The organism is Polaromonas sp., from assembly GCF_016185115.1.
GTDB lineage: Bacteria > Pseudomonadota > Gammaproteobacteria > Burkholderiales > Burkholderiaceae_C > Polaromonas.
Genome location: NZ_JACPOF010000015.1, coordinates 569930 through 627245, shown reverse-complemented (window position 1 = coordinate 627245; position 57316 = coordinate 569930). Strand labels below are relative to the sequence as shown.

Sequence of the window (57316 nt, the reverse complement as noted above, 5' to 3'; positions counted from 1 at the left end):
GCAGTGTGTCGGGTGCAACGTAGGCGCCGGCATTGTCTTCAACGCCGTCAATACCGTCAGTATCTGCGGCCAGCGCATACACGCCGGGCTGGCCCTGCAGGGCGAGGGCCAGGCCCATGCAGAACTCGCCTGCACGCCCGCCCCTGCCCTTGCTGGCGCCCGGGGGCAGCGGCCTGACGGTGACTGTCGTTTCGCCACCGCTCAGGATGACGCACGGTTTTGAAAAGGGCTGGCCCCTGTGCGCCACCGCGCGAGCCAGCGCCGCGTGCACCTTGCCGACCTCGCGCGACTCGCCTTCGATCTCGTCACTGAGGATGTGCGCCTCGATTCCCGCCGCGCGCGCCGCCGCGGCGGCAGCTTCAAGGCTTTGTTGCGGCGTGGCGATCATGTGGACTTCATGGCCGGTGAACACCGCATCACCGGGCTTGGGTGTCTCCAGTAGAGCGCTTTCAAGCTGCGACACCAGGGCGGCAGGCACAGCGATGTTGTAGCGTTTGAGGATGGCCAGCGCATCGGCGCAGGTGGTCGCATCGGGCACGGTAGGCCCGCTGGCAATGATGGACGGATCATCGCCCGGCACATCGCTGATGGTGAGCGTCACCACGCGGGCAGGTGCGCAGGCGGCCGCCAGCCGCCCGCCCTTGATGCGCGAGAGATGCTTGCGCACGCAGTTCATCTCTGAAATGTTGGCGCCGCTGTTGAGCAGGGCCTTGTTGATGCGCTGTTTTTCTTCAAGGCTCAAACCATCGGCGGGCAAGGTCAGCAGGGCCGACCCACCGCCCGAGATCAGACACAGCACCAGGTCGTTTTTGGTCAGCCCCTGCACCATGGCCAGAATACGCTGTGCGGCGGCAAGGCCTGCGGCATCAGGCACCGGGTGGGCGGCTTCGACAATTTCCAGTCGCTGCCTGAGGCCGGCGGGGCGCGGCGGTATGTGGTGATAACGCGTGACGACCAGCCCTTCGAGCGGCGCATCCGCCGGCCACAGTGCCTCGACCGCCTGCGCCATGGAGCCACCGGCCTTGCCGGCGCCTATGACGATGGTGCGGCCGCCGCTTTCAGGCGTGGGCGGGGCGGGAAGGAAAGCCGCCGTGTTCTGAAGCGGCAAGGCGCGGTTCACTGCCGCCTGGTAAAGGTATTCGAGAAAGGCGCGCGGCTCTTTCGCCGCCACGGGAATGGTCTGGCTTGTCTGTTTCTGGTTCATAAGGTCTCCAGCCTTCAATTGTGCCGTCGTAACCGGGCAGTAACCCGCCGCCCGGCAGGTCTTTTGCCTCGCAAACGCAGGGTCGCTCCCTAGAATCTGCGCACATTTCACAGGAATCCGAATGAACTCTTACCTCGCGCTGGGCATTGCCATCGTTGCCGAAGTTATTGCCACCACGGCGCTCAAGTCGAGCGACAGCTTCAGCCGGCTGGTCCCGTCCATCATCACGGTGATCGGCTACGGCACGGCGCTTTATTTTCTGACGGTGACCATGAATCCATCCCGACCGGCGTGACCTACGCCATATGGTCAGGGCTGGGCATCGTGCTGATCAGCATCACCAGTTTTTTCTTTCACAACCAGAAGATAGACCTGGCGGGCATGATTGGCATGGCGCTGATCATTGCCGGCGTGGTGGTGCTCAACCTGTTCTCAAAATCAACCATGCATTGAGCCTCCCCTTCCGGCTACGGTACATCGTTTGGGGTACATCGGTAACACGCGGACACAATTCAAGGGCTTGCGGCCCTGACAGGGGCTGTTTTAACCCGTACTTTCCTCAGGTACAACCCTTGCTTCACGCCGCTATGATGTGCAGCGAACCCGCTTGCAACAAGCAGGTGTTCCAAAAACAATCCGAGGAGATGAGCTTGAAACTGATGAAACAAATTTTCTCTGCGGGCGCGCTTGCGCTTGCAGCACTGGCTGCGCCGGCTGCACATGCCGTGCAGGTCGTGGTGGGCGAGGTTTGCCCCCTGTCAGGGCTTGAAGCCAACCAGGGCCGGGCCTATGGAGCCGGCATGCAGCTTTATTTCGATACCGTCAACAAGGCCGGCGGGGCCAATGGCCACACCTTCTCGCTGGTCCGCAAGGATGACCGCGGCCTGCCGGAAGAAACCGTGGCAGCAACCCGCAAGATGATGACTGAAGAAAAGCCCATGGTGCTGGCCGGCTTCTTCGGCAACAGCAACATTGAAGACCTGGTGGCATCAGGCGTGCTCGAAAAGGAAAAGATCCCGCTGATCGGTTACCGCGTCACGCAGATCCGGCCTGAAACCCCTTACCTCTACACCGTCCGCGCCGGCCTGCAGGACGAGCTCGACAAGTTCACCGAGCACATTGCAACCGTCGGCATCAAGCGCATCGGCCTTTTTTATGAAGACGGCCCGGGTGCCGCCGCCCTCATCACCGCAGCGGAGGCCGCCGCCAAAAAAGCCAACCTCACGCTGGTGGCCAAGGCCAGCTACCCCGCGCGTACCGTGCAGGTCGCAAAAGCTGTCGAGACCATGACCAAGTCAGCACCGCAGGCCATCTTCATGGTGGCGACCGGTGCTGCGGCGGCAGGCTTCATCGAGAACTACGGCCGTGGCGGCGCGCAACTGTTTGCGCATTCGGGCGTTGACATCGAGCAGCTCACAAAACGCCTGGCCGAAGAGCAGATGCAGGGCGTGTCGATTGCCCAGGTCACACCCAACCCCTACAAGATTTCAAACAAGCTGAGCAAGGAATTCCAGGACGCCGTCGCGGCGAAGAAGGACCTTGAAGTGCCGGTGAGCTACGCGATGATGGAAGGTTTCATCACCGCCAAGGTCATCGTGGAGGCCGTACGCCGCCAGGGCACCAAACCAAGCCGTGAAGGCACCGTCAGTGCACTGGCGGCCATGGACAGGTTTGATATGGGCGGCTATTCCGTGGGCTACAAACCAAACAGCCGCATGGGCTCGAAGTTTGTGGAACTCAGCATCATCAGCGGTACCGGCAAAATCCGGCAATAAATCCGCCAGCAAGCCGGATGGCCCGACCCGCCTTTCAGGCGGGTTTTTTTACGCCTGTTTTCAAGCGTTCTGCTAGTTGACCGGCGCACCCGCCTCAAACCACTGCCTGACGAGCAAACGCTCGGCGTCCGTGATGCCGGTGGCATTGTTCATGGGCATGAGCTTGCTGACCACCACCTGCTGATACATGGCCTGGGCATGCTGTTTGACCAGCGCGGGCGAATCAAGCCTGACATTTTTCATCTGCAGCTGCGCGCCGTGGCACATGTAGCAGCGCTGCTCTACGACTTTCTGCAAGGCCGCAAAAGAGGATGAAGCAGGCTGGCCGGAGGCGGTAGCAGGCGACACAACTGCAGCCGCCGGATTCACCGCAGCAGGCACAGGCTTGAGCCAGACAATAACGCCAATGATGACGGCCACGCCCACCAGCGCATAGGCCACGGGGTGCCGGTTGCGCCCCAGCTTGTAGCCGTGCCTGAGCACAAAAAACTGCCGGATTGCCGCTCCGGCGAGCATCATCAGAATCAGCACCAGCCAGTTCTGCGGATGGCTCCAGGTGAAGCTGTAATGGTTGCTGAGCATGGCAAACAGCGCCGGCAGCGTGAAGTAGGTGTTGTGCACGCTGCGCTGCTTGCCACGCATGCCGTGTATGGGGTCGACCGGCTCACCTGCCTTGATGCTGGCAACCATCTTGCGCTGGCCGGGAATGATCCAGAAAAAGACATTGGCGCTCATGGCGGTGGCCAGCATGGCGCCGACCAGCAAAAAGGCGGCCCGCCCTGCAAACCAGTGGCAGGCCAGCCACGAAGCGACACATACCAGCACTGCGACCAATGCGCCGACGATGGCCTCGCCGTTCTTGCGCTGCCCGAACAGCTGGCAGATGGCGTCGTAGAGCATCCAGAACACCACAAAAAACGACAGCGCCACAGCTGCAGCCGCGCCGGGCGACCAGTCCATCAGGGACTTGTCAACGAGGTAGGTGCCGGCGTTCCAGAGGTAAGAGACCGTGAAGAGCGCAAACCCCGACAGCCAGGTGCTGTAACTCTCCCAGTAAAACCAGTGCAGGTGCGCAGGCAGCTGCGGCGGGCGCACTGCAAACTTGACGGGGTGATAAAACCCCCCGCCATGCAGGGCCCACAACTCACCGCTCACACCCTGCTTTTTCAGGTCGTCATCGACCGGCGGCGTGAGGCTGGAATCAAGGAAGACGAAATAAAAGGATGAACCGACCCAGGCGATGGCGGTGATGACATGGACCCAGCGCAGCAGCAGGTTGGCCCAGTCGAGAAGATAGCTGTCCATAACTCTCAACCTATGCAGTTCATGGAACTGCGTGATGCAACCTGCTCACCACTGCGGGCGCTGTGAACAGTAACAAGGCCGCGAACAAAAGAAATGGTACGTTGGCATATTTCCTGGCTCCGCTGCGGCCTGACCCCGGAGTTTACCGAACACCGGTCAGCTCTGGTGAACATCAAGCAAGACGCTTGCCAGTGCCCAGGGCCCGCACTTCTCCGGTCACCTGCAGGAGCTGCGCTGCCACAGCGACCGCAATGACTGCAGGCTCCTTGCCGCTGATGCCGGGAATGCCAATCGGGCTGGTGACATGCAGGAGCTCGGCGGCTGTGAAGCCGCGCGCTTCCAGCCGCTGGCGGAAGGTGGCCCACTTGCTGCGGCTGCCTATCAGGCCGACAAAGGGCAGGTCGCCCTTCTCGCGCTGGCGCTGCAGGCAGGCGGACACCACGTCGAGATCTTCTGCGTGGCTGAAACTCATGATGAGTACGTGCGATCCCGGCGCCAGATCACCAACCGCCACCTGCACGGGGTCAGAATGCTCGCAGATCACACCTTCGGGCACAGGGTCGGGAAAGACGCCGTCGCGGCTGTCTATCCAGGTCAGGGCAAAAGGCAGCCCGGCCAGCACCTGCGCCAGCGCGTGCCCGACATGCCCGCCCCCAAACAGCGCCACCGGCAAGCGCGCCGGCCTGAGGCGTTCTGCCAGCACCGCGCTCATGGCCTGCGTGACAGGTTCAAACTCCAGGTGGACCACCCCGCCGCAGCACTGCCCCAGCGATGGCCCCAATGCAACGCGGACAGGTATGGCGCCAAGACCGTCGTAAGCCGGCAACAACATGCCACGCGCCCGCTCCACGGCCTCGTATTCAAGATGCCCGCCGCCTATGGTGCCCACCACTGAACCTGCAAACACCGCCATCCATGTGCCCGCCTCACGCGGTACCGAGCCCTGGGTGGACGCGACCATCACCAGCACGGCGGCTTCGGATTCCAGCCTTTTCAACAGGGTGTGGAGGTGACTGTCCATGCCGGAACCGGACATCACAATACCCGGGAAGGCGCAGCCGGAGGTAAAAAGACGGGCAAAATGGCTGCGGGAGTGATATTCATGAGGTGTGCTTTGGGCTACGCTGGAAAGGGTTTAAACCCTACTTTCCCATAAATCCGGAAAGGCGTGAAATAACGGCATGGCCAGGTTTGGTCCGCGGTCGGTGCAGGCAGCACAACAAGACGCTTTTGCACCAGCCCATCATGTTGAAGCAGATGACAAGACGAGGAATAGGCAGCAATGAGACAAGACAACACTGACAACACTGTCAACCCACCACGGCGCTTCTGGTTGCTGGCAATTTTTTCCAGCGCCGCAGCAGCCATCATCAGCGCCTGCAAGAGCGCTCCCGAGGCGGCCCCCCAGGCTGCGCCTGCACCCGCCGTGGTCGGGCCGGTGCCTGCGGCACAGGGTTCTGCGCGAAGCTCCGGCGCCGCGACGCCACGGGCATACCGCCAGGACGGCGCCAGCCATATCTACGGTCTCAACTCGGACCGGATTTTCAAGGGCCGCATGCCGCCGCTGCTGTATGCCATCGGCGTGCTGAATGTGGAAATCGACCGGGTCGGACACGTCACCAAACTGGACTGGATGCGGGCGCCCCGCCACGCGCCTGAAGTCATCGCAGAAATCGAGCGCACCATCAAGGCCGCCTCGCCCTTCCCCGCCCCCGCACGGCTGGGCAAAGTTGTCTATACCGACACCTGGCTGTGGCACAAGAGCGGCCAGTTCCAGCTCGATACGCTGACCGAAGGCCAGAACTAGCGTCTAACCAGGCCCGGGACGCAGGGCATGTGGATCGGCAGATCGCGGTAATTGCTATTTATTTAATAGCTACTCACGTACGTATCTATTGGGCTGCAGCCAGATTTGGCACTCAAAAATGGCCTTTTTCGGTCATTTTTTGGGCTGTAGAAGCTCACCAGACACCCCAAAGCCCCAAAACGTAAAGTCGACTTTACATCTGATGGTTTGAGCCTCTGGCCGCGCCTGTCAGCGCGCTGATTTACTTCCGCAGCTGCCCATGCGGATCAATCACAAACTTGACCGGTGCACCCGCATCGAACTGGGCGTAGCCGCTCGGGGCGTCATCGAGTGAGATGACCTTCACCCCCACGATGTCGGCGATCTTGATGCGATCCCAGAGGATGGCCTGCATCAAGGCGCGGTTGTACTGCATCACCGGCGTCTGCCCGGTCATGAAGCTGTGCGACTTGGCCCAGCCCAGGCCAAGGCGAATGCTCAGCGACCCCGTTTTGGCAGCCTTGTCTACGCCGCCCGGGTCTTCGGTCACATACAGGCCGGGGATGCCGATCTTGCCGGCTGCGCGTGTGATTTCCATCAGGGAGTTCAGGACTGTGGCTGGGGCTTCATGCTGCGCGCCCTCATGGCCATGGCCGCGTGCTTCAAAGCCGACGGCGTCAATGGCGCTGTCGACTTCAGGAACGCCGAGGATGGCCTGGATCTGGTCGCCCAGGGGTACGTCGGTTGACAGGTCTGCGATCTCGAAACCGACGTTCTTGGCGTGTTTGAGACGGGCGGGGTTGACGTCGCCGACGATGACGACGGCTGCGCCCAGCAATCTGGCGGATGCGGCTGCGGCCAGGCCGACAGGGCCTGCGCCTGCAACGTACACCGTGCTGCCGGGGCCTACGCCTGCAGTCACTGCGCCGTGGTAGCCGGTGGGCAGGATGTCTGACAGGCAGGTGAGATCGCGAATCTTCTCGATCGCCTGCGCACGATCTGGGAACTTGAGCAGGTTGAAGTCGGCGTACGGGACCATGACGTATTCGGCCTGGCCGCCTACCCAGCCGCCCATGTCGACATAGCCGTAGGCGCCGCCGGGGCGGGATTCGTTGACCGTCAGGCACACGCCGGTCTGGCGTTCCTTGCACAGGCGGCAGCGGCCGCAGGCGACGTTGAACGGTACGGAGACGATGTCGCCGACAGAAAGGGTTTCGACATCCTTGCCGGCTTCTATGACTTCGCCGGTGATTTCATGGCCGAGGACGAGACCTGCGGGGGCGGTGGTGCGGCCGCGCACCATGTGCTGGTCTGAGCCGCAGATGTTGGTGGTGAGCACCTTGAGGATCACGCCGTGGTTGGCGGTGCGGCCTTGCGGGTTCAAAAGCTTGGGGTAGTCGATGGCCCTGACCTCGACCTTGCCCTGCTCGACGTACACGACGCCTCTGTTGTTTGCCATGGTTTCTTGTCTCCTGTTGGTTGGTGGTTGACGGAAAGGGGGTACGCCGGACGCTGGCTAGATATCCAGCGTGAGGCTCGGTGTCAGGGAACGCGAGCAGCACACCGTCATCTGGTCGTTGAGGGCATGCTCTTCATCGGTGAGGAACATGTCGCGGTGGTCAGGCGTGCCCGCCGTCACGCGCGTGAGGCAGGTGCCGCACACCCCCTGCTCGCACGAGACCAACAGCTCTATGCCGCGTTCGCGCAGGGCTTCGACGATCGTCACCCCCACAGGGATCTCAATCGTGAGTCCGGACTTTTCAAGCACGACAGAAAAAGCTGAATCGCCGAAGACGGGTGTTACAGGCGCTGCCGAGAAATACTCGCGGTGCAGTTGCCCATCTGCAAAACCCGCTGCACGCCCTGCTGAGAGGACTGCGTCGATAAACCCGCCCGGACCGCAGACATAGACCTGCAAACCGCTTGCCGGCCGGCCCAGCAGCGTCGCCAGATCAACCCGCCGCGAAGCCTCGCCGCCGTCATGGTGAAAGTGAACCCTGCCTGCAAATTCAGGTGCAGCCCATCGGGATGCAAAAGGCGTGTGCTCCGGGGAACGGGTGCAAAGGTGGATGTCGAAACTGCTGCCATCGAGCACCATCTGCTCTGCCATGGCCAGGAGGGGCGTGACGCCTATTCCGCCGGCTACCAAAGTGGTATGCGCAGCCGTTACCAGCGGAAAGTGATTGCGGGGCAGACTGATATGAATCTCATCGCCCTCTTTCAGCGCATGCACTGCCGCCGAACCGCCACGCGTGTTGGCATCGCGCAGCACACCGATGACATACCGGTGGCGCTCGGACGGCGAGTTGCAGAGAGAATACTGGCGTATCAGGCCATTGGGTAGATGCACATCAATGTGCGCGCCTGCCGTGAAGGCGGGCAGCTCGGCGCCGGTGGCGTTGACCAGCACCAGGCTGACGATGTGCGGGGTCTGCATGTTGCGACCATGCACCCGCACGCGCAGACCAGGCGGCGTCATGCTGCTGTTTGGCGCAGTCGGACTCCAACAACCGGACCACCGATCATCGCGCAGCGCCTGCTTTCATGAATTTTTCCCATTTGAGTTTTTCCGCCTTGTCGAAGGCGGGAAAGTCTTCCTCGCGCTTGCTGGTCGTGTCCATCCCCATCTCCATGATCTGTTTTTGCACGGCCGGGTTGGCCAGCGCCACGCGCACGGCCACCACCACCCTGGCCTGGATGCTTTTGGGCAAGGCTGCGGGCGCATATATCGCATACCACTGCGTGACGTCGTAGTCCCTGAAACCGCTTTCGGCCATGGTGGGAACATCGGGCAGCATGGACGAACGCCTGCTGCCGGTGACGGCGAGCGGCGTCAGCGCACCGGCCTTGATATGCGACAAAGCCACGGGCATGCCGGCCGCCATGAAATCGAAATGTCCGCCGCGCAGATCGGTGATGGCCAGCGATTCGCCCTTGTAGGCCACCTCAACCGTCTTGATGCCTGTCTGCCGGACCAGTATTTCGCCGGAAATCTGCCCTGTGGAGCCGGCCCCCATGGATGCCACAGTGAGTCCGCCGGAGGTTTTTTTTGCTGTGTCCACCAAGGCCTTCATGGACTTGATGGGCGATTTGGCGTTCACCACAAACACATTGGACAACGAGGCCAGATGCACCAGCGGCACAAACTCGGCCGGTGAATACTGGAGCTTGTTCTGCATGGCGGGTGCAATGCCCATGATGCCCGCACTGCCTACAAACAGGGTGTAGCCGTCCGCCGGGGACTTAGCCACGTATTCAGCTGCAATGCCGCCTGCTGCGCCCAGCCTGTTCTCGACTATGACGGGCTGCTTCCACTGCGTGTTGAGTTCCTGCGCTACCAGCCGCGCCAGAAGGTCGGGCCCCCCTCCGGCAGCTTGCGCGACGACAAGTTTGACGGGCCTGGAAGGATAAGCATCCTGCGCGGCAGTGGACAGAGCCACCCCCAAAGCTGCAGTGGCCAGAAGGGCAGCCGAAAGCTGGGGAAACGTCTTGTTCAGCATGGTGTTGTCTCTTTCTCGTTATGGGATGGCTGTCGCCGCATATGCCGCCGGCTGGCGGCAGGTATCTCGCTACTTGTTGAGCACAAAAATGGGCTTGCTCCCGGCGTCTGTTTCCGCCTTCATCAGCTCTTTCATCATGCGGCGCACGCGCACAGCAGCCGCATCGGACGTCAGCAGCACCGGCCGCAGCGCATCAAGGTCTGTCGTGCCCATCATCTCCTGCACGGCTTCGAGCATGGGTTTGTCCTGCTCGTGAAAGCCCAGTTGCTGCCAGTTCCGGGTTTCAAGATCGGCCTTGGGGTCGTCCAGCAGGTAGTTGCGCGAACTGGCGTAAAAGTAATGGGTGGTGGTGGCGGTTTCGGGCGTCACGATGTGGGTGCCCTGCCGGCGTATGCCCTCGCTGCGCGGGCGTCCCACCGGCACGACACCGACTTCGAGCAGGCAGGCACCGGGCGCATGCCAGCGGATGTTGAGCCAGTAGTCCACCGGTTTGGCCGGGTCGTCAAGAAAAGGCGTGAACGATGGCGGGGCCGTCGTGGAGGGGATGGAGCGCAGGCTGTCCAGCGTCCTGCCCTGGTGCACCACCTCGTGCTTGGCGGCCAGGAAATCATCGTTCTTCTGGTACGGCGCGTGCAGGTAATTGACGTGTGTGAGGTCCATCAGGTTGTCCACCACCAGCTCATAGTTGGCCTTTTGCAGCATGACATCACCTATGGTCTTGAGCGCCGGGTCCACCAGGTGGCTGTAGTCGGGAACATCGGCCGGGTCGGCCAGGCCGGGCTCACCCATCCACAGCCAGACCAGGCCGTGCTGCTCGACCAGCGGGTAGGACCTGACCTTGGCCGCGGCAGGAATGCGGTGGTCGCCGTGCGGGTTGTCGACACAGGCGCCCGAGCAGTCAAACTGCAGGCCGTGGTAGCCGCATTCGACCGCATCGCCTACCAGCCTGCCCAGGTGCAGGGGGGCAAACCGGTGCGGGCAACGGTTACCGATGGCAACCGCATCGCCGTTTTCCTTGCGGTAGAAAAGCACGGGTTCCCCCAGCAGCTTGCGCGGCGTGAGTTCGCGTTTGACTTCATGGGACCAGGCACCGACGTACCAGGTGTTGCGCAGAAATGCCATCTTTTTCCTTCGTGGGGCGGGGCCGGTATGGCCTTCAGGTGCCCGAATCTTAGGAAGCAGAGCTCACCAGCACAAACGAAAGCTTGGCACTTCAGAGATGAGAAAAACTCAACTCTTGCCGATATCTGGTGCGTGAACCTGGGGCTGTCCTGGCGCGAATTCACCCAGCAGCCAGTCGCGGAAAGCCTGCACCTTGCCCGACAGCGCACGCTCTTCGGGGTAGACCAGGTAGTAGGCCCCCGGCCCCTTGGCAGCCAGCGGCCAGGGCTGCACCAGCCGGCCGGATTCCAGCTCCTTGGCCACCATGACCGGGTCGACCACCGCCAGGCCCAGCCCGGCCTCGGCCGCCTCGATCACGAGGTTGCGGCTTTCAAGCGTCAGCAGGCGGGGTGAGGGATTGGGTACCACACCGGCTTTTTCAAGCCACAGCGTCCAGTCCTGCGGGCGCTGCCGGGCCTGCAGCAACTGGTGGGCATAGACATCCCCGTGTTGTGCCAGCGCCCGCTGCACCAGCACTTGGGGGGCGCACACCATGACCAGGTACTCCTCGCGCAGGAAGTCGGCCGTCAGCCCGCGCCAGTGGCCATCGCCGTAAAACACGGCGCAGTCCACGTTGTCGCGGTCGAAGTTGGCGTCCACGCGCGAGACGCGGATTTCGGTGTTGGCCACCTGGGTCGGAAAGCGCGTAAAGCGCGGCAGCAGCCAGCGCGAAGCAAAGGTGTGCAGCGCACTGACGACCAGCGGCTTGTCGTCGGGCCGGCTGGCCGCCTCGCGCAGCGCCTGGGTCAGCCGGTCCAGGCTGTCGTCCACCACACCGTGCAGCTTCTGGCCCACATCGGTGAACTGCAGGCCGCGGCCGTTGCGCACAAAAAGCCGGGTGCCCAGCCGCTCTTCAAGCTGCAGCAGCTGGTGGCTCAGGGCCGAAGGCGTGACATGAAGCTCTTCGGCCGCACGTGCGAGGCTCAGGTGCCTGCCTATCACCTGAAAGCTGCGCAACTGGTTGAGCGGGGGCGTCGGCGTGCGGGGTGTCATAGCGCTGCATGATAGTGAAGTACATGGTCGGCCGGTTTTGCAACGCCTGCTTCACCCGCTGCCTCAAGCACAGGGATGGAGGACACGCAACGACGTCGTTTGCTACATTTTCAGTAGCTGCTCACGCACGTGTTTATTGGCCCGCAGCCTGCTTTAACCCCTAAAAACGGTCAGAAAAGCACTTTCGAATGCACCCGGAGAGCCTCAAACTGCCCGGCAACTTCAAGATGTAAAGTCGACTTTACATCATACTCACCAGGCAAGGGCTAGGCAGCAGCCGGCATCGGGTACTCATCGGCGTTGCGCACCACGCCCGGCTGGAGTGAAAAATCCATGCGCGGCGGGCCAAAAATATCGATCAGCCAGGCCACACCTTCGCCAACGTCAAGTGTCGTGTGTATGAGGTTGGCCGGAATCACCAGCGTTGACGGGCTGTCCACATGCACATGCTCGTCCTCGCGCCATGTGGTCGAGTCGGCCGTCCATGGCGTGCGCAGGTGGTGGATGAAGCTGCCTTCAAGCGTGAGCGATATCTGCTCGAAGTCAGGGTGCGAGTGCGGCGACATCTTGCGTGGATCACGCCTGTCGGTCTTGCGCTCGAAAACATTGATCATCAGGTTGGTGCTGCGGAACAGGCGTCCGAAGATCTTCGGGTCGGTGTATTGCGCCAGGGTGTAGTTGCGCAGCTTGAAACCGCCCACGGGCGCCGGCCAGTCCTTTAGCGGCGCGACGCCGGGTGCACCATTCGCATAAACGGCGGCGTTTTCGGCCTTGCCGGCAAGGTCGGTAGCACGCACCGTGAAAACGCGTGTCACCACCCCGCCGTCCAGGAGCTTGATGGTGCTGCGGCCGGGGGGCAGGATGGTCAATGACTCGGGGCCGGCTTCAATCGACTCCCCGCCCGCTGTGACACTGGCACGCACGCCGGGCGGCAGCAGCAGCATGTATTCGTCGGGGTTTCCATCACGGACCAGTTCAGTCCCGGCAGATACCTGGCTGACCACAACCACCACATTCGCGCTGCGTGTGATCCAGGTCTTCTGCCCGTCATCTTTCAATTGCGGTTCGGACGCGTAGTACAAGCCGCGGCTGGCTTCTGTGGAGACAACAGACATGGTGATTCCTTCAAATATCGTGCGTAAACGGGTTTAGATGGCCTTGAACTTCGTGAGCTCTGTGCTTGCTGCCAGACGCAGCAAACCCTGCTCCGAAGAAATGATGAAGGTGTTGATGCCCAGCGCACGCAGCGCAGGGATCTCCGCGGAGCTGTTCACAAAGGCACACAGCGGCTTCTTCGCGGCCGTGACGGCGCTGACAAAACGTGCAATCGCCGCCTTCACAGGCGCGGCATCGGTCGCCGACTCGCCCAGCGCAACAGTCAGGTCGCCCCGGCCCAGGAAGAAGGCGTCTATGCCATCCACCGCCACGATGTCCTCGATGTGGTCGAGTGCTTCCGGGTCTTCCAGCATGGCGATGATGGTGGTGCGCTCATCGTTCGCCTCTATGTGCGCCGTCAGGCCCAGACGGCCGTATCTGCCGGCGCGTGACGAATTGGTAAAGCCGCGCCGGCCCGGCCGGTAGCGGCAGGCGTCCACCACCTCCTGCGCGATTTTTGCGGTCGAGACATGGGGCACCATCACCCCCGTCGCGCCGCAATCGAGCGCCGTCAATATGGTTGCCGTGCTCTCTACCCGCACAAGTGCATCAATGCCGGCAGCCTTTGCCGCCAGCAGGGCCAGGTCAATGGCATTGCGGTCCCAGGGCGCGTGCTCGGCGTCGATCACGACGAAGTCAAGACCGACATCGCCAAGCACTTCGATGGCCTGCACACCCGGCGTCTTGATGAATGTGCCCAGCATGTTCTCGCGGGCAGCCAGCCGATCGCGAAAGCCTGTTTTCTTTTCTGTCATGAATGTTCCTGCAATCCAAAAGACGCGGGGACTGGCCCCGCGTTGCGATCAGTCCAGCTTGACGCCTGCTTCCTTGATCTTCTTCTCCGCCGCCGCACGGTCTTTCACCAGGAAGGCTGCAAACTGCTCGGGCGTTTCGCCCAGCGGGTCAAAGCCGAACGGGTCCAGCGTCTTTTCGACAAAGGACGGGTCAGCCAGCACCTTGCGCGTTGCGCTGGCGATCTGGTCAATGACAGGCTTGGGCACACCCTTGGGCACGGTCAGGCCCAGGAAGAAGTACATCTCGGTGTTGGGGTAGCCGGCTTCGGCAAAAGTCGGCACATTGGGCAGTGCCTTGGCGCGCTTGCTGCCGTTGATGGCCAGCACCTTGAGCTTGCCCGAGGCGACATAAGGCGTGGCCGCCGAACTGCCCGCGACCATGATCTGTACCTGGCCGCCGAGCAAATCCTGCACAGCGGGCGCGATGCCCTTGTAGGCCACGTGCGTGATGTCGAAGCCTTCGCGCCGTGCGAAAGCATCGACCGGCAGGTGGGTCGGGCCGCCGGCACCGGCCGAGCCGTAGTTGTATTTGCCGGGGTTGGCCTTCATCAGGGCTACAAATTCCTTGAGATTGTTCACGGGCAGGTTGCCATTGACGATGAACACCTCGTTGACAAAGGTCACGCGGGTCACCGGCACCAGGTCGATCAGCGGGTTGTAGGGCAGCTTGCTGAACAGGAAGCGGTTGCCTGAAAAGGTCGGGTCGCCGCCAAGAAGAATGGTGTAACCGTCGGGTGCAGACTTGGCCGTCATGTCTGCGGCAATGATTTCATTGGCGCCACCGCGGTTATCAACCAGCACCGGCTGGCCCCACAGTTTGGAAAGACGGTCAGCCAGGCCACGGGCCACGCCGTCAATCGGTCCGCCTGCCGGATACGGCACGATCAGCTTCACGGGTTTGGAAGGCCATGCATCTGCAGCCATGACGGGCGCAGCCATGGCAAGGCAGGCTGCCGCCAGCAGGGCACGGCGGCTGTTGAGGAAGGGGTAGTGGGTCATCGTTGTCTCCTGGGTCAAGTTGAAAAATTCGCCTTTTCAGGCGTATGGACTGGTGGGCTTGTGGGCACCAACTTTGATGAACCGGCAGGAGACGATGGACCCGGGCGGGTCTATCGCGGCCTGCCGGGCCTGAAACCTATGCTTTCGGAAATGCTCGCGCCGGCATTGACCAGCGTGTCGATCTGCAGCTTTGTGGCCTTGCCGGGCATGAACTGGACAGCATCGACGATGGCAATCGTGGCCACGACTTTTCCGGCGGCATCAAAAATCGGTACGGCCAGGGCGTTCAGGCCCATGACGGCTTCGTCGGGCGCCATGGCCCAACCCTGTTTGCGGACCTGTTCGAGCTCTTTTTCAAGCTCTTTCGCGCTGGTGATGGTGCTTGGCGTCAGGGCGGGCAAGCCCGCTGCGACGATTTTTTTGACCAGCGCGGGGCCGCCGTAGGCCAGCGCGACCTTTCCCTGCGCGGAGTAGTGGTAACCCAGCAGCGAACCGGGTTTGACCGTGATCTCGATGGCCGAGGTGCCCGACTGCACCGACACGACCCGCACGCCGCCGCGGTCCATCATTCCGAGAATGACCGAGTGGCTGAGCGCGTTGCGCACCTTGCGCATCACCGGGACCGCTTCGCGGACGATGTCCACGCTGTCATTGACCGCATGCCCCAGCGCCACCATGCGCGCACCCACGCGGTAGCGCTCGGACGCTTCGTCCTGCACCACATAACCCTGCTGCGCCAGCGTGCGCAGATGCCTGAACACCTTGCTCTTGTTGGTGCCGAAGTGTTCGGCAATGGCGGTCACGCCCACAGCCTCACGCTGGACGGCGACGTGCTCCAGGATTTCCAGTGCGAACAGGACGGCTTGGACGCCGGTGGTTTCTTTGGGCTCTGTCATGGTGCTTGCTTCGCTTGAAAGCCGGGAAATTCCGGCCCAGCGATGTTAGCTTTGTGAGGGCGTGCCCCCGCTGTTGCTGGCCCAGTTGGACCCACCTTCAAGAGCCGCATTCGGCAGGCGTTTGTCAGCCACCGGGGTACTGGCCATTTTTTTCGCCAGCGCTGTGAGCTGTGCAGACCAGTCTGCCAGGTACTTCTCGCGCTCGGCCTGGCTCACGCGTGGGGACGCATAAGCCACAAAACTCGGTGCGACCTCCAGCCCCAGGTACTCCAGCATGGTCCTGCGGTGCGGGTACAGCAGGTTTTCAATCGGGCCATAGACGCCGCCCTCGGAAAACCGCTCGGGTGTGCCGCCGGTTGTCAGCGCGACCACGCCGTGGCGGCCCTTGAAGAAGCCGCTGTCAAAACGCTTGCCATCGGCATATGCAAAACCGTAAGCCAGCACGCGGTCAAACCAGCCCTTGAGGATGGCCGGCATGCCGCCCCACCACAGCGGGTAGACAAAGATGAACAGGTCTGCATCGGCAACGCGCTTTTGCTCACGCATCAGTTCGTTGGAGAAGCCGTTTTCCTGGCTGGCCTTGAGTTGCTCCTGCTGGTAGTGAAACCGTGTGGCATCGGCCACCGTCGTGAAATCATGCCGGCCAGCCACCGGATTGAAATTCTCCGCGTACAGGTCGGACACGACGACCTCATGCCCGTGCGACTGAAGCGTCCTGCACGCCGCATCTTTCAGCGCCGCCGTGAAGGAGGTCGGCTCCGGGTTCGCGTAAACAATCAGTGTCTTCACGGCAGAACTCAAAGACCGACCAGGGTGGCGGCGTTGGTGGAGACCATCTTGCGGACATCTGCCTCGCTGTAGCCAAGGTCCAGACAGATCTCGATCACGCTGAGGAAGCCATCGACCAGACGGGGGTTGCCGACCTGTCCCAGGTCTGAACCGAGGATGGTGCGGTCAACGCCCGCAGCCTCTATCAGGCCACGCAGGTTTTCGGGGTCGAACATGCGGAACTTGGAGTCTTCGGCAAACATGCACATCGAATGCTCGATGTACACGCCCATGCCCGCCAGGCGCGTGATGTCGGCCAGGCTGGCGCCGACGACAAAGGTCGGGTGGTTGCAGATCATGCGTTTGATGCCGCGTTTTTTGGCTTCTTCAAACAGCGGCCAGATCTCGCTGATGTTGAGATGTCCCGACGACAGCACCACATCGCGGTCGGCAATGACGTCGAGGATGGTCAGCACGTCGGGCAGCAGCTTGCCGCTGTCGTCCACCACATGCACCGGTGTGGGCGGCATCATCGGGCGGCTGGAGTTGGGGAAGTTGGTGGTCTGCCCCTTTTTGTGCTGGTCGATGTGGTTCTTCGACGAGAAGGTCGGCATCCACACCAGTTTGGCGCCCAGCGCAATGCCGTGCTCTACCGCGTAGATGTTCAGGCCGCCGCTCTGGTTGTTCAGCGGCACGCCGGACAGCAGCGTCACACCCAGGTGGCTGAAATGCTTGTTGAGCATGACCGTGACGGGCGTGACGGAGTAGTAGTGGTCCTTGATCAGCAGGGCACGCACGCCAGCTTCGGACGCCTCCTGCATGGCTTCGTAGTGATCGAAATAACGCGGCATGACGGAAGGCCCGCTGTGGCAATGCAGGTCAATCGCACCCTTGAGCAGGCTTTTGGAAAGCCCGGGCTGGCTTTTGCGCCAGGCGCCTGGCGCAAGTTCGTAATTCTGTTCGGTCTGTTGCTGCATGGTGGGGCCTTTTCGTCGCTTTCACATCCACTTGCAGAACTTTTTTGTTTTATTCTGCAAAACGTAGTATCTTCTGATGTAACGATGATAATCCCTCATCCCGGATAAAAACTAGGTACAAACCCTTGGACGCCCTTTCATGCGCCCTTTCATGCGCCCTCGCATGCACCTTTGCCTGCGGGTACGGACAGGCGCAGCGAGCGTCCGGAAAGAGCGCTCGTTCACATGGGAAATCAGGCGTGCATGGCTGCGCCTGAAATGGGCTTCGTTAAAAACAGCGAGTGAATTGCAAAAGGCCGTGAGCAGTCATGCCCACGCAGCAGGCGTTATGCGACGCCGGTCAATACCGATCAGCTACCCCGGTAGGTGGAGTAGCTCCATGGGCTGACCAAAAGGGGCACGTGATAGTGCTGGGTGGTATCGGCGACGCCGAAGTCAAGGCTGACCAGGTTCAGGAATGCCGGCTCGGGGAGCTTCACGCCACATGCCCTGAAATACGCAGCGACATCAAACACCAGGCGATAAGTACCTGCCCTTAAAGTGGCCGTGTCGTACAGCAACCCATCCGGGTTGCGGCCATCGGCGTTGAGCGTGAACTGCTTGACCAGCACCGCATCATGGCCCTGCGTGGTGTACAGCGACACCGCCATGCCTGCTGCGGGTTTGCCGTGCATGGTGTCCAGTACGTGTGTGCTCAAGCCCATGGTCATCCTTTAAAAGCTGATGAACAGCGTATCGAAAGCGATTTTCGGTTCACTGAAAGTGTATACAGTTTTGGGGTTTGAAGCTATGATCAAAAGCATGCCCACTTCTGCCCTAGCCGCCGCCGTCGCTGCATCAGCCAACCCCACCAATGCCATCGTCGAGGCCCTGACGAAAGCCATCGTCGAGCACCGTTTGCACCCCGGCACCAAGCTGGCCGAACAAAAACTCGCGGATCACTTTGGCGTCTCGCGCACGCTGGTACGTCAGGCCTTGTTCCAGCTCTCGCAAAACCGCCTGATCCGCCTTGAGCCCGCACGCGGCGCCTTCGTGGCCTCGCCCTCTGTGATGGAGGCGCGCCAGGTGTTTGCCGTCAGGCGCATGCTTGAAGCTGAAATGACGCGCGCTTTTGTGCGCGAGGTCACGCCCGCCAAGATCAAGGCGCTGAAAGAACATGTCGCCAAAGAGAAGGCCGCCGTGGCACGCGCAGACGCGGCCAGCCGCACGGAGCTGCTCGGCGACTTTCATGTGCGCATGGCCGAACTCATGGGCAATGAAGTTCTGGCGCAACTTCTGGGCGAGCTGATCTCGCGCTGTGCGCTGATCACATTGATGTACCAGACGGCCACTGCTGCCGAGTACTCCAGCGATGAGCATTCCGGCATCATCCGCGCCCTTGCCGCAAGGGACGAATCACTGGCTGTGCAGCTGATGACGGAGCACCTGCTCAACGTAGAGAAAAACCTGGCCTTTGACCGCAAGGTTCCCAGCAACGATTTGTCCATGGCGCTGTCATGAGCACATTTTCCGCCGGGCCGCCCCAAGGAAAATCGCCCCAGCCGAGGGGCAGCGAAGTACGCGATGCGACGAGCGTGGGGGCCACTTACCCCAGAGACCTGGCAGGCTACGGCAGGAATGTTCCGCACGCACAGTGGCCGGGCAAGGCGCGCATCGCAGTCCAGTTTGTACTGAACTACGAAGAAGGCGGCGAGAACTCCGTGCTGCATGGCGATGCAGGCTCCGAGCAGTTTCTCTCGGAGATGTTCAACCCGCCGGCATTTGCGGACCGGCACCTGAGCATGGAAAGCATCTACGAATACGGCTCACGCGCCGGCGTCTGGCGCATCCTGCGCGAGTTTGAAAAACGCAAACTGCCGCTGACTGTTTTTGGTGTCGGCATGGCGTTGCAACGCCAGCCCGATGTGACGGCCGCGTTTGTCGAACTCGGCCACGAAATCGCCTGCCATGGCTGGCGCTGGATCAACTACCAGCAGACTGACGAAGCGACCGAGCGTGAACACATGCGTTTGGGGCTGGACGCCATTGAAAAGCTCACCGGCAACCGGCCGCTGGGCTGGTACACAGGCCGGGACAGCCCGAACACCCGCAGGCTGGTGGCCGATGACGGTGCGCTGGTGTACGACAGCGACTATTACGGCGACGACCTCCCTTTCTGGATGGACGTCACACGAAGCGACGGCGTCGTCGTGCCGCGCCTGGTGGTGCCTTATGCGATGGACACCAACGACATGCGCTTCTCATTGCCTCAAGGCTTCTCGCAGGGCGAAGACTTTTTTACATACCTGCGCGACAGCTTCGATGCGCTGTATGCAGAAGGTTCCCCCGATGGCGACGACCGGCCAAAGATGCTCAGCATAGGCATGCACTGCCGCCTGCTCGGAAGGCCGGGCCGCATCGTCGCACTGCAGCGCTTTCTCGACCACATCGAAAAGCATGCGCACGTGTGGGTCTGCAGGCGTATCGAGATCGCCCGGCACTGGGAGAAAACCCACCCTCACACGGCAAGTGGAGAAGGCCAGGCATGACACTCACGCTTGAACAACTGAACCAGGCCTCACCGGCCGAAGCCGCTCTGCTGCTCGACGGCCTGTATGAGCATTCACCCTGGATCGCAGAAAGGGCACTCACCAGCCGCCCCTTCAAATCGCTTGCACACCTGAAGCATGAAATGGTGCGGGTCGTCGAGGGTGCAGGCCGCGCTGCTCAGGTCGCACTCATCAAGGCCCACCCTGAACTGGCGGGCAAGGCGATGGCCGACAACAGCCTCACGGCCGAGTCAACACATGAGCAAAAAACCGCGGGTCTGACGCAGTGCATGCCCGACGAACTTGCACACATACAGAAGCTCAATGGCGACTACAACGCGAAATTCGGCTTTCCCTTTGTGCTGGCGGTGCGGGGCACGCGCGGCGCCGGCCTGACCAAGCAGCAGATCATGGCCACGTTTGAGCGCCGGCTGAACAACCACCCTGACTTTGAACTGGGTGAATGCCTGCGCAACATCAACCGCATTGTTGAACTGCGGCTCAATGACAAGTTTGGTGTCAATCCTGTCACTGGCAACGAGGTATGGGACTGGCATGAGCAGCTCGCGCAATACAGCGACCCGGGCTACCTGGAAAAAGGCCAGCTCACGGTGACCTACCTGACGGATGCCCACCGCGCCTGCGCCGATTTCATTTCCCGCACCATGAAGGCATGCGGGTTTGACGATGTGGGCGTTGACGCCGTGGGCAATGTCGTCGGTGTGTACAGGGCAGCAAAACCCAACGCCAAAACCCTGCTCACCGGCAGCCATTACGACACGGTGCGCAACGGCGGCAAGTACGACGGCCGGCTCGGTATCTTCACACCCATGGCCTGCGTACAGGAACTGCATCGCCAGGGCAAGCGACTGCCTTTCAATATTGAAGTCGTGGGCTTTGCCGAAGAAGAAGGCCAGCGCTACAAGGCGACTTTCCTCGGCTCCGGTGCGCTGGTGGGTGATTTCAAACCCGGGTGGCTGGAGCAGAAGGACGCAGACGGCATCACCATGCGCGAGGCCATGGCTCACGCAGGGCTTGATCCTGCGGACATCCCCGGCATCAAACGCCAGCCTGACCACTACCTGGGTTTTGTAGAGGTACACATCGAGCAGGGCCCCGTTCTGAACGAGATGGACCTGCCTCTGGGCATCGTGACCTCCATCAATGGCAGCGTGCGTTATCTCTGCGAGATCACGGGCGTGGCCAGCCATGCGGGAACCACACCGATGAACCGCCGCCGGGACGCAGCCAGCGCTGCAGCGGAACTCGCGCTTTACATTGAAAAACGCGCCGCTCAGGATGCCGACTCGGTGGCCACCATGGGCATGCTCCAGGTGCCCAACGGGTCCATCAACGTCGTGCCGGGCCGCTGCCTGTTTTCACTCGACATGCGCGCGCCTGTCGACGTGCAGCGCGATGCCATGGCGGCCGACGTGCTCGATGAACTGAAAGCCATCTGCGAAAGGCGCGGCGTCCAGTACAGCCTTGAACTCACCGAAAAGGCCGCTGCAGCACCCAGCAACCCGGCCTGGCAGGCCCGCTGGGAAGCTGCAGTGCAGTCTCTCGGCCTGCCCCTCTTTGCCATGCCCAGCGGCGCCGGCCACGACGCCATGAAGATCCACAAGATCATGCCGCAGGCCATGCTTTTTGTACGCGGCCAAAACTCCGGCATCAGCCACAACCCCCTTGAAAGCACGACCAGCGACGACATGCAGCTCGCGGTTGAGGCCTTCCAGTTTTTACTCGGCAGCCTTGCCAGAGACGTTCAATGAGCCCCTCTTCCGATTACGACAGACTCGACAGCTGGATAGACGCACACTTCGACGAGGAAGTCCGCTTTCTGCAGCAACTCGTCCAGGTGCCGACAGACACACCGCCCGGCAACAACGCACCGCATGCAGACCGCACCGCAGAGCTGCTGGCGAGTTTTGGCTTCCATGCTGAAAAACATCCAGTTCCACAGGCTGAGGTCGAAGCCTACGGCATGGAGTCCATTACGAACCTGATCGTCAGGCGGCCATATGCAGCAGGCGGCAGAACCATTGCGCTCAACGCGCATGGCGACGTGGTTCCGCCCGGTGAAGGGTGGATGCATGATCCGTACGGCGGCGAAATCGTCGACGGCAAGCTCTATGGCAGGGCCTCTGCAGTGAGCAAGTCCGATTTCGCGAGTTTCACGTTTGCGGTGCGTGCCCTTGAAGCCCTGGCTGCACCATTGAAAGGATCTGTCGAGCTTCACTTCACCTATGACGAAGAGTTCGGTGGCGAAATGGGCCCGGGGTGGCTGCTGAAGAAAGGTCTGACCAAACCCGACCTGATGATTGCGGCCGGCTTTTCATATGAAGTGGTGACCGCCCACAACGGCTGCCTGCAAATGGAAGTGACGGTTCACGGCAAGATGGCGCATGCGGCCATCCCCGAAAGTGGCGTCGACGCACTGCAGGGCGCAGTGCACATCCTGAACGCGCTGTATGCACAAAATACGCTTTACAAAAAGGTGACTTCGACGGTCGCGGGCATCACCCACCCTTACCTCAACGTTGGGCGCATTGAAGGCGGCACCAACACCAACGTGGTCCCCGGCAAGGTGAGTTTCAAGCTGGACCGCCGCATGATTCCCGAAGAAAAACCGGCCGAGGTCGAGGCCAGCATTCGCCAGGTCATCGCTGCGGCCGCTGGTGCGTGCCCCGGTATATCGGTCGACATCAAACGCCTGCTGCTGGCCAACTCCATGCGGCCTCTTGAGGGCAACAAACCCCTGGTGGATGCCATCCAGAAGCATGGCGAAACCCTGTTCGGCACCCGGATTCCAGCCATGGGCACGCCCCTGTACACCGACGTTCGGCTGTATGCCGAAGCCGGTATCCCGGGTGTGATTTATGGTGCCGGCCCACGAACCGTGCTTGAGTCCCATGCCAAACGCGCTGACGAGCGGCTTGAGCTTGAAGATCTCAGGCGCGCCACAAAAGTCATTGCACGCACCCTGAGGGACCTGCTTTCATGAAGGCTGGGCCGGGTAGCTCTGGACATCATTTTTCAGGGGTATTCACGGAGTCAAAAGACCTTTGCAAAAAGCTGACTTCGCTCAAAATAGGATGGCACACATCGTTTCCCGCTAGATGAGCGCCGCCAATCGCAATTCTTCCGCATCTTTGGCACGTTTTGGCACTGTTATTGCTTTGTACAACCGTCCCTTTTTGGGGTTTCTTCAACGTTCGCTTCTCTTCCAGAGAGTTCCTATGACCAATACCTCCGCATCCCCTTTTTCGATGCTGCCGCTGGCTGCAAAACTGGCTGGCGCTTTCATCGCTGCCGCCGCCTTCAGCACGGCACATGCACAGAACACACCGATCAAGTTCCAGCTTGACTGGCGCTTTGAAGGCCCTGCCGCCCTGTTCCTGACCCCTGTAGCCAAAGGCTACTTCAAGGACAACAAGCTCGATGTCACGGTCGATGCAGGCAATGGCTCCGGCGGCGCAGTCACCCGCGTCGCATCCGGCACCTACGACATGGGCTTTGCCGACCTCGCAGCCCTGATGGAGTTTCACGCCAACAACCCCGACGCGCCCAACAAGCCCGTCGCCGTCATGATGGTCTACAACAACACGCCGGCGTCCGTCATGGCGCTCAAAAAATCCGGCATCACCAAGCCTTCGGATCTGAACGGCAAGAAGATGGGCGCCCCGGTCTTTGACGCAGGCCGCCGCGCCTTCCCCGTCTTTGCAAAGGCCAACAAGATCACAGGCTTCACCTGGACCGCCATGGACCCCCCACTGCGCGAGACCATGCTGGCCCGCGGTGACATCGACGCCATCACCGGCTTTACCTTCACCTCGCTCCTGAACCTCGAGGCCCGGGGCGTCAAGGCCGAAGACGTCGTCGTGCTGCCTTATGCCGACTACGGTGTGAAGCACTACGGCAACGCCGTCATCGTCTCGCCCAAGCTCATCAGGGAGAACCCCGCCGCCGTCAAGGCCTTCCTGCTCGCCTTCACCAAGGGCGTCAAGGATGTGGTGACCGACCCGGCCGCCACGATTGCCTATGTCAAGGAGCGTGACGGCATCATCAATGTGCCGCTGGAAACCCGCCGCCTGAAACTGGCCATCGACACCGTCATCAACAGCCCGGACGCACGTTCCGAAGGGTTCGGCCAGGTCAAGGGTCCACGCCTGTCGCTGATGGCTTCTGAAGTGTCCGACGCCTTCAACACCAAGACCCGCGTCAACCCGGAAGCAGTGTGGAACGGCAGCTTCCTGCCCACCGCCGCCCAGCTCAACGTGCTGCCGAAAAAATAAGCAGACGGTCGCAACTTCTTTTAGTCTTCAGGCCCGACCTTCATGACACTCCAGACTGACGCCGCACCGCTATTCGTCGACTTCTCCGACGTCTGGCTGGCTTACAACGAAGAGCTGCTCGCGCAGCAGAAATTTGCGGTCGAAGCGATTGACATGAAGGTCAGGCAGGGCGAGTTCATCGCCATCGTCGGGCCCTCGGGCTGCGGCAAGTCCACCTTCATGAAGCTGGCCACCGGGCTGAAGATGCCGTCAAAGGGCAACATCATCATCGACGGCAGGCATGTCACCGGCCCGCTCAAGGTCTCCGGCATGGCGTTTCAGGCCCCGTCGTTGCTGCCCTGGCGCACCACGCTTGACAACGTGCTGCTGCCGCTTGAGATCGTCGAGCCCTTTCGCAGCAGCTTCCGGGACAAGAAAAAAGAGTATGAAGAGCGTGCCAAAAAGCTGCTGCAAAGCGTTGGCCTGGGCGGATATGAAGACAAGTTTCCATGGCAGCTCTCAGGCGGCATGCAACAGCGCGCCAGCATCTGCCGGGCACTGATTCATGAGCCCAAGATGCTGCTTCTCGATGAGCCCTTCGGTGCGCTCGATGCGTTTACCCGTGAAGAGCTCTGGTGCATATTGCGCGACCTCTGGACCGTGCAGAAATTCAACGTCATCCTGGTGACGCACGATTTGCGCGAGTCGGTCTTCCTGGCCGATACGGTTTATGTGATGAGCAAGAGCCCAGGCCGCTTTGTGATCAAGCGCGAGATCGAGCTGCCCCGCCCGCGTGAGCTGGAAGTGACCTACACCAAGGAATTCAGCGACATCGTGCACGAGCTGCGCGGCCACATAGGCGCCATACGTCAGACCAGCCAGGCCACTGCGGTTACGGCCTGACTCCACCACCCACCCCTCACATGTCAAAAAAACAACTCGAACGCTGGGCGCCCTGGGTGTTGCTGGTCGCTGTCATAGCCATCTGGCAGTTCATCTGTGCGGCCTTTGACGTCTCTGAATTCATCTTCCCAAGCCCCTGGCGCATTGCCACCCAGACCTGGGAGTTCAAGTGGGTCATCCTGGGCCATGCCTGGCGCACCTACTGGGTGACCATGGCCGGCTTTGGCATTGCCATTGTGGTGGGCGTGCTGCTGGGCTTTGTGGTCGGTTCGTCCCGCCTGGCCTATGCGGCAGTCTATCCACTGATGACGGCTTTTAATGCCCTGCCCAAGGCAGCGTTTGTGCCCATCCTGGTGGTCTGGTTCGGTATCGGTATTGGCCCGGCCATCCTGACGGCTTTCCTGATCTCGTTCTTTCCCATCATGGTGAACATTGCGACCGGGCTGGCAACGCTTGAGCCTGAGCTGGAAGACGTGCTGCGGGTGCTGGGCGCCAAGCGCTGGGATGTGCTGATCAAGGTGGGACTGCCGCGCTCCATGCCTTACTTTTATGGTTCGCTGAAGGTGGCCATCACACTGGCCTTCGTGGGCACCACGGTGTCCGAGATGACCGCGGCCAATGAAGGCATTGGCTACCTGCTGATCTCTGCCGGTTCTGCGATGCAGATGGGCCTGGCCTTCAGCGGCCTGGTGGTCGTGGGCGCCATGGCCATGGTGATGTATGAGCTGTTCAGTTACATCGAGAAGCACACCACGCAATGGGCGCACCGCAGCACAAACAACGAATAATCTGCAACTTGCGCATGCAGATAATAAAGGCGGCCCTCAAGGCCGCTTTTTTATATGTGAGTGCATAGGCCGCGTCATGATGGCCGGGGCGAGCGTGGCGCAGCAGGGGTTCTGGAAGAATTGAACAAAGGCGCGTGCCGCTTAAACTCGACGCATGCCCTGGCACGCCCAACTTGACCTTGACTACAGCCTTGAAGACGGGCGTTGTGTGGCACGCCACACGCACACCGGCCCGCTTCGAATTCTGCAAAGCCTTTACCCCGAAGGCGATGGCATCTGCCACAACGTGCTGGTGCACCCGCCTGGCGGCCTGGTAGGAGGCGACACACTTGATATCGCAATCAGGGCAGGTGAAGGTTCGCACGGGCTGATCACCACGCCTGGGGCAACACGTTTTTACAGATCGGAAGGCGAGCCTGCGCTTCAGCGCACTTCCATCACCGTCAACGCCGGTGCACGCCTGGAATGGTTGCCGCTTGAAGCCCTCTGTTACAGCGGATGCCTGGCAGAAAACCAGCTGCGCATGAATCTGGCACCTGGTGCGGAACTGCTCGGGTGGGATGTCACCGCACTGGGCCTGCCAGCAGCCGGTAAACCATTTCAAGGTGGAAGCTTCTGCCAGCACATTGAAGTGCCAGGCCTCTGGCTGGAGCGCGCGACCATCAAGGCTGCAGATGGGCTGCTGATGAACGGGCCGCTCGGGCTGGCGGGTCACCGCTGTATAGCCACCCTGTTTTTTATTGCGGGCACGAAACTGGACAAGCAGCGTCGCCAATCGGCGCTGGACATTGCAAGAGGCGTCATCGAGGCACACTCTCTCTGCGCAACTGCAGGTGCCACCAGCCCCGACGGGCAGGTGGTGCTGGTGCGGGTGCTGGCACCTGTAGTGGAGCCTGCCATGGCCTTGCTTCGCCAGGTGTGGCTGGCATGGCGCAGCCACCTCTGGGGCTTGCCATCGTCGAGCCCGCGCATCTGGTCAACCTGAAGCTTAAAAGCCCGCCCTCAGCATATTCCTACACACATACGGGCGCACAGGCGCACTCGCCCGTCTCCTTGGCTGTCATGACGCAAAAGGCCTGCGCCATACAGTTCATTCACAGGTCCACAAGGACGAACCCCAAGGAGTCAACATGAACGCACCCCAATTCAAGCTCAACACGCTGGTCAAAGGCATCGCAGGTTTTGTTTTCACTGCCGTGATGGCCATGACGGCAGCCACCGCACAGGTCGCATCAGGCACCACCGGCATTGATGCAACGGGCAATGCCCAAAGCGAAGCGGCCGCCTGCAACTCTGGCCGCACCCAGCAGGACCGCGAAACCTGCCTGCGTGAAGTACGCAATGCCAATGCAGACAAGCGTGCAGGCAAACTTGACAATGCTGGCGCCCAGTTCAATGCGAATGCGGTACAGCGCTGCAATGCACTTACAGGCGAAGACAAGGTCGCCTGTGAAGCGCGTATCGTGGGCTATGGCACCACGCAAGGCAGCGTTGCTGGCGGTGGCGTGATTCGTGAAGTCGAAACAGTGGTGTTGCCGGCAGATTCGACAAACGTTGTCATCAAACCGCAGACCAGTACGGATGCGATTATTGTGATTCCTGCGCCGCAGTAATCACCCACCTCTGCTTAAAACTCTGCTTGGGGGCGTGATGAACGCCACAGATGGAGCTATGCAGTAGGGCCGCCAGGACCATCCTGGCGGCTTTTTCCGTTCCCCCCTGTCCAGGCTCACTGCGTGTAGCCTGTTCTCCCCTACAGGGGACGGCGTCTGTGCCCCGGCAAAGCCGGTCGCACGACGCCCTTGCAAGTCGGGGAGCAGATTTAAATAGCTACCAGTTGGCGGACGCCGTTGGTTTCCATGTCCTTGCCCTGGCCGCGGGCGATGAATTCGCCCCGCTCCATGACGAGGTAATCGTCGGCCAGTTCCTGCGCGAAGTCGTAGTACTGTTCGACCAGCAGGATGGCCATGTCGCCACGGTCGGCGAGCATCCGGATCACGCGGCCTATGTCCTTGATGATGCTGGGCTGTATGCCTTCGGTCGGCTCATCAAGAATCAGCATTTTGGGTTTGGCTGCCAGCGCGCGGGCAATGGCGAGTTGCTGCTGCTGCCCGCCCGACAAATCACCACCGCGCCGATTCAGCATCTGCTTGAGCACCGGGAACAGCTCGTACAACTCTGCAGGTATCGGCGTACTGGCGCTTTTGTAGGCCAGACCCATGCGCAGGTTTTCTTCAACTGTCAATCGTGCAAATATCTCCCGGCCCTGCGGTACGAAACCTATACCAGCACGGGCGCGCTCGTAAGGGGTTGAAGCCTGGATCTGCTTGCCATCAAATTCGATGGTGCCGGTCTTGATGGGTACCAGGCCCATCAGCGATTTGAGCAAGGTTGTCTTGCCCACCCCGTTGCGGCCCAGCAGTACGGTGACCTTGCCCAGATGTGACTCCATGCTCACATCACGCAGGATGTGGGAGCCGCCGTAGTATTGATTGACGTTTTTGACGCTCAGCATGTGTTGCTCCTAACGTCCTAAATAGACTTCAATGACGCGCTCATCCGCTTGCACCTGGTCCAGCGTGCCTTGGGCGAGAACAGACCCATCACAAAGTACCGTCACGATTTCAGAAATCGTGCGGATAAAACTCATGTCGTGCTCAACCACCATCAGCGAATGTTTGCCCTTGAGCGTCAAAAAGAGTTCTGCTGTGCGTGCAGTTTCTTCATCCGTCATGCCCGCTACAGGCTCGTCGAGCAAGAGCAGTTTCGGGTCCTGCATCAGCAGCATGCCGATCTCCAGCCACTGCTTTTGCCCATGGCTCAGGTTGCCTGCCATGCGGTTCACGCTGTCGGCCAGGTGAATCGTCACCAGTATTTCTGCAAGCCTGTCGCTCTGTGCGGAATCGAGTTTGAAGAACATGGACGACTTCACGCCCTTGTTGGTCTTCAGCGCCAGCTCCAGGTTTTCAAATACCGTCAGGTGCTCGAACACCGTGGGCTTCTGGAACTTGCGGCCAATACCCAGCTGTGCGATCTCGGCTTCCTTGTGGCGCAGCAGGTCAATCGTGCTGCCGAAAAACACCGTGCCTTCATCGGGCCGCGTTTTGCCGGTGATGATGTCCATCATGGTGGTTTTGCCAGCGCCATTGGGGCCGATGATGCAGCGCAACTCGCCGGGTGCGATGTCGAGTGACAGCTTGTTGATGGCCTTGAAGCCATCGAAGCTGACGCTCACATCTTCAAGATACAGGATACGGCCATGGGTAACGTCCACCTCACCCGGTGTGGCGACACGGCTGTTGCTAGCACTTCGGCCGCCAGATTCGGTGTTGCTCTTCGCCGCTTCAATCGCAGCGAACCGCTCCTGGATTCTTTGAGCGCCCTGCTCTAGCAGATCGGGGGTCATTCCGCTCCTCCCTTGCGCAGCTTCTTCACCAGCCCGACCACCCCGTTGGGCAGGAAGAGCGTCACACAGATGAACAGCGCGCCGAGAAAGTAAAGCCAGAACTCGGGGTAGGCCACGGTCAGCCAGCTTTTGGCACCGTTGACGATGAAGGCGCCGACGATGGGGCCTATCAGGCTGGCGCGCCCGCCAACGGCTGCCCAGATGGCAATTTCAATTGAGTTGGCCGGGCTCATTTCACCCGGGTTGATGATGCCGACCTGTGGCACGTAGAGGGCACCCGCAACACCACACATCACGGCAGAAATCACCCAGATGGTCAGCTTGTAGCCCAGCGGGTTATAGCCCGAGAACATCACCCGCGTTTCTGCGTCACGGATGGCCTGCAGCACGCGGCCAAACTTGCTGCCGACCAGCCATTTGGCGAAAAGAAAGAAGCCCAGCAGTGTCAGCCCCGTCATGACAAACAGCGTCATGCGCATATTGGGTGTGGCCAGTGGAATGTTCAGAATGCGCTTGAAATCCGTAAAGCCGTTGTTGCCGCCAAAGCCGGTTTCATTGCGGAAGAACAGCAGCATGGCTGCAAAGGTCATGGCTTGCGTGATGATGGAAAAATACACACCCTTGATGCGTGAGCGGAACGCAAAGTAGCCAAACACAAAGGCGACGACACCGGGCACCAGCACGATCAAAAACAGCGTGGCGATAAAGCTGTCGCTAAAGGTCCAGTGCCATGGCAATGTCTTCCAGTCGAGAAAGACCATGAAATCCGGCAGGTCGCTTTTGTAATTGCCGTCACGACCGATCTGTCGCATCAGATACATGCCCATTACATAACCGCCCAAGGCGAAGAACACACCGTGGCCCAGCGACAGGATGCCGGTATAGCCCCAGATCAGGTCCATCGCCAGGGCACAGATCGCGTAGCACATGATCTTGCCGAGCAGTGCCACCGCATAGGTGCTCATGTGGAACATGCTGGTTTCGGGCACCCAGAGGTTCAGCACCGGGGCCAGCGCGCAGACCACGATGAGCGCCACCATAAAGGCGGTCCATCCAGTGCGCGTCAGCAGCGGGCCTTTGGAAGGCAGCACAACAGAAACAGGTGTAGGCACAGGCACGGTACTCATGATGTAAGGCCAAGGCAAGTGCAGGCGTGGAACCGGCTTTGCCGGGCCACAGACTGCGCCCCCTTGAGGGGGAGGCACCACAGGCGCTTCGGGGGGGAGCTCATCTTTTTCATGCTTCTGCGCTCCGGCCCTTCATCGCAAAGATACCTTGTGGCCGCTTCTGGATGAAGATGATGATGAACACCAGCACTGCGATCTTGGCCAGCACAGCGCCCGTCCAGCCTTCGAGGAATTTATTCAGGATGCCCAGCCCCATGGCCGCATACACGGTGCCTGCCAGCTGGCCCACGCCGCCCAATACAACCACCATGAAGGCATCAACGATGTAGCTTTGGCCTAGGTCAGGGCCCACATTGCCCACCTGACTCAGCGCACAACCTGCCAGGCCCGCGATGCCTGAACCCAGGGCAAATGCGTAGGTGTCGATACGTGCCGTGTTTACACCCATGCAGGACGCAATCGGCCGGTTCTGCGTGACGCCGCGCACAAAGAGGCCCAGGCGTGTCTTGCTGATCAGCCAGGCCATGCCCAGCAACACCGCAATCGCAAAACCGATGATGACGAGCCGGTTGTAGGGCAATGACAGATTGCCCAGTACCTGTACACCGCCGCTCATCCAGACCGGGTTTTCAACACCGACGTTCTGCGCGCCGAAGATGGAGCGCACCAGCTGCTGCAGCATCAGGCTGATACCCCAGGTGGCGAGCAGGGTTTCAAGCGGCCTTCCATAAAGAAACCGGATCACGCTGCGCTCGAGGGCCGCACCCATCAGCGCTGATGCCATGAAGGCCACCGGCACCGCCGCCAGCAGGTACCAGTCAAACGCATTCGGCAAATACTTCTGGAACAGCCCCTGCACCACATAGGTGGCGTAGGCGCCAATCATCATCAGCTCGCCATGCGCCATATTGATGACGCCCATCAGGCCGTAGGTAATCGCCAGCCCCAAAGCGACCAGCAGCAGGATGCTGCCCAGGCTGATGCCGCTGAAAATCGCGCCCAGACGGTTGCCCCATTCCAGCGAAGCTTCAACTTTTGCCAGGGCTGCCTGAAGTGCCACCTTCACATCGGCATCAGTTTCCTTGCCGATGCGCTCCAGCAGCACGGTCTTGGTCGCGGGGTTCTTGCTGCCTGCGAGTTGTGCGGCAGCTTCAAGCCGTTTGGCACGGTCAGTGCTGCCCAGAAAGATGGCAGCGCGCACCAGTTCAAGCTGACTCTTCAGTGCAGGCACGGTCTCTGCGGCGTAGGCTTTTTCAATCAGCGGCAGGCGCGCTTCATCATTTTCTTCAGACAGCGTCCTGATCGCATCGCGCCGTACTTTTTCGTCCTTGCTGAAGAGCTTGAGCGCAGCCAGTGCGTTGTCCAGCTCGCTGCGCATCAGGTTCGGGTTGATCACGTCTTCGGCATCAGCCGGCAGCGGTGTTTCTGCACCAGTCACCGGGTCGAAGGCCTTGTCGTCCTTCACAACAAAGACTTTTTCGCCCTTGGTCTTGACGGCATCGTCAGACAACGCCTGGATAAAGGCGGCGGTCTTGTCGTCGGCGCTTGCAGCAGCCTTGTTCAGCGCCGCGACACGCGCATCAGTCTCTCCAAAGGTCATGCCCTTGACCTCTTCAGGCGTCAGGGCATAGGCGTGGCCGACGATCAAAAGTGCGGCAAGAAGGAAAGTGTGTCGAAGCAGCATGTGGAAAGAACCTGTAGGTTGGGCAAGGCAGGCCGTGCCCAGACTGCAACTTCCTTGAATATGTCTGGGCGTTTCAGCAGTCGCAAGAAGCGCGCCGAAACTTACCCAAAAGTTGTTCAGAAAGCGTAGCGAGCAGCCCGAGGTGGGTTTTGCAGCGCGGAGCCGTACACCTGTACGGTGAGCACTGCAGAGCCCAGATCGGGTTGCGCAGTAGCTTTATGGATTACTTTTTGACGGGTTCATCTGGCTTCTTATCGTTCCCTTCAATGTATGGGCTCCATGGCTTGGCCTTCACGGGGCCAGGCGTCTTCCAGACCACATTGAACTGGCCGTCAGCCTTGATTTCGCCGATGAACACAGACTTGTGCAGATGATGGTTCTTCTCGTCCATCTTCGAGACGATGCCCGACGGTGCATTGAAGGTCTGGCCGGCCATGGCGGCGATGACCTTGTCGGTTTCGGTGGACTTGGCCTTCTCGACAGCCTGCTTCCACATGTTGATGCCGATGTAGGTGGCTTCCATCGGGTCGTTGGTCAAAGGCTTGTCAGAGCCGGGGAGCTTCTTGGCCTTGGCGTAGGCAGACCACTTCTTGATGAACTCGGTGTTGGCCGGGCTCTTGATCGACTGGAAGTAGTTCCAGGCAGCCAGGTGGCCGACCAGAGGCTTGGTGTCAACGCCGCGCAGTTCTTCTTCACCCACGGAGAACGCAACGACTGGCACGTCCTTGGCTTTCAGGCCGGCGTTGCCCAGTTCCTTGTAGAAAGGAACGTTGGAGTCACCGTTGATGGTCGAGACCACAGCCGTCTTGCCGCCCTGCGAGAACTTTTTGACGTCGGCAACAATGGTTTGATAGTCGCTGTGGCCGAAGGGGGTGTATTTTTCGTCGATGTCTTTATCGGCAACGCCCTTGCTCTTGAGGTAGGCGCGCAGGATCTTGTTGGTGGTGCGCGGGTACACATAGTCGGTGCCCAGCAGGACCCAGCGCTTGGCGCCGCCGCCGGCCTTGCTCATCAGGTAATCGACAGCAGGAATGGCCTGCTGGTTGGGTGCGGCACCCGTGTAGAACACGTTCTTGGACAGCTCTTCACCTTCGTACTGCACAGGGTAGAACAGCAGGCCGTTCATTTCTTCAACCACTGGCAACACGGACTTGCGGGACACAGACGTCCAGCAACCGAAAATCACGGAAACCTTGTCCTGGCCAAGCAGCTGTTTGGTTTTTTCAGCAAACAGGGGCCAGTTGGAAGCCGGGTCGACGACCACAGGCTCAAGCTTCTTGCCCAGCACGCCGCCCTTGGCATTGATCTCTTCGATCGCCATCAGCACGGTGTCTTTCAGCGTGGTTTCAGAAATGGCCATGGTGCCCGACAGGCTGTGCAGGATGCCAACCTTGATCGTGCCGCCAGCCTGTGCAAATGCGGCGGGTGCGGCGCCCAGGCCTGCCAGTGCGGCGGCTGCGGTGATGGCCTTGAGTGTTTGTCGACGTTGCATGTGTGCTTCTCCGGTAGGTAGTTGGGGTCGCTGCCCAAAAGCCTCCCGGCTATTGCTGGCAAGGCTTTGTGGCAACGATGGACCGATTCTGGGTACCGGGGAAGGATTGGGAAATACGCCGGGTGGCGTATGTAAGCGGGGGATTACAAAAGCCCTACCTCCGGGGAACGGCATTCAAGCTGGCACGCTTGCTCCAATCAGGCCTCGCAAGGAAGTCGTGCGCCGGGCACTGCACGCGCATGAATCCAGATTCGACAGCGTGTTGATATACAGCACCACAGAGATGATCGACATGCCGGACTATGGCGAGAACACAAAGTATTCGCTTTTTGAGCAGAAGGTGGCTATTACGAAGTGAGTGCGCGGTGGGGCAAAATTTATACATCGGAAACTGGGTGAATCTCGAAGGTTTAGTTAACTGATTGCGCTAGATTTGTGCGAAGAGCCTGAAAAATATGATCTGCCCCCCAAGCTTGAGCGGCGGTAAACGCTACTTGGCGCTCTTGGTCCGCGCTCAAAGGAAGCTCAGGTTTGTACGCGAGGTCATGCTCAGCTTCACTCCAGGCATGTTGAAACAAAGTTTTAATTTGGAGTTCAAAAAACTGAGGAAGCTTAGACCTATCTACCCCTTGGTCAAAAAGGTCTTCAGTTAAAGCCATAACATAATGCTGCCCGACGTAGCCGAACCGATTCGTCTCCTCTGGCACCAGCGCCTTAGTCTCAATGCTACGGAAGTAACGGAGGAGCGTCTTAGACACTACTTCCACATCATCAAGATAAAACACGATGATGCGTGCTCCAATTTGATCTTGTATCTGATCAAGTGGTGCTTCGTACTTCAATGAACCGTCCTTGAGTTTTTTTGCTTTTTTTAAAAACCGATCTGGATCTTTAGCCCGGACGCTAACTCGGTCAACTCTAGGTAGGTCAGCTAGGCTCTGAAGCAGCTCTCTTGACAACCGTTCTGCGATAGGTACTAACTGCGCTTTGTACCTACTTCTGTATTCTGCAATTAGATTTTCGTCGTTCATTTAAGCTTCTTTAAACGTTCGTCAACGATATGCCCCGTAGTCGTATAAGTAACCCTTCCTTGTTTTTTGGTTTCCTCAAAACATTGTTCGAATTGATCCACCGGCGCAGAAAGTACAGCCCCGTTATCCAGTTCAATCTGCTTATAAGAGACGTGCCGTGCAAACTCATCCCTGTCAAACTTAAATTTATCCGCCAATAAAACTGGATTAAGTACGCTAGCAATCGCGTCTTTAGTTGCTTTAGACATTTGAAAATGATCGCAAAAATCAGTGATGGTTATCGTGTTTTTTGGTAGGTTTGTTGCAAGCAAGGCCGCTGCAACAATTTCCCTCTTGATAATTGGATCCTGTGAAGATGCTGCGACCTTTTTAAGTGCTAGGGCAAGTCTCTTTGTTCCTGTGGCTGGAGTGGTGGTGAACTCCGACTTCAGGAAATCCACAATCCATTAGTCAGCAATGTCCTGCATTCCGTGATTGGTCTGTTTGTCAATTGCATGCCCCTTCCAAAGATCGTCGGGCTTTCCAGAAGACACGTAGGTCGCAGCCTTATATGAAAACGCACTCTTCAGAAACACTTGATCAACAAACTCTACAGTCAATTTTCCGCCGCCGTGTTTAGCGACTACGCCTTCGTCAGCCGGAAAGCGAGAAATAACAACTCTGGATTGCCCTGCATCGTCACCAATGCACACAAACAGAAGACCAATTCCAGAAGTGCCGGTAGTGGCCAACTGAAGTCGATCAGCTAACGGCATCGCAGCGGCAACACTGGGCTTCTTCAGTAGGGCGATCAACTCCGTCCTCACTGGATTCTTCTGATCAGTCGCGGTAAACATGACCGGAATTGAGCAATCGGTTTTGGCACCATCAAAAACACCAGTCAACATTTTTGAGAGCTTTCCGCCGTCAATGGGTACCTCGACGCCGGTCATCGGTTTTGCTACCGGCTTGTTTTTGAGCGGATAGGTCAGAAAACTATAAATGGTCGCGATTGGCATATAGAACCCTAGAGTTTGTTAGTGAATGTAACTCAAGCACTAAATAAACTCGCGGTCGCGATTGCACACCCATCAAGTCGCTTAAACCTTCACCATATCCGGCCTCAGGTACTCACGCAGCAGCACCCGCGCACGATGAATGCGGCTCTTCGCCGCTTCGCGGGTGTGTCCAGGCGCTGGGCGACTTCGGAGATGGTCAACTGCTCCATGTCGCGCAGCAAAATGACCTCTCGGTAGATCAGCGGCAGCGACTCCAGCCCGCGCACGATGTCCATGCGCAACTCGTCTTTCGGCATGCTGGCGAAATACGCTGCTTCATGCGCTTCGGTCAACGCCTCTGTGCCGCGCATCATTGCCAGCGCGGGCAGCATGCACATACGCGCCACCACACGGAAGATCCAGCTACCCAGTGCCGCTGCATCACGCACATTGCCGACACGGCGGTAGACGACGATGAGCGCCTCCTGCACCACGTCTTCTATCGCCGTGCCCCGGTGGCACTGGCGGCGGGCATAACGGCGTATGTCGGGCTGCAACTCGCGCAGCAACTGGTCGAGCGCAGCGGGCTCGCCAGCCTGCGCTGCCGCAAACACCAGGCGGTCGGGCATGCTCACCTGGGGCCGTCCGCCGGCTTGCGGCCAGCCACGGCGCAGGCCGGGCAGAAGCCAAACAGGCCCGTCAGTGCGGTGAATACGCCGCTACCTGCCAGCAGCAGGCCCAGCGGGGTGAAACCAACCTGCGTCAGGGCACAGGCAACGATGAGGGCCCCGGCGAGCAGGCGGAACCAGCCCTCTTTACGGCCCACGTTTTTGCGATAGAACATGTTTTCTCCTTGAATGCCATACAAAACGTGGCATTGAAGGGAAGGAGGGGCGATGGCTGCAAAAGGATTCAAAACAAAAGTTACTCGAGGCAGGATTCCACGCTTTGGATCGTTTCAGGGGGTTTCCGGGCCCTCTGCGGCATATGCGGGCCGACAAAGGACAACCCCAAGGCCTCGACGTTACTATCAAATCAATAGCTGCTTACGCGCGTATTTATTGGCTTGCAGCCGATTTAATGCCTGAAAATGGCCTGTTTTTGGCCTTTTCAGGCGATTCTGAAGTGAAAAAATAGCTCACATTCAGCATATGCCTCGGAATGCCTCGGCATATGCTGAATTACCCGCCCGTCGTCGTCATCCCAGCACGGCAAAGTCTATGAACCCGCGCTCGACGTTGGTGCCGACCAGCTGAACATGCACCTTGTCGCCCACCCTGAGCCCGTCAGGACCTGAAACCACCTTGCCTTCTGCCGGCGGCGCAAACACGCGCACCCAGACACCGTCGGGGTTGCTGCCAGTGACGATGGCGTCGTAGCGCTGGCCCACATGCGACTCCAGCAGCAACGCCGCCTCGGACTTGCGCATGTGACGCTCTACCTTCTGGGCGGCGTCCTCCTGCTGGGTGCAATGCAGCGCAAGGCTCGCCAGCTCGGCGCTGCTATAGGGCCGCGGCTTGCCAGCAAGGATGGCCTTGACCATGCGCTGGGTGATCAGGTCCGGGAAGCGGCGGTTGGGTGCGGTGGCGTGGGTGTAGTCACGCACGGCCAGGCCGAAGTGCCCGATGGGCAGGCCGCCGTGGGCCTCGACGACATACTCACCCCGGCCCATGAGCTTGACGATGATCAGCGACAGGTCGGGAAAACGCAGCGGGTCTGCCTTGCGGCGCTGGATCAGAAAAGCCTCAAGCGCCCTGGCGTCCGGCCCGGGCGGCAGCGTGACGCCATACTCGGCGGCCAGCGAGACGATGCGCAGCCAGCGCTCGGGTGAGCGCACCACGCGCCGCAGAGAGGCGCCGCCGCTTGCCGCCAGGAAACGCGCCGCGCAGCCGTTGGCGGCAATCATCACTTCTTCAATCAGCTGGCGCGCCCGGTTCTGCACCTGCTCCGTGATCGCCACAACCCGTTCGCCCTCAAACACGGCGCGCGGCTGAAAGCTCTGCAGCTCCAGCGAGCCCTGGGCATGCCGCAGCGCACGCAGCCGCTGGGCCAGCGCATCCTGCTCGCGCAACTGGACGTCGAGGCCGGCCACAGCCGCGGCCGCTTCGGGCAGCGGGCCCTCGCCCTCAATCCAGGCGCTGACGGCGTCATAGGCCAGCTTGGCCTTGTTGCGCACCTTTGCGCGGTAAAGCGTGGCGCTGGTCAGCGTGGTGTCGGCGGCAAACACCATTTCGGTGACCAGCGCGAGCCGGTCTTCGCCCTCATTGAGCGAGGTCAGGTCGCAGGACAGGCGTTCGGGCAGCATGGGAAATATGCGCGCCGAGGTATATACCGACGTGGTGTTGGTGCTGGCGTGGGCATCAATTGCACTGCCTTTTTTAACGATGGCGTCGACATCTGCAATGGCCACCAGCATGCGGATGGCGCCTTTGTCCCTGGCCTTGTGCAACACCTCGCAAACCGTGAGCTGGTCAAGGTCCAGCGAGTCGTCGTTATCGATGGAGCACCACAGCAAACCGGTGAGATCGGCGATCGCATCGGCAGTGTGCGCGCTGCCGGCAACATCGCCCTCCTCCTGCGCGCCGGTGGCCGGGCCGCGAATGGTGGCCAGTTGCCGCAAGGTAGCCGCCGGGAATTCGGGCTGCAGGCCGCGCTCGGCCATCACGTGTGTGGCAATGCGGACAAGGTCTGAGCGGTTATGGTGGTTGCGGCTGTTCATCGGTTCAATATACCGCGACGCGCAGCCGCGCCCGGAATACCGGTTCATCGGCGCAGCCCGTGAGCGCATGCTCAAAAGCAATCTGAAATACCGCTTCGTCATCGACATGGCGAGCTTGAACACGGCCACCTGAGCGTCTGGCACAGGCGTCATGGGTAAGCCTGTCGTACTTTCACACAGGGGCCGGGGACTGACAAATTAATTTTGTCAGTTCATCAAAAATATACGCTTCTGCCGGGCCGGGCAAAAGACCACAATAGCCCAGCGCCGCAGAAGCGCACGGGTACCCCAAAAACAGAAAGAACGAGACATGACACATTTGCACAAACGCCGGGCGGTGGTCGCCCTCCTGTCACTCACGGCCATGGGGCTGGCAACAGCCCAGTCCGGCGGCACCTACCCGAGCAAGCCGATACGGCTGGTCGTGCCTTTTGCGCCTGCAGGCCCTACCGACATTGCGGCGCGGCTGATCGCACGCAAGCTGTCCGAAACGCTGGGGCAGCCCGTGGTGATCGACAACAAACCCGGTGCGGGCGGAGCGGTGGGATCCGCCGAAGTGGCGCGTGCACCTGCTGACGGCTACACCCTGCTTTACGGCAGCAGCAGCACCTTGTCGGTCAACCCTGCGCTGTACCCCAAACTCGGCTACGACGCGGCAAAGGCCTTCGAGCCTGTGGGCCTGGTGGCACGCGGCCCGCAGATAGTCGTCATTCACGGCGCGCTGCCCATCAACAACCTCAGGGAGTTCGTCGAGTACGCAAAGAAAGCGCCCAACGGCCTTTCATATTCTTCTGCCGGCAATGGGTCCGTGGGCCACCTGTCTGCCGAGCTGCTGACCAACTCGCTGGGCATCAAGGCCACGCACATTCCCTACAAGGGCGGCGCACCGGCCATCAATGCGGTGGTCAGCGGTGAGACCCAGTTCACCATCGACGCGATAGGCACCACGTCGGCCTTTGTCAAGGCGGGCAGGCTCAAGGCGATTGCAGTCATCAGCGACAAGCGCACCGGCTTCATGCCCGAACTGCCGACCACCAAAGAGGCCGGGTTCACACCCATCACCGCCGATTTCTGGAGCGGCATCGTCGCGCCGGCAGGCACACCCCAGCCCATCATCGACAGGCTGAACCGCGAAATCGTCAAAGCACTCAAAGAGGCCGATGTGGAGGCTCAGCTCAAAAACCTCGGTGCAGAAGCGCAGGGCAGCTCGCCTGCAGAGTTCACGCGGCTGATTCAGGAAGAAAGCAAAAAATGGGCGGAGGTGGTGGTGAAATCCGGCGCCAAAGCGGACTGACAGCCAGGAATGCAGCCACCTCTCATTGACGAAACGCATGACCCGGCACGCCTGAGCTGGGTCGCATCGGCCAACACCCCCGATACCGACTTTCCGCTGCAAAACCTGCCACTGGGCGCACTTCGGCTTGAAGGGCGGCAGGTGTGCGGTGTTGCCATCGGTGACAACATCCTCAACCTGCAGGCCGCGTGCGAACACGGCTTGCTGACGAACCTGCCATCCAGCGTTCTCGCAGCCTGTGGGCAACCGCAGCTCAATGCGCTGATGGCCTTGCCGCCAGAAGAATCACGCCTGTTGAGGCGACGGGTGTTTGCGCTGTTAAGTGATGACCCCGGCAACACCCACCTGCGCGACGCTGTGCAGAAAAATGCCCTGTTGCCTCGTGCGGGTGCAGACATGGTGGTGCCGGCGCAGATCAACGGCTACACGGACTTCCTCACGTCGCGTCATCACACCGAGCGGCATGGAAAGTTCAAGGGCCTGAAAGACCCTTTGCCGCCTGCCTTCCTGAGCCTGCCGGTGGCCTATCACGGCCGCACCTCGTCCATACGCATCAGCGGCGGCCCGGTCATACGGCCCAACGGCCAGTACAAAAATACGAAAGGCGAAGTGGTTTTCGGGCCGGTCAAGGCGATGGACTTTGAGCTGGAGCTCGGCGCTTACCTGCGCGGCGGAAACCCGTTGGGCACGCCACTCGGCATGGATGAAGCGCAGGCGCAGATATTCGGCTATTCGCTGCTCAACGACTGGTCGGCAAAAGACATCCAGTGGTGGGAGCAGGTGCTCGGACCTTTTCTGGGCAAGAACTTCCATACCTCGGTCTCGCCCTGGGTGGTCACGGCAGATGCGCTGGCTCCCTTCCAGGTGGCTGCACCGCCGCTCGCGACCGACGCCCCGCCGCTTCTGCCGCATCTGGACTCCAGCCACAACCGGCGTTTCGGCGGCCTGCAGGTCGATGTGGAGGCGTGGATTCACCTGCACCCGGATGGTGTGAAGGACGCAGTGCGCCTGAGCCGCAGCAGCGTGCAGAACCTGAGCTGGACGTTTGCACAAATGGTGGCCCACCACACCAGTAACGGCTGCAACATCATGACCGGCGACTTCATAGGCAGCGGCACCATCTCGGGCGAGTCTGACGAATCCCGCGCCTGCATGACCGAAATCACCGAAGCGGGTAAACGACCAGTGCAACTTCAGGATGGCATCAGCAGGTGCTGGCTCGAAGACGGTGACGAAATCATCCTGCGCGCTTTTGCCCGGCGCGAGGGTTTCAGGACCATAGGGTTTGGTGAATGCCGGGGCACGATTGCCCCGGCGGTGCGGCATCCGGCAACTGCTTAAACCGCGTCCGGTCCTGCAGCCTGCGTGAATTCTTTCGAGAAGACTTCCAGGGCTTCACCAGTCTCACGCCCTATCTTGCTGATACGGTAGAAATCAAATTGCACCAGGGGTGTGATGTCAGCAGTCAGGGTGGCGTAGCGTTTGCATGCGGCCGCGGCAAACGAGGGGATAAGCGCCACGCCAAAACCCTTGCCGGCCATGGCAATCGCGGTTTCAAGATTGTTGACGGCCATGCGCAGGCTGACCTCTACGCCCTGCTTTTTCAGCGTTGCATTGACGAGCTGCTGCACCGGGCTTGCCTCGGTCAATGCCACCACCGGATAAGCAGAAAGGTCGGACCAGCCCAGTGTGGTGCGCGATTTCATGAGCCTGGGGGACCAGGCTGCGATGAGCTTGGACGGAAACATAGGCGTCTGCCGTATGCCGGATGCGCGCTGGAAGAAGGCACCGAAGGCCGCATCAATTTCACCGCTGTCAACCATGCCCAGAAGGGCCTGCGGGGAATCGTCAATGACATCGAGCTGCACCTCCGGGCAGGCCTGCTGGAACTTCTGCAACACCCCGGGCACCACGTGTGCCGCCACCATGGGTGTGAAACCCAGCCGCAGTTGTGCCACACCGGTTCGTTCCAGCGCGCCCAGCCTCGCGCTGGCCGCTTCGAGGTCACGCACAACCGCCATGGCTGTCGGCAGGAAATCACGGCCGGCATCGGTCAGCACTACATTGCGGGTGGTGCGCTCGAACAGCCTGCTGCGCAACTGCCCTTCAAGCTCGCGGATGGTCGCGCTCAGGGCCGCCTGCGTCAGGTGGACTTTTTGCGCCGTCTTGGTGAAATTGCCGGTTTCCGCCACGCCGATGAAGGCCTTGAGCTGGCGCAGATTCAGGTTCATGAAAGCCCATGCAGGATGAGAAAGGATCAATCATAGGTTTCCCATCGAAGGCGTCCATTCAGGAAAACACGCGTGCACGGGCGGATTCATAGATGTTGCTTGTCAAGCCACAGCATCAATTTGTTTTACCCCGCGCAGCTTGCACTGTGTAATGGCAGCATTGAAGCAAAAGAAACAACAGAGACAAGAGGACTGACCCATGAATATCGTGATTGCTGGCGCCGGCATTGGTGGCCTGACTGCGGCCCTGTCGTTGCTGCGCACCGGGCACAAGGTACAGGTGCTGGAGCAGGCGTCGGAACTGCTTGAAGTGGGTGCGGGCGTCCAGCTCAGCCCCAATTGCACGCGCGTGCTGTTTGAACTCGGCCTGGGTGACGAAATGGTGGCCAGGTCATCGGAGCCTGTCAGCAAGGAGGTGCGCCTGTGGAACACCGGGCAGGCCTGGAAGCTTTTCGACCTCGGGCCCATGTGCCGCGAAAAATACGGCTACCCCTACCTCACCATCCATAGAGCGCACCTGCATGCCACCTTGCTGGACGCGGTGAATCGCCTTTCACCGGCGGCCATCACACTGAATGCAAAAGTCGCATCCTGCGTGACCAATGGCGAAGGTGCAACCGTCACCACCGCAGACGGCCGCAGCTTTACCGGTGATGTCGTGGTGGGTGCGGATGGTGTGCACTCAGCCATCAGGGCGCAGCTTTTTGGCAACGACAAGCCCGGGTTTTCAGGGCTCGTGGCCTGGCGCGGCCTGATCCCGATGGCAAAGCTGCCGCTACATCTGCGCGATGCAAAGGGTGTCAACTGGATAGGGCCGGGCTCGCATGTCATTCACTACCCGCTGTCAAATGATGGACTGGTGAACTTTGTCGGCGCGGTGGAACGCAGCGACTGGAAGGTGGAGTCCTGGCACGAGAAAGGCTCTGTCGATGAATGCCTGCGCGACTTTGCCAACTGGCATGCCGACGTGCAAACACTGATCCGCTCCATAGCGACACCATACAAGTGGGCCATGATGACGCGTGAGCCGATGGCGAGCTGGACCACCGGCTGCATCACCCTGCTGGGTGACGCCTGCCACCCTACCCTGCCTTTCCTGGCGCAAGGTGCGGCCATGGCGATTGAAGATGGGTTCATGCTCGCTCGGGCATTGAACGAGTACCCCGGCCAGCCGGCACAGGCCCTGCAGAAATACGAGGCAGCCCGCAAGGAACGCACATCGCGGGTTGTCAGGGGCTCCAACGACAATGCCAGACGTTTTCATGACCATTCACTGGCCAGCGAAACGGGTGCAGCCGAATATGTAGACAGGGAGTGGACACCTGCACGCGTGGTCGAACGCTATGACTGGTTATTCAGGTACAACGTCAATGAGGCAATCATCTAGACCTGTTGCGCATTGCTTAAGCTGCAGACATCAGGGGCTGACAGCCTGAATGTTCAGGGGGCCTGGTCAGGCTCCGACTCTGCCTGCCTGTCACGCCGCGCAGTGACAAAAATATCCCAGGTCGCCATAAACATGGCTGCCACCAGCGGGCCGACCACAAAACCGTTGAGCCCGAACAGCGCCATGCCGCCCAGCGTGGACACCAGCACCACATAGTCAGGCAGGCGGGTGTCCTTGCCAACAAGGATGGGCCGCAGCAGGTTGTCGACCAGACCGATGACCAGCACACCGAAAGCAATCAGCACCAGCCCCTGCCAGACCTGTCCGCTGACCAGGAAGTAAATGGCGACAGGCCCCCATACCAGTGCAGCCCCAACAGCCGGCAACAGGGACAAGCCGGCCATCAGCGTGCCCCACAGCACGGGCGCATGCACGTCCAGCATCCAGAAAATCAGGCCACCCAGTGCGCCCTGCAAGGCGGCCACCACGATGTTGCCGCGCACGGTGGCGCGTATGACGGTGGCGACCTTGTGGCCCAGTTCGCGTTTGATGCCGGCTTCCAGCGGTATGGCGCTTTCAATGCGCCTGGCCAGCGCCGCACCGTCCCGCAACAGGAAGAACAGCACGTACAGCATGATGAAAAAACTGACCACAAAATCGAAAGTGTTCTGCCCGATGCTCAGCGCCTGCGTGGCGATGAACTGGCTGCCCCTGGTAATGCCTGTGGTCAGGCGTTCCTGGACCAGGGCGAAATTATTGAGGCCAAACCTGCGCAGCAGGCCGTTCGCCCAGGCCGGCAATGCGTCGTAGACCTGCTGGAAATAACGGCTGATGTTCAATTCGCCAGACTGCACACGCTGGTAGACCGCCATGGCCTCCTGAACCAGCAGCGAGGCCACAAGCCCCAGCGGCAAAATCACCAAAACAAGGATGATGGCCAGGGTGACCAGCGCAGCCGGCGTGCGTTTGCCGCGCATGCGGGCCAGCAGGCGGATAAACAGCGGCGTGAACATCATGGCAAAAATCGCTCCCCAGAACACCGCACCGTAAAACGGCCAGAGCACCCACAGAAAAGCGAGTGAAACAAGCAGCAGCAACAACAGGAAGGCCTTGCCCTCAAGGCTGGACGTGTGAAGCGGAGCTGGAGTTTTCATGCGGGGAAGATTGGCGGTGAACGAATGGGGTCCTGGCGCGCCCAATGCACCGGGCGCGCAAAGTCAGCGCATCAATGGTGTCACAGGGTCTGCTGGCGATTCAATCACGGATTATCGTCACTGCCGCAGAAAACAGGCGTGGGACAGTCCGTGCAGTGGTTGTGGGCCGTACGCCCGACACAATGCCGCGTAAACTTCCCGGCAATGGTGCTGCCCGCCCCGGTCGTTCCATCTTCCAGCCAGAAAGTGCCGGTTCCTCAGGCACCCCCCACAGGCCTACACCCGTCACGGTTCACGTCCGACCCTTGTGTTTCATGCGCGGTGCATACTTTGCATCATGATGCCCAGAATATCCCGTACGCTCACCACCGCCATCGTGCTCGCACTCGCGGTCCTGGCTGCGGGGTGCGCGGGTTCGGGCCCACGTACAGCTGCGATTGACGTCACCGCCTTTGCAACATGGGGCGCCGCCGGCCTGCCCCTCACAGGCAGTACCTACCGGTTTGAAAGATTGCCTTCACAACTCGCCGCGAGCGTGCAGACCCAGCAGCTCGAAGATGTTGTCCATCATGTGCTGTCCGCCAAGGGGTTGCAGTACGTGCCGGCGCCAGCCGCCGCGCGCTACAGCGTGCAGGTGTCGACCAGCGTTCAGCAGGTCGCCGGCATGGGCGGCTACCCCTACGGCCCCACCATTGGCATCAGCGGAGGCAGCGGCGGCATCAGCGGCGCGGGTATAGGCTTCGGGTTTCCAATAGGCGGTTCAGCCAGCACTGAATTCAGGACCGAGCTCCTGGTGCTGGTGCGCAACCTGCAGACCAACAGCGTGGTTTACGAAACCCGGGCCTATTCACAGGACGGCTATCCCGGCGACTCACGGGTGCTGGCGGCCATGGCAGACAGCGCGCTGAAGGATTTCCCTGTGCCACCTGCGGGCATGAGGCGTTACCGGGTTCAACTGGCGCCCTGACGGCCCGCAGGAAAAACCCATCCATGCCGCTCCCCCTTGAGGCACGCAGTTCCTCAAGCGCGCACCAGGGGCAGCGTGATCCATCTGGCCAGCACCTCCCACACCCGGTCCGGTTCTATGGGTTTGACCAGAAAATCGTTCATGCCCGCGTCCAGGCACTGTTGCCTGTCCTGCGCCATGACGTTGGCCGTCATCGCAATCACCGGAAGGTTTCGCAGTTGCGGCAGCTTGCGCAAGGCCACCGTCGCCTCCACACCCCCCATTACGGGCATTTGCATATCCATCAGCACCAGGTCGTACGTCGCCTTTCCGAGCATCTCCAGGGCAATCTCCCCGTTGTCGGCAAAATCCACAGCGAAGCCCGCATCCTTGAGCAATTCGCCTGCGACGATCTGGTTGATGTCGTTGTCTTCCACAAGCAGGATGCGGGCACCCTTGATGGCACCCAGCCCTGCGTAATCGCTGCTGGCGGGCACCTCCTGGACTTCGCATTGCCGGGCGGGCGCTCCGCCCAGCAAATCCATCGTCATATCGAAGAGGATGGAGGGATTCACCGGTTTGAAGAGCGTGTCCTCAATATCTGTCGTTTCCAGTTCCTTGAGCAGTTCTTCCCGGCCATGGGCAGTGACCATGACTAGGTGGGGCGCCGGATAGAGACCAAGCGACTGAATCTGGCGCGCCGTTTCAATGCCGTCCATCACGGGCATACGCCAGTCCAGATAGATGATCTCGAAAGAACGGTTTGCAGTGGCCGCTTTCCTGACCTCTTCCACAGCCATCTTTCCCGAAGACGCCTGCCCCACCTGAAAGCTCATTGCCTTGAGCATGTCGACGATGACGGTGCGGGCAATTTCGTTGTCGTCCACCACGAGCACGTTGCGCCCGCGCAGGTTGGGCAGTGGCACGAGTTCACGCCGCTTGAGCAGGCTCACGCCGAGGCGGGCGGTGAACCAGAAGGTGCTGCCCGCGCCGACCTCGCTCTCGACGCCGACTTCTCCGCCCATCAGTTCAACCAGTTTTTTCGAGATGGCCAGGCCGAGGCCGGTGCCACCGAATTTACGCGTTGTCGAGGAGTCGGCCTGCTCGAAACTCTGGAACAAGCGGCCTATCTGCTCCTGCGTGAGGCCAATCCCGGTGTCCTTGACGGCAAAACGCAGCAGCACCTCCTGTTCACCCAGTTGCTCCACCCTGGCGGAAACAACAATTACCCCGGTTTCAGTGAACTTCACGGCATTGTTGACGAGATTGATCAGAACCTGCCCAAGCCGCAATGAATCACCAATGAGGTTCTGCGGCACATCCGGGCCTATGTCGAAGACAAGTTCCAGGCCTTTGTCATTGCTCTTCTCGGACAACAGATTGGAAAGGTTATCCAGCAGCTTTTCAAATTCAAAATCGGCGTGCTCTATCCCCAGCTTTCCGGCCTCCACCTTCGAGAAATCGAGGATGTCGTTGAGTATTCCCAAAAGATGCTGGCCGGAGCTTTGCATCTTGACAAGGTAGTCGCGCTGGCGTGCCGTCAGTTCGGTTTTGAGCACCAGGTGAGCCAGGCCAACGATGGCATTCATGGGTGTGCGTATTTCGTGGCTCATGTTCGCAAGGAACTCACTCTTGCTGCGATTGGCACTTTCGGCGGCGCGGTTCATGCGCTTGAACTCGGTGACATCCGTGGCCAGTGAGTAAAAGCCTATGACCTCGCCTTCTTCGGCACCGTCGCCATAGCGGGGGAAGTAATTGACCACGTAGTCCCTCAATTCTCCGTGCGCAGTTTTTTGGGTGCGTTCGTAGGTCACCGGGTACCCCGAGAGAACCTCCTCGACATGGGGACTCACGGCTTGGTAAATTTTCCCGCCCAGGACATCCCGCAAATGCTTTCCGTGGATCTGTCCGAAAGACAGGCCGAAAGCCTCCTCGCAAGCCTTGTTGTGGAAGCGGAAACAATGGTCTACGTCCACATAAGCGATCATGGCGGGCACCGTGTCGGTGATCTGGCGCAATTGGGACTCGCTGTCACGCAGCGCTTCAGCCACCCGGCGCGCCTCGGTGATGTCGCGGCCGATGCCGCGGTAGCCGGTGAAGCGCCCAGTGGCATCGAAAATCGGCACGCCGCTGATGCTCCGATAGCGAATTTCGCCGGTCTGATCCAGCCGGGGCACCTCGAAATCGCGAAAAGGCTCATGCCGTTCCAGCTGCGACCTGTGAGCCGCCCACACGCGTTCTTCAAGGAGGGTACCGCTCAATTCCCAACGCGTTTTACCGATGTTGCTGCTCCAGGCCACGTCCGGCTCCGAGACATGCACAAACCGGAAATTCTCGTCCTGCTCCCAGAACCAGTCTGAAGACAGCAGGGTCAGCGCGCGAAAGCGCTCTTCGCTGTCACGCAAAATCTGCTCTTTCTGCTTGAGTTCCGTGATGTCCTGGACCTGGACAATAAAGTAAAGCGGCGTGCGATCGGCGTCGCGCACCAGTGAGCTGGTCAGGTAGCCCCAGAGGATGTGGCCGGCCTTGTGGATGTACCGCTTTTCCCACTGATAGGTTTCTATTTCCCCGGCCAGCGCACGCTTGCGCTGCGACAGGTCCCAATGGATGTCGTCGGGGTGCGTCACTTCATGAATGGTCCGGGACAACATCTCCGCCTCGGAATACCCCAGCATCCTGCAAAAGGCGTTGTTGACCTTGAGCCTGCGTGAATCAAGGCCGATGACGGCCATTCCGGTCGCTGCGTGGTCAAACGCATAATTAAACTGCTGGTCGGTGACGGTGAACTGCTCGCTGCCCAATGGCACAATCGCCGTCTGGCCGGGAAGCAAAGCGGCGGCGCCTGTCAACAACGGGTTCGATGGCGGGGCACCGGCCCGCGCGGCTGCCGAATAATCGCCCAGTTCACCGCCTGAAGCGGCAGCAGCCGGATCCGCCCCGAGCGTGAAATAAAAAGTGCTTCCCTCACCGAGCCTCGATTGGGCCCAGATCCTCCCACCATGCCTGGCCACGATGCGTTTGACCGTGGCCAGGCCGATGCCGCTTCCGTCGTATTCTTCCGCCGTATGCAGGCGCAGGAAGGTTTCGAAAAGCGTGTGTGCGTGGGCCATGTCGAACCCCGCGCCGTTGTCCCTGACGAAATAGACTGCCTGCCGGTCCGCATCGCGTTCCTGCCCCACCACTATTTCGGCGCTGGCTTTTTTGGACGTGAACTTCCAGGCATTGCTGATCAGGTTATCCATCACCTGGCGGAGCAACGCTCCATCGCCCCGAACCAGCAAGCCGGGTTCAACGCGCACGTGCACGTTGCGGCCGGGGTCGTTTTCAGCGCACTGCCGAAGGATGGTGTCCGCCTCGGCACTCAGGTTGACCGCCGTCCACTTCAGGCTGGTGCGCGACAGCTGGGCCAGCGAGAGCAGGCCATCCGTCAGTTCACCCATTCGCCGGACCCCGCCACGTATCTTTGAAAGATAAAGCGCGGCGCGCTCGCTGGATTCCTGCGGCATCGCTTTCTGCAGCAGGGCTCCAAAGCCGTCAATCGTCGTCAGGGGAGACCGCAGGTCGTGCGCAACGGAATACGAAAAAGCCTCCAGCTCCTTGTTGGCTTCTTCCAGCTGGGCTGTCCTGCGCGCTACACGGTTTTCCAGTGCGACATTGAGCCTGACAATTTCAAACTCGGCGAGTTTCCTCTTGGTGATATCGGTAATGGTCGTCACGTAGCCGGAAGGCTCACCGCCAGGTTTCTCGAACAGGGGCAGGATGTTGATCAACCCCCACATCATCCCCCCATCCGGCCTGGCGAAACAGACAACTGCATCGGTTTGCGGCAGACCGGTACGCCTGGCGACCACGCTCGACCATTCTTCTTCCGGCATGACGGAGCCGTCTTCACGATGCCGGATCCACTCCGGGCGGGGAATGGTTTGCCCCCGCAGCTGTTCCAGCGAAAGACCGAAAATGCGTTCTGCGCTGGCGTTGCAATCGACAATGCGCCCCGCTGCGTCACGCACCAGGATGCCTTCGGAGAGCGTGGACACCAGCGCGCGAAAGCGGGTTTCACTGGCGCGCAGGCGCTCATCGGCGGCGAGGCGGCTGGTGATGTCCTCTGTCGTGATCAGCAGATGCGTGACCGCCCCCGTGGCGTCCTTGAGCGGCACCTTGCGCATGTGCACCCGGATATCGCCATGATGCCTTGTGATGGCGGACCGGTCGGGGAAATCTTCCGTCAGCCCCGATGCGACCAGCTCAATGTCAGCGGCATGCATCCTGTCCGCATCCGCCTGCGGCCACATTTCATGAACCGTACGGCCCATGGCCTCCTCACGGCTCAGTCCGTACTGCACCTCCGCCGCCTTGTTCCACGCCACAATGCGAAAGTCATCCCTGACCGACTTGAGATGAACCGCGACGGGAATGTTGGCCACCACGCTGTCGAGAAAATCCGACGTCTTCTTTTGCGCATCCGTGAAGCGCTTTCCTGCGCTGATGTCCCGCATGGTGCCCCGATAGCCTGTAAACCGGTTCTGATCATCAAAAATGGGGGTGCCGCTGACTGAAAAGTAGCCGGTGATGCCGTCCTCAAATACCCGGAGATATTCAAAATCACGAAAGGATTGATGTGCATCCAGCACGGCGCGATGCGCTTCCCAGGACATCGTCAACGGTGTGATGCCAGGCAGGTCCCAGCGGCATTGACCCGTGGCACCGAAGATGATTCCGCTGTCGAGCTTGCCATTGCTCAACCCTGACGAAAATTCCACGAAGCGGTAGTGGGCGTCCTGCTCCCAGTACCAGTCTGCCGACACTGCGACCATGTCAAGCAGGTGGCGCGCATTGGCCTGCACCGCGGCCGTTGCCCGGCGCTGCGCAGCGAGTTCGCGCTGCAACTGCTCATTGGCACGAGCGAGTTCCACCACCTGGATGTGAAGGCTGTCGCTGGACAATGGGTTGTCCTTGTTCATACGTGGTTTCTGCAGCGCGATCCGCCGGCGCCGGACCTTGAGGACGCTGCCTGTCTCCTGTTTTCATGTACTGTCCCGAACATTGTGGGCCGTATGATGGAGCCCGACGTAAGGGAACAGGCCGACCTGTGATGTTCGGCCGCACTACAGGCCCGCGCTTACACAATTAATGGGTTTTTGTTGACATACCTCGTTGCCGTTCGCGCGCTTTGCGAATTTACCGCCAAGCACGGCGACCTTGACCTTCGATTCACGCCCGCACCTTCTGCACAGGAAGGCATGGCGGGCCACGCGCTGGTGGCATCACGGCGCGGGGCAGACTATGAAGCCGAGGTGAGCCTGGAAGGCGGGTACAAGACCCTGCGCGTGCGCGGCCGGGCAGACGGCTATGACCCGGTCAACAACCTGCTTGAAGAGGTCAAGACCTTTCGTGGAGACCTTCACAACATTGCCGACAACCGGCGTGACCTGCACTGGGCGCAAGCCAAGATTTACGGCTGGCTGCTGTGCATGGACAGGGGCCTGCAGGACATCAACATTTCGCTGGTGTACTTTGACGTGGCCAGCATGCAGGAGACGCCGCTCACCGAGCTGTTCACGGCCGCCGCGCTGAAGGAGTATTTTGAAATGCTCTGCGAGGGTTTCCTGGTCTGGGCCACACAGGAAATGGCGCATCGTCTTGCGCGTGACGAGGCGCTGCTGGCGCTGAAATTTCCGCACCCCACCTTCAGGCTGGGGCAGCGCGAACTCGCCGAAGCCGTGTACAAAACCGCGAGTGCGGGCAAATGCCTGATGGCGCAGGCCACCACCGGCATCGGCAAGACGATTGCGACAGTATTCCCCCTGCTCAAGGCTGCGCCCAAACAGCAGCTCGACAAGATTTTCTTTCTCGCCGCCAAAACACCGGGCCGCAGGCTGGCGCTGGATGCGTTTGAACGCATCGCAGACAGCCGGGCTGGCTTGCCCCTGCGCATACTTGAACTGGTCGCGCGCGACAAGGCCTGCGAGCACCCGGACAAAGCCTGCCACGGTGACGCCTGCCCGCTGGCCAAAGGCTTTTATGACCGCCTGCCCGCCGCGCGCAGCGCAGCCGTAGCCCGCGCCAACGGCCTTGCGCTCGACAAGGCGGCGCTACGCGGGATTGCCCTGACGCACCAGGTCTGCCCCTACTACCTGAGCCAGGACCTGGTCGCCTGGTCTGACGTGGTGATCGGCGACTACAACTACTATTTCGACAGCAGCGCCCTGCTGCATGGCATGATGATCGGCAACCAGTGGCGTGTCGCGGCACTGGTGGACGAAGCCCACAACATGGTTGAACGCACGCGCAAGATGTATTCGGCCAGGCTTGACCAGGCCCAGCTGCACGCCGTGCATGCCTCCGCGCCCCGCGCGGTCAGGCCCACGCTGGACCGGCTGAACCGCAGCTTCAACGACCTGCACAAGATGCAGATGGTCGCCTGGCAGGTGCACAAGGAGCTGCCGGTTGAATTTTTGAAAGCGCTGCAGCAGGCCATCAGCACCATCACTGACTTCCTGACAGCCAACCCGACGCGGGTGGATGCCGACCTGCAGGCCTTTTATTTCGAGGCGCTGCATTTTGCGCGCATGGCAGAAACCTTTGCTGCGCACTCGATGTTTGACATCACACTGGGTGATGACTCCCACAGTGGTGCGGGCGGGGATGCAGAAACTGCATGGGCGCTGCCGGACTGTGCCGTGCTGAACATCCGCAACATCGTTCCCGCGCCCTTTCTTGCACCGCGTTTTGCCGCAGCCCGTTCCGTCGCGCTGTTCTCGGCCACACTGAGCCCGCAGGATTTCTACCGGGACACGCTGGGCCTGCCCGACACGACCGCCTGGATAGACGTGCAGTCACCGTTTTCACATGAACAGCTGCGGGTCTCGGCAGTCAGCAATATCTCGACGCGCTACCAGCACCGCGATAACTCGCTCACACGCATCGCCGACCTGATGGCACGCCAGTACCATGCCACGCCCGGCAATTACCTGGCCTTTCTCAGCAGCTACGACTACCTGCAAAAACTGAAGACCGTTTTTGTGCAGCGCCACCCTGACATCATGGTGTGGGAGCAGACACGCCAGATGGACGAGGCCGGGCGCGAGGAGTTCCTGCAACGCTTCACGCCCAGCTCTGAGGGCATAGGCTTTGCCGTGCTGGGGGGCGCATTTGCCGAAGGTGTAGACCTGCCGGGCAGGCGCTTGATAGGCGCTTTCATCGCAACGCTGGGCCTGCCGCAGGTAAACGCAGTGAACGAGGAAATCCGCAAACGCATGGGTGACTGGTTTGAAGCAGACAGCTCCGGTGGCGAGACTGCAGGCACCGGCAGCACGCCCAGTCGCGGCTACAACTACACCTATCTTTACCCAGGCATACAGAAAGTGGTGCAGGCCGCGGGCCGCGTGATTCGCACGCAGCTCGACGAAGGCGTCATCTACCTCATGGACGACCGCTTTACCCAGCCCGAGGTGCAGGCACTGCTGCCGCTGTGGTGGAAAGTTGGCAGGCTGCACGCGCCAGCACCCACGCCAGCGGCAGCGCCAGCACCCACGCCAGCGGCAGCGCCAGCGCCAGGGCCACGCCCCTAGAATCATTCCAACCATGAGCGCCTTGACTTCCAACCCCCTGCACAGCCTCGCCGGCTTCAGCTTTTCTCCGCTGCATCTGGCATTGCCGGTCCTGATGGCCGTCTGCCTTCACTCCAGCGCCGTGATGGCGGCAGATCCACCCGCGCGCCCCGCCACATCGGGCCTGCACCCGCTTGCGGGCACCTGGAGCTGGACGCCCTTCAACAGCCGGTGCGTGGAGACCTTCCAGTACCGGTCCAACAACACCATGCTGGGCACCAGTGGTGAAGCGGTTGCCGAATGGAACTACACCGTCACGCCACAGGCGAACGACAGGGGTTTTTATGAAGTGGTGGAGACGTCCATGCGGCAGAATGGCAAGAAGGATTGTTCAGGCGACACCATCGACAGTGCGGGCATGGTCAATACGAGGTTTGTACAGTTCAGCCCGGCGCGCGACCAGATGCTGGTGTGCAGGACGCCATCACTGCAGGCCTGCTTTGGGCCACTGAAACGGCAGCGCTGAACGGAAGATTACTTCCGCTCAGTGCATGGTGTCGGGCGGTGCCTCGCCGGGAGCCGTCACGCTGCTGCAGTATTCAAGCAGCTGGTCCAGCTCATTGGACTTGTCAAACACCGCGTCTGAACCCAGTTCGGAGCAACGCCTGCGGATATCGTTGGTTGCATAGTTGGTCAGCACAATGACCTTCTGGTACGGTTTGCGGCTCTGGCAACCCTTGAGCACACCGAGGCCGCTGCCTTCCTTCAGGAACAGGTCAACGATGGCCAGTTGCCAGTTACCGTTGTTGATGGACAGCCACAGGCTGGCCTCCTGCTCTGTTTCGGCAAAGCCAACCACCTTGACAGGGGCGATTTCCTCGAGGGTTGAAATCAGGTTTTCCCTGATCGTGGCGCTGTCTTCGACGATATAAGTAATCAGTGCCATCTCATCAGTGCTCTGTTGTGAATTGCGGGAAATGCCTTGCATACATCTAACGTAACACGCCTGATGCCAAAAGACGTAGCTTGAGGACGGCGCACCCTGTAGGAGAATCGCCTATAGGAATCAAACACAATTAGCCGCACTCACTTCCGAAGGATATTCACCATGCGTTCAACATTCACCTCCGGCGCCATTGCAATGGCCCTTCTTGCAGCACTGCCGTTGTGCAGCGCCCAGACCGATGCAGCCATCGCGGCCGCCACCAGGGAGGCCGGTGCCAAAGTCACCGCCAGCGGGCTGGTCTATCTCTCGCTCAAGGAAGGCACAGGCGCCAAACCCGCAGCCAGCGACAGCGTGAAGGTCCATTACAGGGGCAGCTTTCCCGACGGCCGCGAGTTCGACAGCTCCTACAAACGCAATGCACCCACGGAATTCCCCCTGAACCGTGTCATCCCCTGCTGGACGGAAGGCGTGCAGCTGATGAAGGTGGGCGGCAAGGCCAAACTGACCTGCCCTGCGGCCATTGCCTATGGTGAGAGGGGTGCCGGCGGCGTGATCCCGCCGAATGCCACGCTTCAGTTTGAGGTCGAATTGCTGGCCATCAACGGCAGGTAATCAAAAGCGTCAGGCGAAAAAAAGGCGCCTGCAACAGCGCCTCGATTCACATACGGGGGCAGCCGGCCACCCGGTGCATGCTTATTTCGTCAACGCATCCTGCGCGCGTTCACGCTGCGCACGCGTCATGCGGGGTGCGCTGCGGATGGCGACCGGGGCGGATCGGGCAGCGACTGCCACAAGCTGTGGCGAGGCCTGGCGCAAATCCACGGCCGGGCAGTCGTTGCTGACACCAAAAACCATATGACCGCCAGGGAATGCCGCGGGCAGTTTCTGGTGGATCTGGTAGCTCATGTCTATGGGAGCATTCTGGCCCGAATACACCACCTGGTTGGTGGCCGCGTTATAGACCGTGAAACAGGCAAAGGCAGGCGATGCGGCGAGCAGCGAAAGTGACAGCGCCACTGCAAATTTTGGAAAGTTCATTGGTTTGTCCTCCGGTTTCAGGTCTGGTCATGGAGCCGTCCGTTGTGAACAGCTCATGCCAGAGAGCATAGGCGATGCACAAATGGCGTCAAGTCAGACGCCGCCGCAAGCGGCGCCCACCCGCATCACTGCGCCTGAAACCCGCTGGCCTTGATGATGCGCGCCCAGGTTTGCGAATAGGCGTGTTCGCGGGCTGCAAGCTGGGCGGGCGGCATGTAGCCCACCGTCAGGCCCATGGCCGTGAGGCGGTCACGCACGTCCGGCATGGCGATGACTTTCGAAATGGCTTCGGCAAAACGGTCAATCGATGCCCTGGGCGTACCCGCAGGTGCAAAGATGCCGTAGTAAGGCACGTCTTCAAAACCCGCCAGGCCGAGTTCGGCAAAGGTGGGCACATCGGGCAACGAAGGCTGGCGTTTGTCGCCCAGCACGGCCACGACGCGGATCTTGCCGGCCTTGTGGTTTTCAATAAAGTCGGGGATGGAGCCCACGCCCGCACCAATCTGGTTGCCCAGCATGTCGGCAATCATGGGCGCGCTGCCACGGTAAGGTGCCGCGGCCAGGTCAAGTTTGTACTTCTCGCCAATCAGCTTGACCAGGAACTCGGGCACAGAAGCCGGTGCGGGCACACCCACATTGCCCTTGCCGTTTTGGGAACCGCGCACCCAGGCGACATATTCATTCATGGACTTCGCAGGCGTGGCGCCAGAGACGGCCAGCGCGTTCACAAACGTGGCAAAACCTGCGGCGGCCACGAAGTCTTTGGCCGGATCAAAACCGGGGTTTTTAACCACCAGCGGCAGGATGGACACGGTGTGGTCATGCGTCAGGAAATAGGTCGTGCCATCGGCAGGCGCTGCCTTCAGGGCCTGCGCGGCAATCTGGCCGCCCGCACCGGCGCGGTTCTCGACAATCACATTGGCGCCCAGCTGGTCCTTGAGTTTTTCAGCCAGGGTGCGGGCAATCACATCTGTACCGCCGCCGGCGGGAAAGCCGACCAGCAGGTGAATGGTGCCGGTCTGTGCCTGCACGGGCGCTGCGATGGCCGCAAGCAGGGCCGCACTCACAGCTACAGAAGAAAGAGAGGCTGCAATACGTTTGAAAAAATCACTGACCATGGATGCTCCGGCTGAATAGGTGAAGACGTCAACCGATTCTCACGCAATATCAATGCCACAGCACCAGGACCGCCAACGCCATGCTTGCTACACTTTTTATAGCTTCTTACGCTTATTTCTACTAACCTGCAGCCCGATTTGGCACCTAAAACAGGCTTTTTTGGGCACTTTTTGCGTGCCGGTCGCGGTCCCGGACATCCGAAAGGAAGCCGACAGCCCGCAAATGTTAAGTTCCAAGTTAACATTTGGTTTTCAGCAACCATGTGTTCGTCGTCATTCGGGGAGCTGAAAGCTTTCCGCGTGCCACACATTAATATCGGGCAAGCGCTGAGACACTGGCTCTGGCAGAGGCAGCGCTGCATGCGCCACCCCCTGAGCAGGCACGTGACGGCAACCCGGGCAGAAAATCAACAATACAGACTGGCGAGCGATGTTTCTATCGAATGACACTGGTGGCTGCGACAGGCCGAATGCCCAGCAAAGACGTCTGTTCAGGTGCGCTGCGTTGGCCATGCTGCTCGCCGCGTTACTGGTTTCTGCAGGCACCAGCCGGGCCGCACCGACAGAAATTTCGTTTTACTTCCCGATTGCCGTGGGCGGGCCGGTGGCCAAAAGCATGTCTGCCCTGGTGGCCGACTTTGAACGCGAGAACCCGGACATCCGGGTCAAGCCGATTTACACCGGTACCTACAAGGACTCCATCGTCAAGGCGCTGACGGCACACAAGAGCGGCACGCCGCCGGACGCTGCCGTGCTGTTTGCAGTGGACATCTACACACTGATAGATGCCAACGCCATCACCCCTTATGACGAGCTGGTGGCCAGCGCCGCAGACACTGCCTGGCTGGGCAGTTTTTACCCGGCACTGATGGCCAACAGCCGCGCTGCGGGCCAAACCTGGGGCATCCCCTTCCAGCGCTCGACCATCCTGCTTTACTGGAACAAAAAACTGTTTGCACAGGCAGGCCTGGACCCGAACCGCCCACCGGCCAACTGGCGCGAGATGACAGACTACGCACAAAAGCTGACGCGGCGCGACGCATCGGGCAAGGTCACGCAATGGGGCGTGCAGATCCCTTCGTCGGGCTTTCCGTACTGGCTTTTCCAGGGCCTGGTCACTGCCAACGGCGCCGCGCTGATGAATGCCGCCGGCACAAAAACTTTTTTCGACACCCCCGCCGTGGTCGAGGCGCTGCAGTACTGGGTCGACCTGTCGCGGGTACAGAAGGTACACCCGCCCGGTGTGGTCGAGTGGGGCACCACGCCGCGCGACTTCATTGACGGCAAGGCCGCGATGATCTGGACCACCAGCGGCAACCTGGGCAACCTGCGCGAGAAGGCGGGTTTTGATTTCGGCGTGAGCGCCCTCCCCGCCAACACGCAGCGCGGCTCGCCTACAGGTGGTGGCAA

Annotated in this window: 51 protein-coding genes and 1 pseudogene (2 of these 52 cut by a window edge); 20 read left to right on the top strand and 32 right to left on the bottom strand. The window is 60.4% G+C overall.

What is annotated here, in order from left to right:
• A protein-coding gene (locus HYX42_RS09455; RefSeq protein ID WP_293402178.1) for a glycerate kinase crosses the window boundary here: on the bottom strand, positions 1–1204 show its 5' portion. 146 nt of this gene lie to the left of the window's left edge; 1204 of the gene's 1350 nt are visible here — the first part of the coding sequence; the start codon lies at positions 1202–1204; its stop codon lies beyond the left edge, outside the window.
• A gap of 121 nt (positions 1205–1325) precedes the next feature.
• Here HYX42_RS09455 and HYX42_RS09450 point away from each other — a divergent pair.
• Positions 1326–1657, top strand: a pseudogene (locus tag HYX42_RS09450) (SMR family transporter).
• Between the two features lie 206 nt (positions 1658–1863).
• Positions 1864–2979 carry an ABC transporter substrate-binding protein gene (locus HYX42_RS09445; RefSeq protein ID WP_293402465.1) on the top strand — a complete coding sequence of 372 codons (1116 nt, stop codon included), beginning with the start codon at positions 1864–1866 and terminating at the stop codon, positions 2977–2979.
• A gap of 72 nt (positions 2980–3051) precedes the next feature.
• On the opposite strand, the gene HYX42_RS09440 is transcribed toward HYX42_RS09445, so the two are convergent.
• Together HYX42_RS09440 and xdhC are read right to left on the bottom strand one after the other, a co-directional pair.
• The gene (locus tag HYX42_RS09440) at positions 3052–4284 is read right to left on the bottom strand and encodes a urate hydroxylase PuuD (protein WP_293402176.1); all 1233 of its coding nucleotides are present in this window, start codon (positions 4282–4284) and stop codon (positions 3052–3054) included.
• 172 nt (positions 4285–4456) lie between these two features.
• The gene (gene xdhC, locus HYX42_RS09435; RefSeq protein WP_293402174.1) at positions 4457–5305 is read right to left on the bottom strand and encodes a xanthine dehydrogenase accessory protein XdhC; all 849 of its coding nucleotides are present in this window, start codon (positions 5303–5305) and stop codon (positions 4457–4459) included.
• A gap of 261 nt (positions 5306–5566) precedes the next feature.
• On the opposite strand from xdhC, the gene HYX42_RS09430 reads away from it, so the two are divergent.
• Positions 5567–6091: a hypothetical protein gene (locus tag HYX42_RS09430; protein WP_293402172.1), complete on the top strand. Its 525-nt coding sequence runs from the start codon at positions 5567–5569 to the stop codon at positions 6089–6091.
• Positions 6092–6332: 241 nt separating this feature from the next.
• Here HYX42_RS09430 and fdhA read toward each other — a convergent pair whose 3' ends face one another.
• The 12 genes from fdhA to uraH form a co-directional block, all read right to left on the bottom strand.
• A complete protein-coding gene (fdhA, locus tag HYX42_RS09425) occupies positions 6333–7529 on the bottom strand; it encodes a formaldehyde dehydrogenase, glutathione-independent (RefSeq protein WP_293402169.1) in 1197 nt (398 codons plus the stop codon).
• Positions 7530–7586: 57 nt separating this feature from the next.
• The gene (locus tag HYX42_RS09420; protein ID WP_293402167.1) at positions 7587–8549 is read right to left on the bottom strand and encodes a PDR/VanB family oxidoreductase; all 963 of its coding nucleotides are present in this window, start codon (positions 8547–8549) and stop codon (positions 7587–7589) included.
• Positions 8550–8592: 43 nt separating this feature from the next.
• Positions 8593–9570, bottom strand: a complete 978-nt coding sequence (locus HYX42_RS09415) for a tripartite tricarboxylate transporter substrate binding protein (RefSeq protein WP_293402165.1) — start codon at positions 9568–9570, stop codon at positions 8593–8595.
• 69 nt (positions 9571–9639) lie between these two features.
• Entirely contained in the window at positions 9640–10692 is a 1053-nt protein-coding gene (locus tag HYX42_RS09410; protein WP_293402163.1) for an aromatic ring-hydroxylating dioxygenase subunit alpha, read from the bottom strand.
• A 108-nt stretch (positions 10693–10800) separates the two neighbouring features.
• Positions 10801–11724, bottom strand: a complete 924-nt coding sequence (locus tag HYX42_RS09405; RefSeq protein WP_293402161.1) for a LysR substrate-binding domain-containing protein — start codon at positions 11722–11724, stop codon at positions 10801–10803.
• A gap of 266 nt (positions 11725–11990) precedes the next feature.
• Positions 11991–12839 carry a hypothetical protein gene (locus HYX42_RS09400; RefSeq protein ID WP_293402159.1) on the bottom strand — a complete coding sequence of 283 codons (849 nt, stop codon included), beginning with the start codon at positions 12837–12839 and terminating at the stop codon, positions 11991–11993.
• Positions 12840–12872: 33 nt separating this feature from the next.
• Positions 12873–13634 (bottom strand): aldolase/citrate lyase family protein, encoded by a 762-nt coding sequence (locus tag HYX42_RS09395; RefSeq protein ID WP_293402157.1) that lies wholly within the window; start codon positions 13632–13634, stop codon positions 12873–12875.
• A 48-nt stretch (positions 13635–13682) separates the two neighbouring features.
• Positions 13683–14672 (bottom strand): tripartite tricarboxylate transporter substrate binding protein, encoded by a 990-nt coding sequence (locus HYX42_RS09390; protein ID WP_293402154.1) that lies wholly within the window; start codon positions 14670–14672, stop codon positions 13683–13685.
• A gap of 110 nt (positions 14673–14782) precedes the next feature.
• Positions 14783–15568, bottom strand: a complete 786-nt coding sequence (locus HYX42_RS09385) for an IclR family transcriptional regulator (protein WP_293402152.1) — start codon at positions 15566–15568, stop codon at positions 14783–14785.
• A 45-nt stretch (positions 15569–15613) separates the two neighbouring features.
• On the bottom strand, positions 15614–16357 hold the full coding sequence (locus HYX42_RS09380; protein WP_293402150.1) for an NAD(P)H-dependent oxidoreductase: 744 nt from the start codon (positions 16355–16357) through the stop codon (positions 15614–15616).
• Positions 16358–16365: 8 nt separating this feature from the next.
• Positions 16366–17313, bottom strand: a complete 948-nt coding sequence (locus HYX42_RS09375) for a DUF6282 family protein (protein ID WP_293402148.1) — start codon at positions 17311–17313, stop codon at positions 16366–16368.
• Positions 17314–17663: 350 nt separating this feature from the next.
• Positions 17664–18017 carry a hydroxyisourate hydrolase gene (uraH, locus tag HYX42_RS09370; RefSeq protein WP_293402146.1) on the bottom strand — a complete coding sequence of 118 codons (354 nt, stop codon included), beginning with the start codon at positions 18015–18017 and terminating at the stop codon, positions 17664–17666.
• Positions 18018–18114: 97 nt separating this feature from the next.
• On the opposite strand from uraH, the gene HYX42_RS09365 reads away from it, so the two are divergent.
• From HYX42_RS09365 to HYX42_RS09325, 9 genes are all read left to right on the top strand, one after another.
• Positions 18115–18813 carry a GntR family transcriptional regulator gene (locus HYX42_RS09365; protein WP_293402144.1) on the top strand — a complete coding sequence of 233 codons (699 nt, stop codon included), beginning with the start codon at positions 18115–18117 and terminating at the stop codon, positions 18811–18813.
• The gene (gene puuE / locus HYX42_RS09360; protein WP_293402142.1) at positions 18810–19841 is read left to right on the top strand and encodes an allantoinase PuuE; all 1032 of its coding nucleotides are present in this window, start codon (positions 18810–18812) and stop codon (positions 19839–19841) included. The genes HYX42_RS09365 and puuE overlap by 4 nt, the downstream gene beginning before the upstream one ends.
• Complete coding sequence (gene uraD / locus HYX42_RS09355; RefSeq protein WP_293402140.1) at positions 19838–21613, top strand: 2-oxo-4-hydroxy-4-carboxy-5-ureidoimidazoline decarboxylase; 1776 nt, start codon at positions 19838–19840, stop codon at positions 21611–21613. Before puuE ends, uraD begins: the two co-directional genes overlap by 4 nt.
• Positions 21610–22845, top strand: a complete 1236-nt coding sequence (locus HYX42_RS09350; RefSeq protein ID WP_293402138.1) for an ArgE/DapE family deacylase — start codon at positions 21610–21612, stop codon at positions 22843–22845. The genes uraD and HYX42_RS09350 overlap by 4 nt, the downstream gene beginning before the upstream one ends.
• Positions 22846–23110: 265 nt before the next feature.
• The gene (locus HYX42_RS09345; RefSeq protein ID WP_293402463.1) at positions 23111–24136 is read left to right on the top strand and encodes an ABC transporter substrate-binding protein; all 1026 of its coding nucleotides are present in this window, start codon (positions 23111–23113) and stop codon (positions 24134–24136) included.
• A gap of 42 nt (positions 24137–24178) precedes the next feature.
• Positions 24179–25018 carry an ABC transporter ATP-binding protein gene (locus HYX42_RS09340; protein ID WP_293402136.1) on the top strand — a complete coding sequence of 280 codons (840 nt, stop codon included), beginning with the start codon at positions 24179–24181 and terminating at the stop codon, positions 25016–25018.
• Between the two features lie 20 nt (positions 25019–25038).
• Positions 25039–25806, top strand: a complete 768-nt coding sequence (locus HYX42_RS09335) for an ABC transporter permease (protein WP_293402134.1) — start codon at positions 25039–25041, stop codon at positions 25804–25806.
• Between the two features lie 154 nt (positions 25807–25960).
• Complete coding sequence (locus HYX42_RS09330) at positions 25961–26791, top strand: urease accessory protein UreD (RefSeq protein WP_293402132.1); 831 nt, start codon at positions 25961–25963, stop codon at positions 26789–26791.
• 145 nt (positions 26792–26936) lie between these two features.
• Complete coding sequence (locus tag HYX42_RS09325; protein ID WP_293402130.1) at positions 26937–27419, top strand: hypothetical protein; 483 nt, start codon at positions 26937–26939, stop codon at positions 27417–27419.
• Between the two features lie 209 nt (positions 27420–27628).
• Here HYX42_RS09325 and urtE read toward each other — a convergent pair whose 3' ends face one another.
• From urtE to HYX42_RS09270, 11 genes are all read right to left on the bottom strand, one after another.
• Positions 27629–28321: an urea ABC transporter ATP-binding subunit UrtE gene (gene urtE / locus HYX42_RS09320; RefSeq protein WP_293402128.1), complete on the bottom strand. Its 693-nt coding sequence runs from the start codon at positions 28319–28321 to the stop codon at positions 27629–27631.
• 9 nt (positions 28322–28330) lie between these two features.
• A complete protein-coding gene (gene urtD / locus HYX42_RS09315) occupies positions 28331–29212 on the bottom strand; it encodes an urea ABC transporter ATP-binding protein UrtD (protein ID WP_293402126.1) in 882 nt (293 codons plus the stop codon).
• Complete coding sequence (urtC, locus tag HYX42_RS09310) at positions 29209–30339, bottom strand: urea ABC transporter permease subunit UrtC (RefSeq protein WP_293402124.1); 1131 nt, start codon at positions 30337–30339, stop codon at positions 29209–29211. The genes urtD and urtC overlap by 4 nt, the downstream gene beginning before the upstream one ends.
• Positions 30340–30448: 109 nt before the next feature.
• Positions 30449–32023, bottom strand: coding sequence for an urea ABC transporter permease subunit UrtB (urtB, locus tag HYX42_RS09305; protein ID WP_293402122.1), 1575 nt, complete (start codon positions 32021–32023; stop codon positions 30449–30451).
• Positions 32024–32246: 223 nt separating this feature from the next.
• Complete coding sequence (gene urtA, locus HYX42_RS09300) at positions 32247–33515, bottom strand: urea ABC transporter substrate-binding protein (protein ID WP_293402120.1); 1269 nt, start codon at positions 33513–33515, stop codon at positions 32247–32249.
• A gap of 410 nt (positions 33516–33925) precedes the next feature.
• Entirely contained in the window at positions 33926–34546 is a 621-nt protein-coding gene (locus HYX42_RS09295; protein WP_293402118.1) for a hypothetical protein, read from the bottom strand.
• Complete coding sequence (locus HYX42_RS09290) at positions 34543–34986, bottom strand: hypothetical protein (protein ID WP_293402116.1); 444 nt, start codon at positions 34984–34986, stop codon at positions 34543–34545. Before HYX42_RS09290 ends, HYX42_RS09295 begins: the two co-directional genes overlap by 4 nt.
• Positions 34987–34992: 6 nt before the next feature.
• Positions 34993–35544, bottom strand: a complete 552-nt coding sequence (locus HYX42_RS09285) for a hypothetical protein (RefSeq protein ID WP_293402114.1) — start codon at positions 35542–35544, stop codon at positions 34993–34995.
• A 104-nt stretch (positions 35545–35648) separates the two neighbouring features.
• Entirely contained in the window at positions 35649–36152 is a 504-nt protein-coding gene (locus HYX42_RS09280) for a sigma-70 family RNA polymerase sigma factor (RefSeq protein WP_293402461.1), read from the bottom strand.
• A 2-nt stretch (positions 36153–36154) separates the two neighbouring features.
• The gene (locus tag HYX42_RS09275) at positions 36155–36367 is read right to left on the bottom strand and encodes a DUF2892 domain-containing protein (protein WP_293402112.1); all 213 of its coding nucleotides are present in this window, start codon (positions 36365–36367) and stop codon (positions 36155–36157) included.
• A 354-nt stretch (positions 36368–36721) separates the two neighbouring features.
• Positions 36722–38395: an RNB domain-containing ribonuclease gene (locus tag HYX42_RS09270; protein WP_293402111.1), complete on the bottom strand. Its 1674-nt coding sequence runs from the start codon at positions 38393–38395 to the stop codon at positions 36722–36724.
• 157 nt (positions 38396–38552) lie between these two features.
• On the opposite strand from HYX42_RS09270, the gene HYX42_RS09265 reads away from it, so the two are divergent.
• On the top strand, positions 38553–39536 hold the full coding sequence (locus HYX42_RS09265; protein WP_293402110.1) for a tripartite tricarboxylate transporter substrate binding protein: 984 nt from the start codon (positions 38553–38555) through the stop codon (positions 39534–39536).
• Positions 39537–39545: 9 nt separating this feature from the next.
• The gene (gene fahA, locus HYX42_RS09260) at positions 39546–40877 is read left to right on the top strand and encodes a fumarylacetoacetase (protein ID WP_293402109.1); all 1332 of its coding nucleotides are present in this window, start codon (positions 39546–39548) and stop codon (positions 40875–40877) included.
• Here the strand turns inward: fahA and HYX42_RS09255 are convergent.
• Positions 40874–41767 (bottom strand): LysR family transcriptional regulator, encoded by an 894-nt coding sequence (locus HYX42_RS09255; protein WP_293402108.1) that lies wholly within the window; start codon positions 41765–41767, stop codon positions 40874–40876. The genes fahA and HYX42_RS09255 overlap by 4 nt on opposite strands.
• 199 nt (positions 41768–41966) lie before the next feature.
• Here HYX42_RS09255 and HYX42_RS09250 point away from each other — a divergent pair, with 199 nt between their 5' ends.
• A complete protein-coding gene (locus HYX42_RS09250) occupies positions 41967–43154 on the top strand; it encodes an FAD-dependent monooxygenase (protein WP_293402107.1) in 1188 nt (395 codons plus the stop codon).
• A 53-nt stretch (positions 43155–43207) separates the two neighbouring features.
• On the opposite strand, the gene HYX42_RS09245 is transcribed toward HYX42_RS09250, so the two are convergent.
• The gene (locus HYX42_RS09245) at positions 43208–44308 is read right to left on the bottom strand and encodes an AI-2E family transporter (RefSeq protein ID WP_293402106.1); all 1101 of its coding nucleotides are present in this window, start codon (positions 44306–44308) and stop codon (positions 43208–43210) included.
• A 337-nt stretch (positions 44309–44645) separates the two neighbouring features.
• On the opposite strand from HYX42_RS09245, the gene HYX42_RS09240 reads away from it, so the two are divergent.
• A complete protein-coding gene (locus HYX42_RS09240; RefSeq protein WP_293402105.1) occupies positions 44646–45275 on the top strand; it encodes a DUF4136 domain-containing protein in 630 nt (209 codons plus the stop codon).
• Between the two features lie 53 nt (positions 45276–45328).
• Here HYX42_RS09240 and HYX42_RS09235 read toward each other — a convergent pair whose 3' ends face one another.
• Positions 45329–50215 carry a PAS domain S-box protein gene (locus HYX42_RS09235; RefSeq protein ID WP_293402103.1) on the bottom strand — a complete coding sequence of 1629 codons (4887 nt, stop codon included), beginning with the start codon at positions 50213–50215 and terminating at the stop codon, positions 45329–45331.
• Between the two features lie 180 nt (positions 50216–50395).
• Here HYX42_RS09235 and HYX42_RS09230 point away from each other — a divergent pair, with 180 nt between their 5' ends.
• Both HYX42_RS09230 and HYX42_RS09225 read left to right on the top strand, forming a co-directional pair.
• Positions 50396–52825: an ATP-dependent DNA helicase gene (locus HYX42_RS09230; RefSeq protein ID WP_293402459.1), complete on the top strand. Its 2430-nt coding sequence runs from the start codon at positions 50396–50398 to the stop codon at positions 52823–52825.
• 13 nt (positions 52826–52838) lie between these two features.
• Positions 52839–53330: a hypothetical protein gene (locus HYX42_RS09225; protein WP_293402101.1), complete on the top strand. Its 492-nt coding sequence runs from the start codon at positions 52839–52841 to the stop codon at positions 53328–53330.
• An 18-nt stretch (positions 53331–53348) separates the two neighbouring features.
• Here HYX42_RS09225 and HYX42_RS09220 read toward each other — a convergent pair whose 3' ends face one another.
• Positions 53349–53750 carry a response regulator gene (locus HYX42_RS09220; protein WP_293402099.1) on the bottom strand — a complete coding sequence of 134 codons (402 nt, stop codon included), beginning with the start codon at positions 53748–53750 and terminating at the stop codon, positions 53349–53351.
• Between the two features lie 162 nt (positions 53751–53912).
• Between HYX42_RS09220 and HYX42_RS09215 the strand changes: the two genes are divergently transcribed.
• A complete protein-coding gene (locus HYX42_RS09215; protein ID WP_293402097.1) occupies positions 53913–54362 on the top strand; it encodes an FKBP-type peptidyl-prolyl cis-trans isomerase in 450 nt (149 codons plus the stop codon).
• A gap of 81 nt (positions 54363–54443) precedes the next feature.
• On the opposite strand, the gene HYX42_RS09210 is transcribed toward HYX42_RS09215, so the two are convergent.
• Both HYX42_RS09210 and HYX42_RS09205 read right to left on the bottom strand, forming a co-directional pair.
• Positions 54444–54788, bottom strand: a complete 345-nt coding sequence (locus tag HYX42_RS09210; protein WP_293402095.1) for a hypothetical protein — start codon at positions 54786–54788, stop codon at positions 54444–54446.
• Between the two features lie 125 nt (positions 54789–54913).
• A complete protein-coding gene (locus tag HYX42_RS09205; protein WP_293402093.1) occupies positions 54914–55906 on the bottom strand; it encodes a Bug family tripartite tricarboxylate transporter substrate binding protein in 993 nt (330 codons plus the stop codon).
• A 430-nt stretch (positions 55907–56336) separates the two neighbouring features.
• On the opposite strand from HYX42_RS09205, the gene HYX42_RS09200 reads away from it, so the two are divergent.
• Positions 56337–57316, top strand: partial view of an ABC transporter substrate-binding protein gene (locus HYX42_RS09200; RefSeq protein ID WP_293402091.1) — the 5' portion only. It continues 364 nt past the right edge of the window; 980 of the gene's 1344 nt are visible here — the first part of the coding sequence; its start codon is at positions 56337–56339; its stop codon lies off the right edge, out of view.

Coding starts and splice junctions, on each gene's coding strand:
- xdhC (WP_293402174.1), bottom strand. CDS start 5,305: ATGGACAGTCACCTCCACACCCTGTTGAAAAGGCTGGAATCCGAAGCC.
- HYX42_RS09330 (WP_293402132.1), top strand. CDS start 25,961: ATGCCCTGGCACGCCCAACTTGACCTTGACTACAGCCTTGAAGACGGG.
- uraH (WP_293402146.1), bottom strand. CDS start 18,017: ATGGGCTTGAGCACACACGTACTGGACACCATGCACGGCAAACCCGCA.
- fdhA (WP_293402169.1), bottom strand. CDS start 7,529: ATGGCAAACAACAGAGGCGTCGTGTACGTCGAGCAGGGCAAGGTCGAG.
- HYX42_RS09350 (WP_293402138.1), top strand. CDS start 21,610: ATGAGCCCCTCTTCCGATTACGACAGACTCGACAGCTGGATAGACGCA.
- HYX42_RS09245 (WP_293402106.1), bottom strand. CDS start 44,308: ATGAAAACTCCAGCTCCGCTTCACACGTCCAGCCTTGAGGGCAAGGCC.
- HYX42_RS09255 (WP_293402108.1), bottom strand. CDS start 41,767: ATGAACCTGAATCTGCGCCAGCTCAAGGCCTTCATCGGCGTGGCGGAA.
- HYX42_RS09265 (WP_293402110.1), top strand. CDS start 38,553: ATGACACATTTGCACAAACGCCGGGCGGTGGTCGCCCTCCTGTCACTC.
- HYX42_RS09345 (WP_293402463.1), top strand. CDS start 23,111: ATGCTGCCGCTGGCTGCAAAACTGGCTGGCGCTTTCATCGCTGCCGCC.
- urtE (WP_293402128.1), bottom strand. CDS start 28,321: ATGCTGAGCGTCAAAAACGTCAATCAATACTACGGCGGCTCCCACATC.
- HYX42_RS09335 (WP_293402134.1), top strand. CDS start 25,039: ATGTCAAAAAAACAACTCGAACGCTGGGCGCCCTGGGTGTTGCTGGTC.
- HYX42_RS09275 (WP_293402112.1), bottom strand. CDS start 36,367: ATGTTCTATCGCAAAAACGTGGGCCGTAAAGAGGGCTGGTTCCGCCTG.
- HYX42_RS09400 (WP_293402159.1), bottom strand. CDS start 12,839: ATGTCTGTTGTCTCCACAGAAGCCAGCCGCGGCTTGTACTACGCGTCC.
- HYX42_RS09235 (WP_293402103.1), bottom strand. CDS start 50,215: ATGAACAAGGACAACCCATTGTCCAGCGACAGCCTTCACATCCAGGTG.
- urtD (WP_293402126.1), bottom strand. CDS start 29,212: ATGACCCCCGATCTGCTAGAGCAGGGCGCTCAAAGAATCCAGGAGCGG.
- HYX42_RS09215 (WP_293402097.1), top strand. CDS start 53,913: ATGCGTTCAACATTCACCTCCGGCGCCATTGCAATGGCCCTTCTTGCA.
- HYX42_RS09445 (WP_293402465.1), top strand. CDS start 1,864: ATGAAACAAATTTTCTCTGCGGGCGCGCTTGCGCTTGCAGCACTGGCT.
- urtB (WP_293402122.1), bottom strand. CDS start 32,023: ATGCTGCTTCGACACACTTTCCTTCTTGCCGCACTTTTGATCGTCGGC.
- HYX42_RS09415 (WP_293402165.1), bottom strand. CDS start 9,570: ATGCTGAACAAGACGTTTCCCCAGCTTTCGGCTGCCCTTCTGGCCACT.
- HYX42_RS09430 (WP_293402172.1), top strand. CDS start 5,567: ATGAGACAAGACAACACTGACAACACTGTCAACCCACCACGGCGCTTC.
- HYX42_RS09225 (WP_293402101.1), top strand. CDS start 52,839: ATGAGCGCCTTGACTTCCAACCCCCTGCACAGCCTCGCCGGCTTCAGC.
- HYX42_RS09270 (WP_293402111.1), bottom strand. CDS start 38,395: ATGACGCCTGTGCCAGACGCTCAGGTGGCCGTGTTCAAGCTCGCCATG.
- HYX42_RS09405 (WP_293402161.1), bottom strand. CDS start 11,724: ATGACACCCCGCACGCCGACGCCCCCGCTCAACCAGTTGCGCAGCTTT.
- HYX42_RS09340 (WP_293402136.1), top strand. CDS start 24,179: ATGACACTCCAGACTGACGCCGCACCGCTATTCGTCGACTTCTCCGAC.
- HYX42_RS09240 (WP_293402105.1), top strand. CDS start 44,646: ATGATGCCCAGAATATCCCGTACGCTCACCACCGCCATCGTGCTCGCA.
- urtA (WP_293402120.1), bottom strand. CDS start 33,515: ATGCAACGTCGACAAACACTCAAGGCCATCACCGCAGCCGCCGCACTG.
- HYX42_RS09280 (WP_293402461.1), bottom strand. CDS start 36,152: ATGCCCGACCGCCTGGTGTTTGCGGCAGCGCAGGCTGGCGAGCCCGCT.
- HYX42_RS09410 (WP_293402163.1), bottom strand. CDS start 10,692: ATGGCATTTCTGCGCAACACCTGGTACGTCGGTGCCTGGTCCCATGAA.
- puuE (WP_293402142.1), top strand. CDS start 18,810: ATGAGCACATTTTCCGCCGGGCCGCCCCAAGGAAAATCGCCCCAGCCG.
- HYX42_RS09385 (WP_293402152.1), bottom strand. CDS start 15,568: ATGACAGAGCCCAAAGAAACCACCGGCGTCCAAGCCGTCCTGTTCGCA.
- HYX42_RS09250 (WP_293402107.1), top strand. CDS start 41,967: ATGAATATCGTGATTGCTGGCGCCGGCATTGGTGGCCTGACTGCGGCC.
- fahA (WP_293402109.1), top strand. CDS start 39,546: ATGCAGCCACCTCTCATTGACGAAACGCATGACCCGGCACGCCTGAGC.
- HYX42_RS09365 (WP_293402144.1), top strand. CDS start 18,115: ATGCCCACTTCTGCCCTAGCCGCCGCCGTCGCTGCATCAGCCAACCCC.
- HYX42_RS09295 (WP_293402118.1), bottom strand. CDS start 34,546: ATGAACGACGAAAATCTAATTGCAGAATACAGAAGTAGGTACAAAGCG.
- HYX42_RS09210 (WP_293402095.1), bottom strand. CDS start 54,788: ATGAACTTTCCAAAATTTGCAGTGGCGCTGTCACTTTCGCTGCTCGCC.
- HYX42_RS09220 (WP_293402099.1), bottom strand. CDS start 53,750: ATGGCACTGATTACTTATATCGTCGAAGACAGCGCCACGATCAGGGAA.
- uraD (WP_293402140.1), top strand. CDS start 19,838: ATGACACTCACGCTTGAACAACTGAACCAGGCCTCACCGGCCGAAGCC.
- HYX42_RS09285 (WP_293402114.1), bottom strand. CDS start 35,544: ATGCCAATCGCGACCATTTATAGTTTTCTGACCTATCCGCTCAAAAAC.
- HYX42_RS09375 (WP_293402148.1), bottom strand. CDS start 17,313: ATGCAGCAACAGACCGAACAGAATTACGAACTTGCGCCAGGCGCCTGG.
- HYX42_RS09440 (WP_293402176.1), bottom strand. CDS start 4,284: ATGGACAGCTATCTTCTCGACTGGGCCAACCTGCTGCTGCGCTGGGTC.
- HYX42_RS09390 (WP_293402154.1), bottom strand. CDS start 14,672: ATGACCCACTACCCCTTCCTCAACAGCCGCCGTGCCCTGCTGGCGGCA.
- HYX42_RS09395 (WP_293402157.1), bottom strand. CDS start 13,634: ATGACAGAAAAGAAAACAGGCTTTCGCGATCGGCTGGCTGCCCGCGAG.
- urtC (WP_293402124.1), bottom strand. CDS start 30,339: ATGAGTACCGTGCCTGTGCCTACACCTGTTTCTGTTGTGCTGCCTTCC.
- HYX42_RS09325 (WP_293402130.1), top strand. CDS start 26,937: ATGAACGCACCCCAATTCAAGCTCAACACGCTGGTCAAAGGCATCGCA.
- HYX42_RS09205 (WP_293402093.1), bottom strand. CDS start 55,906: ATGGTCAGTGATTTTTTCAAACGTATTGCAGCCTCTCTTTCTTCTGTA.
- HYX42_RS09420 (WP_293402167.1), bottom strand. CDS start 8,549: ATGACGCCGCCTGGTCTGCGCGTGCGGGTGCATGGTCGCAACATGCAG.